Annotated in this window: 53 protein-coding genes (1 of these 53 only partly in view); 11 read left to right on the top strand and 42 right to left on the bottom strand. The window is 71.2% G+C overall.

Annotated features, from left to right (window positions below):
- The 9 genes from trpA to hisI form a co-directional block, all read right to left on the bottom strand.
- Window positions 1-403, bottom strand: the beginning of a protein-coding gene (trpA, locus tag ACFV6X_RS11585; RefSeq protein ID WP_385381091.1) for a tryptophan synthase subunit alpha. 416 nt of this gene lie to the left of the window's left edge; the window shows 403 of its 819 coding nt (coding positions 1-403); its start codon is at window positions 401-403; its stop codon lies off the left edge, out of view.
- Window positions 400-1,683, bottom strand: coding sequence for a tryptophan synthase subunit beta (gene trpB / locus ACFV6X_RS11580; RefSeq protein WP_385381088.1), 1,284 nt, complete (start codon window positions 1,681-1,683; stop codon window positions 400-402). The genes trpA and trpB overlap by 4 nt, the downstream gene beginning before the upstream one ends.
- A gap of 58 nt (window positions 1,684-1,741) precedes the next feature.
- Window positions 1,742-1,957, bottom strand: a complete 216-nt coding sequence (gene trpM / locus ACFV6X_RS11575) for a tryptophan biosynthesis modulator TrpM (protein WP_365455167.1) — start codon at window positions 1,955-1,957, stop codon at window positions 1,742-1,744.
- 22 nt (window positions 1,958-1,979) lie between these two features.
- Window positions 1,980-2,789 (bottom strand): indole-3-glycerol phosphate synthase TrpC, encoded by an 810-nt coding sequence (gene trpC, locus ACFV6X_RS11570; protein ID WP_385381086.1) that lies wholly within the window; start codon window positions 2,787-2,789, stop codon window positions 1,980-1,982.
- 143 nt (window positions 2,790-2,932) lie between these two features.
- Window positions 2,933-3,349 (bottom strand): DUF2752 domain-containing protein, encoded by a 417-nt coding sequence (locus ACFV6X_RS11565; protein WP_385381083.1) that lies wholly within the window; start codon window positions 3,347-3,349, stop codon window positions 2,933-2,935.
- A 108-nt stretch (window positions 3,350-3,457) separates the two neighbouring features.
- On the bottom strand, window positions 3,458-3,745 hold the full coding sequence (locus ACFV6X_RS11560) for an HGxxPAAW family protein (RefSeq protein WP_385381080.1): 288 nt from the start codon (window positions 3,743-3,745) through the stop codon (window positions 3,458-3,460).
- Window positions 3,746-3,881: 136 nt separating this feature from the next.
- Entirely contained in the window at window positions 3,882-4,532 is a 651-nt protein-coding gene (locus tag ACFV6X_RS11555; RefSeq protein WP_385381077.1) for a TIGR02234 family membrane protein, read from the bottom strand.
- 52 nt (window positions 4,533-4,584) lie between these two features.
- Window positions 4,585-6,063 (bottom strand): anthranilate synthase component I, encoded by a 1,479-nt coding sequence (locus tag ACFV6X_RS11550; RefSeq protein ID WP_385381074.1) that lies wholly within the window; start codon window positions 6,061-6,063, stop codon window positions 4,585-4,587.
- Between the two features lie 11 nt (window positions 6,064-6,074).
- Window positions 6,075-6,467 (bottom strand): phosphoribosyl-AMP cyclohydrolase, encoded by a 393-nt coding sequence (hisI, locus tag ACFV6X_RS11545; RefSeq protein WP_385381071.1) that lies wholly within the window; start codon window positions 6,465-6,467, stop codon window positions 6,075-6,077.
- Between the two features lie 82 nt (window positions 6,468-6,549).
- Here hisI and ACFV6X_RS11540 point away from each other — a divergent pair, with 82 nt between their 5' ends.
- Window positions 6,550-7,185 carry a TIGR03085 family metal-binding protein gene (locus tag ACFV6X_RS11540; protein WP_385381068.1) on the top strand — a complete coding sequence of 212 codons (636 nt, stop codon included), beginning with the start codon at window positions 6,550-6,552 and terminating at the stop codon, window positions 7,183-7,185.
- Window positions 7,186-7,205: 20 nt separating this feature from the next.
- On the opposite strand, the gene hisF is transcribed toward ACFV6X_RS11540, so the two are convergent.
- The 8 genes from hisF to hisD are packed head-to-tail and all read right to left on the bottom strand — an operon-like array spanning window position 7,206 to window position 12,943.
- On the bottom strand, window positions 7,206-7,961 hold the full coding sequence (gene hisF / locus ACFV6X_RS11535; RefSeq protein ID WP_385381065.1) for an imidazole glycerol phosphate synthase subunit HisF: 756 nt from the start codon (window positions 7,959-7,961) through the stop codon (window positions 7,206-7,208).
- Complete coding sequence (locus tag ACFV6X_RS11530) at window positions 7,958-8,362, bottom strand: RidA family protein (protein ID WP_385381062.1); 405 nt, start codon at window positions 8,360-8,362, stop codon at window positions 7,958-7,960. Before ACFV6X_RS11530 ends, hisF begins: the two co-directional genes overlap by 4 nt.
- A 36-nt stretch (window positions 8,363-8,398) precedes the next feature.
- Entirely contained in the window at window positions 8,399-9,121 is a 723-nt protein-coding gene (gene priA / locus ACFV6X_RS11525; RefSeq protein ID WP_385381060.1) for a bifunctional 1-(5-phosphoribosyl)-5-((5-phosphoribosylamino)methylideneamino)imidazole-4-carboxamide isomerase/phosphoribosylanthranilate isomerase PriA, read from the bottom strand.
- A 4-nt stretch (window positions 9,122-9,125) separates the two neighbouring features.
- Window positions 9,126-9,773 (bottom strand): imidazole glycerol phosphate synthase subunit HisH, encoded by a 648-nt coding sequence (hisH, locus tag ACFV6X_RS11520; RefSeq protein ID WP_385381057.1) that lies wholly within the window; start codon window positions 9,771-9,773, stop codon window positions 9,126-9,128.
- Window positions 9,764-9,928, bottom strand: coding sequence for a hypothetical protein (locus ACFV6X_RS11515; protein ID WP_365457439.1), 165 nt, complete (start codon window positions 9,926-9,928; stop codon window positions 9,764-9,766). Before ACFV6X_RS11515 ends, hisH begins: the two co-directional genes overlap by 10 nt.
- On the bottom strand, window positions 9,925-10,518 hold the full coding sequence (gene hisB, locus ACFV6X_RS11510; RefSeq protein WP_365457436.1) for an imidazoleglycerol-phosphate dehydratase HisB: 594 nt from the start codon (window positions 10,516-10,518) through the stop codon (window positions 9,925-9,927). The genes ACFV6X_RS11515 and hisB overlap by 4 nt, the downstream gene beginning before the upstream one ends.
- Window positions 10,515-11,621 carry a histidinol-phosphate transaminase gene (locus tag ACFV6X_RS11505; RefSeq protein ID WP_385381054.1) on the bottom strand — a complete coding sequence of 369 codons (1,107 nt, stop codon included), beginning with the start codon at window positions 11,619-11,621 and terminating at the stop codon, window positions 10,515-10,517. The genes hisB and ACFV6X_RS11505 overlap by 4 nt, the downstream gene beginning before the upstream one ends.
- Window positions 11,618-12,943 carry a histidinol dehydrogenase gene (hisD, locus tag ACFV6X_RS11500; protein WP_385381052.1) on the bottom strand — a complete coding sequence of 442 codons (1,326 nt, stop codon included), beginning with the start codon at window positions 12,941-12,943 and terminating at the stop codon, window positions 11,618-11,620. Before hisD ends, ACFV6X_RS11505 begins: the two co-directional genes overlap by 4 nt.
- Before the next feature lie 184 nt (window positions 12,944-13,127).
- On the opposite strand from hisD, the gene ACFV6X_RS11495 reads away from it, so the two are divergent.
- The 3 genes from ACFV6X_RS11495 to ybaK all read left to right on the top strand — a co-directional run bounded on the left by ACFV6X_RS11495 (window position 13,128) and on the right by ybaK (window position 16,051).
- A complete protein-coding gene (locus tag ACFV6X_RS11495) occupies window positions 13,128-14,708 on the top strand; it encodes an oxidoreductase (protein ID WP_385381049.1) in 1,581 nt (526 codons plus the stop codon).
- A 71-nt stretch (window positions 14,709-14,779) separates the two neighbouring features.
- Complete coding sequence (locus tag ACFV6X_RS11490) at window positions 14,780-15,520, top strand: LON peptidase substrate-binding domain-containing protein (RefSeq protein ID WP_385381047.1); 741 nt, start codon at window positions 14,780-14,782, stop codon at window positions 15,518-15,520.
- A 27-nt stretch (window positions 15,521-15,547) separates the two neighbouring features.
- Window positions 15,548-16,051, top strand: a complete 504-nt coding sequence (gene ybaK / locus ACFV6X_RS11485) for a Cys-tRNA(Pro) deacylase (RefSeq protein ID WP_385381044.1) — start codon at window positions 15,548-15,550, stop codon at window positions 16,049-16,051.
- 191 nt (window positions 16,052-16,242) lie between these two features.
- On the opposite strand, the gene ACFV6X_RS11480 is transcribed toward ybaK, so the two are convergent.
- The 4 genes from ACFV6X_RS11480 to ACFV6X_RS11465 form a co-directional block, all read right to left on the bottom strand.
- Window positions 16,243-16,929 (bottom strand): AAA family ATPase, encoded by a 687-nt coding sequence (locus ACFV6X_RS11480; protein WP_385381041.1) that lies wholly within the window; start codon window positions 16,927-16,929, stop codon window positions 16,243-16,245.
- A gap of 34 nt (window positions 16,930-16,963) precedes the next feature.
- Window positions 16,964-17,785, bottom strand: coding sequence for an ABC transporter permease (locus ACFV6X_RS11475; protein ID WP_385381038.1), 822 nt, complete (start codon window positions 17,783-17,785; stop codon window positions 16,964-16,966).
- Between the two features lie 79 nt (window positions 17,786-17,864).
- Complete coding sequence (locus ACFV6X_RS11470; RefSeq protein ID WP_385381035.1) at window positions 17,865-18,884, bottom strand: ABC transporter ATP-binding protein; 1,020 nt, start codon at window positions 18,882-18,884, stop codon at window positions 17,865-17,867.
- A 142-nt stretch (window positions 18,885-19,026) separates the two neighbouring features.
- A complete protein-coding gene (locus tag ACFV6X_RS11465; RefSeq protein WP_385381032.1) occupies window positions 19,027-20,244 on the bottom strand; it encodes an NYN domain-containing protein in 1,218 nt (405 codons plus the stop codon).
- 235 nt (window positions 20,245-20,479) lie between these two features.
- On the opposite strand from ACFV6X_RS11465, the gene ACFV6X_RS11460 reads away from it, so the two are divergent.
- The gene (locus tag ACFV6X_RS11460; protein WP_365457409.1) at window positions 20,480-20,644 is read left to right on the top strand and encodes a hypothetical protein; all 165 of its coding nucleotides are present in this window, start codon (window positions 20,480-20,482) and stop codon (window positions 20,642-20,644) included.
- Window positions 20,645-20,736: 92 nt separating this feature from the next.
- Here the strand turns inward: ACFV6X_RS11460 and dnaE are convergent, their stop codons facing one another.
- Window positions 20,737-24,276: a DNA polymerase III subunit alpha gene (gene dnaE / locus ACFV6X_RS11455; RefSeq protein ID WP_385381029.1), complete on the bottom strand. Its 3,540-nt coding sequence runs from the start codon at window positions 24,274-24,276 to the stop codon at window positions 20,737-20,739.
- Between the two features lie 214 nt (window positions 24,277-24,490).
- Here dnaE and ACFV6X_RS11450 point away from each other — a divergent pair, with 214 nt between their 5' ends.
- The 4 genes from ACFV6X_RS11450 to ACFV6X_RS11435 all read left to right on the top strand — a co-directional run bounded on the left by ACFV6X_RS11450 (window position 24,491) and on the right by ACFV6X_RS11435 (window position 29,422).
- On the top strand, window positions 24,491-25,843 hold the full coding sequence (locus ACFV6X_RS11450) for a DUF2252 domain-containing protein (RefSeq protein ID WP_385381026.1): 1,353 nt from the start codon (window positions 24,491-24,493) through the stop codon (window positions 25,841-25,843).
- A gap of 79 nt (window positions 25,844-25,922) precedes the next feature.
- Window positions 25,923-26,615, top strand: coding sequence for a hypothetical protein (locus tag ACFV6X_RS11445; RefSeq protein ID WP_385381023.1), 693 nt, complete (start codon window positions 25,923-25,925; stop codon window positions 26,613-26,615).
- A 218-nt stretch (window positions 26,616-26,833) separates the two neighbouring features.
- Entirely contained in the window at window positions 26,834-27,634 is an 801-nt protein-coding gene (locus ACFV6X_RS11440; RefSeq protein ID WP_385381020.1) for a DsbA family protein, read from the top strand.
- Between the two features lie 126 nt (window positions 27,635-27,760).
- Window positions 27,761-29,422, top strand: a complete 1,662-nt coding sequence (locus tag ACFV6X_RS11435) for an alkaline phosphatase D family protein (protein ID WP_385381018.1) — start codon at window positions 27,761-27,763, stop codon at window positions 29,420-29,422.
- Window positions 29,423-29,441: 19 nt separating this feature from the next.
- On the opposite strand, the gene ACFV6X_RS11430 is transcribed toward ACFV6X_RS11435, so the two are convergent.
- Complete coding sequence (locus ACFV6X_RS11430; protein ID WP_385381015.1) at window positions 29,442-30,011, bottom strand: dienelactone hydrolase family protein; 570 nt, start codon at window positions 30,009-30,011, stop codon at window positions 29,442-29,444.
- Window positions 30,012-30,118: 107 nt separating this feature from the next.
- Between ACFV6X_RS11430 and ACFV6X_RS11425 the strand changes: the two genes are divergently transcribed.
- The gene (locus ACFV6X_RS11425; protein ID WP_385381012.1) at window positions 30,119-31,237 is read left to right on the top strand and encodes a mechanosensitive ion channel family protein; all 1,119 of its coding nucleotides are present in this window, start codon (window positions 30,119-30,121) and stop codon (window positions 31,235-31,237) included.
- Window positions 31,238-31,355: 118 nt separating this feature from the next.
- Here ACFV6X_RS11425 and ACFV6X_RS11420 read toward each other — a convergent pair whose 3' ends face one another.
- From ACFV6X_RS11420 to ACFV6X_RS11400, 5 genes are all read right to left on the bottom strand, one after another.
- Complete coding sequence (locus tag ACFV6X_RS11420) at window positions 31,356-32,942, bottom strand: Na+/H+ antiporter (RefSeq protein WP_385381009.1); 1,587 nt, start codon at window positions 32,940-32,942, stop codon at window positions 31,356-31,358.
- A gap of 83 nt (window positions 32,943-33,025) precedes the next feature.
- On the bottom strand, window positions 33,026-33,493 hold the full coding sequence (locus ACFV6X_RS11415; RefSeq protein ID WP_385381007.1) for a GNAT family N-acetyltransferase: 468 nt from the start codon (window positions 33,491-33,493) through the stop codon (window positions 33,026-33,028).
- Complete coding sequence (locus tag ACFV6X_RS11410) at window positions 33,490-34,434, bottom strand: RluA family pseudouridine synthase (RefSeq protein ID WP_385381004.1); 945 nt, start codon at window positions 34,432-34,434, stop codon at window positions 33,490-33,492. Before ACFV6X_RS11410 ends, ACFV6X_RS11415 begins: the two co-directional genes overlap by 4 nt.
- Before the next feature lie 66 nt (window positions 34,435-34,500).
- Entirely contained in the window at window positions 34,501-35,163 is a 663-nt protein-coding gene (gene lspA / locus ACFV6X_RS11405; protein WP_385381001.1) for a signal peptidase II, read from the bottom strand.
- 97 nt (window positions 35,164-35,260) lie between these two features.
- Window positions 35,261-37,459: a TraR/DksA C4-type zinc finger protein gene (locus ACFV6X_RS11400; RefSeq protein ID WP_385380998.1), complete on the bottom strand. Its 2,199-nt coding sequence runs from the start codon at window positions 37,457-37,459 to the stop codon at window positions 35,261-35,263.
- A gap of 591 nt (window positions 37,460-38,050) precedes the next feature.
- Between ACFV6X_RS11400 and ileS the strand changes: the two genes are divergently transcribed.
- On the top strand, window positions 38,051-41,188 hold the full coding sequence (ileS, locus tag ACFV6X_RS11395) for an isoleucine--tRNA ligase (protein WP_385380995.1): 3,138 nt from the start codon (window positions 38,051-38,053) through the stop codon (window positions 41,186-41,188).
- A 201-nt stretch (window positions 41,189-41,389) separates the two neighbouring features.
- Here ileS and ACFV6X_RS11390 read toward each other — a convergent pair whose 3' ends face one another.
- The 14 genes from ACFV6X_RS11390 to ACFV6X_RS11325 all read right to left on the bottom strand — a co-directional run.
- A complete protein-coding gene (locus tag ACFV6X_RS11390; RefSeq protein ID WP_385380992.1) occupies window positions 41,390-42,550 on the bottom strand; it encodes a DivIVA domain-containing protein in 1,161 nt (386 codons plus the stop codon).
- 53 nt (window positions 42,551-42,603) lie between these two features.
- Window positions 42,604-42,888 (bottom strand): YggT family protein, encoded by a 285-nt coding sequence (locus ACFV6X_RS11385; protein ID WP_007448661.1) that lies wholly within the window; start codon window positions 42,886-42,888, stop codon window positions 42,604-42,606.
- An 80-nt stretch (window positions 42,889-42,968) separates the two neighbouring features.
- Window positions 42,969-43,610 carry a cell division protein SepF gene (locus ACFV6X_RS11380; RefSeq protein ID WP_365457372.1) on the bottom strand — a complete coding sequence of 214 codons (642 nt, stop codon included), beginning with the start codon at window positions 43,608-43,610 and terminating at the stop codon, window positions 42,969-42,971.
- A gap of 129 nt (window positions 43,611-43,739) precedes the next feature.
- Window positions 43,740-44,459, bottom strand: coding sequence for a YggS family pyridoxal phosphate-dependent enzyme (locus tag ACFV6X_RS11375; RefSeq protein WP_385380987.1), 720 nt, complete (start codon window positions 44,457-44,459; stop codon window positions 43,740-43,742).
- 5 nt (window positions 44,460-44,464) lie between these two features.
- Window positions 44,465-45,196, bottom strand: coding sequence for a peptidoglycan editing factor PgeF (pgeF, locus tag ACFV6X_RS11370; protein ID WP_385380984.1), 732 nt, complete (start codon window positions 45,194-45,196; stop codon window positions 44,465-44,467).
- Window positions 45,193-46,383 carry a cell division protein FtsZ gene (gene ftsZ, locus ACFV6X_RS11365; RefSeq protein ID WP_385380981.1) on the bottom strand — a complete coding sequence of 397 codons (1,191 nt, stop codon included), beginning with the start codon at window positions 46,381-46,383 and terminating at the stop codon, window positions 45,193-45,195. The genes pgeF and ftsZ overlap by 4 nt, the downstream gene beginning before the upstream one ends.
- A gap of 278 nt (window positions 46,384-46,661) precedes the next feature.
- Entirely contained in the window at window positions 46,662-47,456 is a 795-nt protein-coding gene (locus ACFV6X_RS11360; RefSeq protein ID WP_385380978.1) for a cell division protein FtsQ/DivIB, read from the bottom strand.
- A gap of 26 nt (window positions 47,457-47,482) precedes the next feature.
- Complete coding sequence (murG, locus tag ACFV6X_RS11355; protein WP_196463435.1) at window positions 47,483-48,580, bottom strand: undecaprenyldiphospho-muramoylpentapeptide beta-N-acetylglucosaminyltransferase; 1,098 nt, start codon at window positions 48,578-48,580, stop codon at window positions 47,483-47,485.
- A gap of 6 nt (window positions 48,581-48,586) precedes the next feature.
- Window positions 48,587-49,945 (bottom strand): putative lipid II flippase FtsW, encoded by a 1,359-nt coding sequence (ftsW, locus tag ACFV6X_RS11350; protein ID WP_365457388.1) that lies wholly within the window; start codon window positions 49,943-49,945, stop codon window positions 48,587-48,589.
- 108 nt (window positions 49,946-50,053) lie between these two features.
- Window positions 50,054-51,484, bottom strand: a complete 1,431-nt coding sequence (gene murD / locus ACFV6X_RS11345; protein ID WP_385380975.1) for a UDP-N-acetylmuramoyl-L-alanine--D-glutamate ligase — start codon at window positions 51,482-51,484, stop codon at window positions 50,054-50,056.
- Window positions 51,466-52,539, bottom strand: coding sequence for a phospho-N-acetylmuramoyl-pentapeptide-transferase (mraY, locus tag ACFV6X_RS11340; RefSeq protein WP_365457394.1), 1,074 nt, complete (start codon window positions 52,537-52,539; stop codon window positions 51,466-51,468). The genes murD and mraY overlap by 19 nt, the downstream gene beginning before the upstream one ends.
- Window positions 52,536-53,951: a UDP-N-acetylmuramoyl-tripeptide--D-alanyl-D-alanine ligase gene (gene murF, locus ACFV6X_RS11335; RefSeq protein WP_385380971.1), complete on the bottom strand. Its 1,416-nt coding sequence runs from the start codon at window positions 53,949-53,951 to the stop codon at window positions 52,536-52,538. The genes mraY and murF overlap by 4 nt, the downstream gene beginning before the upstream one ends.
- A gap of 28 nt (window positions 53,952-53,979) precedes the next feature.
- The gene (locus ACFV6X_RS11330) at window positions 53,980-55,635 is read right to left on the bottom strand and encodes a UDP-N-acetylmuramoyl-L-alanyl-D-glutamate--2,6-diaminopimelate ligase (RefSeq protein ID WP_385380968.1); all 1,656 of its coding nucleotides are present in this window, start codon (window positions 55,633-55,635) and stop codon (window positions 53,980-53,982) included.
- A 28-nt stretch (window positions 55,636-55,663) separates the two neighbouring features.
- A partial coding sequence (locus tag ACFV6X_RS11325) for a peptidoglycan D,D-transpeptidase FtsI family protein (RefSeq protein ID WP_385380965.1) occupies window positions 55,664-57,543 on the bottom strand: 1,880 nt, incomplete at its 5' end.

The following is a 57,543-nucleotide window of genomic DNA, read 5'->3' as shown; positions in this document are numbered from 1 at the left end:
GCAGGTCGGGCAGGATGCACCCGGCGCCGCCCGCCTCGGCCAGTTCGGCGGTGAAGCGCTCGACGCCGTAGCGGTCGACGGGGTTCCAGTAGGTCATGACGAGGACCGGCTTGCCGGTGGCCCGGTGCGTCTCGCGGACGGTGCGCATGACGTCCGCGATCCGCACACCGCCGCGCAGGGCGATGTCGTCGGCGGTCTGGATGACCGGGCCGTCGAGCACGGGGTCGCTGTGCGGCAGCCCCACCTCCACGACGTCGGCGCCGCCGTCGAGAACGGCCTTGATCGCCGCGATGCCGCCGTCCACGGTCGGGAACCCGGCCGGGAGGTAGGCGATCAGGGCGGACCGCCCCTCGGACCTGGCCGCGGCGAGGGTGTCGCTCAGCAGCTGGATGTTCCCGCTCACTTGGCGTCCCCCTCGATCTCGGCGGTGCCGGAGGCGTCCTCGGCGACCTCGGCGTCGGTGTCGTACAGCCCGAAGTAGCGGGCGGCGGTGTCCATGTCCTTGTCGCCGCGGCCGGAGAGGTTGACCACGATCAGCCCGTCCTTGCCCAGCTCCCTGCCGACCTCCAGGGCACCGGCGAGCGCGTGGGCGCTCTCGATGGCCGGGATGATCCCCTCGGTCTGCGAGAGCAGCCGCAGGGCCTGCATCGCGGCGTCGTCGGTGATCGCGCGGTACTCGCCGCGGCCGATGTCCTTGAGGTAGGAGTGCTCGGGGCCGATACCGGGGTAGTCGAGCCCGGCGGAGATCGAGTACGGCTCGGTGATCTGGCCCTCGTCGTCCTGGAGGACGTACGACCGCGAACCGTGCAGGATGCCGGGCTCGCCCGCGGTCAGGGTGGCCGCGTGCTCGCCGGTCTCCACGCCGTGCCCTGCGGGCTCGCAGCCGACGAGGCGTACGCCGGCGTCCGGGATGAAGGCGTGGAACAGGCCGATGGCGTTGGAGCCGCCGCCGACGCAGGCGACGGCCGCGTCGGGCAGCCGGCCGGCGCGTTCCAGGAGCTGGCGGCGGGTCTCGACGCCGATCACGCGGTGGAAGTCGCGGACCATGGCGGGGAAGGGGTGCGGGCCCGCCACGGTGCCGAACAGGTAGTGGGTGTGGTCGACGTTGGCGACCCAGTCGCGGAACGCCTCGTTGATGGCGTCCTTCAGGGTGCGGCTGCCGGACTTCACGGCGATGACCTCGGCGCCGAGCATGCGCATGCGGGCCACGTTCAGGGCCTGGCGCCGGGTGTCGATCTCGCCCATGTAGATCGTGCAGTCCAGGCCGAAGAGGGCGCAGGCGGTGGCCGTGGCCACGCCGTGCTGGCCGGCGCCGGTCTCGGCGATGACGCGGGTCTTGCCCATCCGCCTGGTGAGCAGGGCCTGGCCGAGCACGTTGTTGATCTTGTGGGAGCCGGTGTGGTTCAGGTCCTCGCGCTTGAGGAAGACCCGGGCGCCGCCCGCTTCCGCGGCGAAGCGGGGGACCTCGGTGAGCGCCGAGGGCCGGCCGGTGTAGTTGACGAGCAGGTCGTCGAGCTCACGGGCGAACTCGGGATCGGCCTTGGCCTTGTCGTACTCGACGGCGACCTCGTCCACGGCGGCGACGAGGGCCTCCGGGATGAACTTGCCGCCGAACGCGCCGAAGTAGCCCTCGGCGCTGGGGGTTCGACCCTCCGGGTCGGGGATGAAGAACTGGCTGGGCATGCGGAAACCTCACGGTGAGTCGGTGGAGTGCACTAATCGCCGTGGGAGCGGGGTGTTCTCAGGCGGCCGACGGCCGGCTGCGGCTTGTCACGCAGTTCCCCGCGCCCCCGAGGGGGCGCTGCCATCGACGGCCGTTCACCTGGCCGGGTTCGTCACCGATGACGTAGCGGACCCGGCGGCCGTGCACCCGGCGGGCGGGGGCGCGGCAGCCTCGGGGGCGGCAGCCACGCGCGAGGCGGGCGTGCCGGTCCGGGGTGGTCGTCGTGGTCGTCATCGTGGCCAAGCCTACCGGCGGATCAGCCCCGGCCGTGCCGCAGCGCGGGGTGGGCACCCGCCGCCACCAGGTCGGACACCGCCGTCTTCGGGTCCTTGCCGGTGACGAGGGACTCGCCGACGAGCACGGCGTCCGCGCCCGCGTTGGCGTAGGCGATCAGGTCGTGCGGGCCGCGGATGCCGGACTCGGCGATCTTGACGACGCCCTCCGGGATCTCCGGGGCGATCCGCTCGAAGGTGCCGCGGTCGACCTCCAGCGTCTTGAGGTTGCGCGCGTTGACGCCGATGAGCTTGGCGCCCGCGTCGACCGCGCGGTCGATCTCGTCCTCGTCGTGCACCTCGACGAGCGGGGTGAGCCCGATGGACACCGCCCGCTCGATCAGGGACTCCAGGGCGGGCTGGTCGAGGGCCGCGACGATCAGCAGCACGAGGTCGGCGCCGTACGCCCGGGCCTCCCACAGCTGGTACGAGGTGACGACGAAGTCCTTGCGCAGGACGGGGATGTCCACGCGCGCGCGGACCGCCTCCAGATCTGCGAGGGAGCCGCCGAAGCGGCGCTGTTCGGTGAGGACGGAGATGACGGCCGCGCCGCCCGCCTCGTAGTCCGCCGCGAGGCCGGCCGGGTCGGCGATCGCGGCCAGCGCGCCCTTGGAGGGGCTGGACCGCTTGACCTCGCAGATGACCTTGACGCCGTCGCCGCGCAGGGCGGCCAGTCCGTCCTTGGCCGCGGGGGCCTTCGCCGCGCGCTCCTTGAGCTCGTCGAGGCTCACGCGCGCCTGCCGCTCCGCGAGGTCGGCACGGACTCCGTCGATGATCTCGTCGAGCACACTCACGCGAGTGGCCCCCTTCCAGACGGTTGACTGTTCAAGCGGCACCGAAGAAGAAAACCGGTGGTCACTGCGATGGTATCCGGAGCCGGGCGTAGGCCTCGCATCCGGTTGACGGCGGTCCCACTACCTGGACATCCGCCAGTTGATCAAGGGTGGAGCCAGCCACCGAAGGGCAGGTTCCGGACAACCGTGAAGAGCAGCAGCAACGCGCCCACGGTCCACATGACCGCGGGCCGCGGATCGAGCCGCGGCGGACGGCCGCGCGCCGCGCGGACCACCCATACGGTCCACAGCGCGGCGAAGAGCAGGTAGCCGGCGACGGCCACGGCGTTCGCGTGCAGCGCCGCGGGTAGGTCACCGTGCACGAAGGCGTGCGCGCTGCGCAGGCCGCCGCAGCCGGGGCAGTACAGGCCGGTGACGCGCAGCAGAGGGCAGACGGGGTAGTGGCCGGGTTCGTCGGGGTCCACGGCGCCCACGTAGGCGAAGGCGGCGGCGACGGCCACGAGGACGCCGGCGGGGGCGGCCAGCCGTCCGGCGCGGGTGCTGCGGCTGTCAGCGTTCATGCCCCGCATTGTGCCCGGCCCTCACGCGGACGTGCGCGAGGGGCGGCCCGTGCAGTGCCGGGCCGCCCCTCGACGAGGTCGCGGCGGAGGAAGGCCGTAAGGGAAGGATCAGCTCTCGACGGCGACCGGCTCGCGCGTGGTCACGGTCCGCTCGGACTCGGACTGCGTCGCGCCGGAGGCCATCTTGAGGGGCTGCGCCTTGGGCGCGCCGAGGCCCATCGCGCGCATGATTCCGCCGATGACACCGCCCAGGACGATGATCGCCATGCCACCCCAGAAGCCGAGCGGGTTGGCCATCACCATGAAGGCGCCCGCGACGCAGAAACCGATGAAGATGATCATGACACCGGTCCAGGCGGCGGGGGTGTGACCGTGCCCGTGGCTGCTGTCCGCCATTGCTTGCTCCTCGTTGCTGTATGCGTGTGTGAGCCTGACGCTCGACATTCATTGTCCCGCACGCGCACCCCCTTGCGGCGCGGGGGGCTCATTCCGGGTGCGTCTCTTTCGCCACACCGGGACGGCTGACCGGAGGCTACGCCGGGCCGGTACCGGTCGGGTCCTCGCCGCGGTCGAGGGCCTTCCAGAGGTCCTCGGGCCGGTCGGGGTCGACGGCCGGGGCGCTGCGGCGCGGGCGGGGGGCGCCGCCGCGCTCGTAGCGGCCGGACATCGCGGGCCACAGGCGGCCGTAGCGCAGGGCGAGCAGCCCGGCCAGCAGGATGAGGGCGCCGCCCACGGCCGCGGCGTACGGCCACGCGGTGTGGGTGAGGGCCTGGACGGTGGCGGAGGTGTCCCCGGAGGCCTGCGCGGCCTTCTCGTCGAGCGCGGAGCTGTCCGAGGCGCCGTACAGGGCGGCGGCGACGGTGCCGGCGCCGCAGAGCGCGAGCAGCCCGGCCACCAGGAAGCGGCCGGCCCGGCGGACGGCGAAGACGGCGACCAGCGCGGCGAGGCCCACTATGGCGAGGGCCGCCGGGACGCCGGTCACATCACTGCCCCGGGCGGTCAGCGGGAAGGCGCCACCGGCCACCGACGCGGTGCCCTGCGACCACTGCTGACGGGTGGCCAGCAGCGCCACTGTCGCGCCGAGCGCACCGCTCGTCAGGGCGAGGGCAAGACTCCGGCGCCCGGCACGCGCGATGCCGGGGGCTTCGGTACGGGGGTGAGGAGCAGCAGTCACGTACTCCACTATCGCCTGCCCGGAGCGTGAAGCGTCACCCGGGGTTCACGTGAGAAGCGCCCTATTGTGCGAGCCGGTTCGCCGTGTGGACCGCGCGCAGGACCGCCGCCGCCTTGTTGCGGCACTCCGTGTCCTCGGCGATCGGGTCGGAGTCCGCGACGATGCCCGCGCCCGCCTGCACGTACGCGGTGCCGTCGCGCAGCAAGGCCGTGCGGATGGCGATGGCCGTGTCGGAGTCGCCGGCGAAGTCGAGATAGCCGACGCAGCCGCCGTACAGCCCGCGCCGGGACGGCTCCAGTTCGTCGATGATCTGCATCGCGCGCGGCTTGGGCGCGCCGGAGAGGGTGCCCGCCGGGAAGCAGGCCGTCAGCACGTCGAAGGCGGTGCGGCCCGCCGAGACCCGGCCCGTGACCGTGGAGACGATGTGCATGACGTGCGAGTACCGCTCGACGGACATGAAGTCGACGACCTCCACCGAGCCGGGTTCACAGACCCTGCCGAGGTCGTTGCGGCCGAGGTCGACCAGCATGAGGTGCTCGGCGCGCTCCTTGGGGTCGGCGAGCAGCTCCTCGGCGAGCGTCTGGTCCTCCTGCGGGGTGGCGCCCCGCGGCCGGGTGCCGGCGATGGGGTGCACCAGCGCCCGCCCGTCCTCGACCTTGACCAGCGCCTCGGGCGAGGAGCCGACCACGTCGAAGCCCTCGAGGCGGAGCAGGTACATGTAGGGCGAGGGGTTCGTGGCCCTGAGCACCCGGTAGACGTCCAGCGCGCTCGCCGTGCACGGCGTCTCGAACCGCTGCGACGGCACGACCTGGAAGGCCTCCCCGGCCCGGATGCGCTCCTTGACGTCCTCGACGGCCGCGTGGAAGTCGGGCCCGCCCCACAGCGCGCTGTACTCCGGCAGCTCGGAGGGCGGCAGCACGGCCGGCGGCTGGGCCACCGCGCGCGTGAGATCGGCCTCCATGGCGTCGAGGCGGACCACGGCGTCGGCGTAGGCCTCGTCCACGCCGGTGTCGAGGTCGTTGTGATTGATCGCGTTGGCGATCAGCAGCACCGAGCCCTCCCAGTGGTCCATCACCGCGAGGTCGCTGGTCAGCAGCATGGTCAGCTCGGGCAGCTTCAGGTCGTCCCGCTCACCGGGGCCGATCTTCTCCAGGCGGCGGACGATGTCGTATCCGAGGTAGCCGACCATGCCGCCGGTGAAGGGCGGCAGGCCCTCCTGGTGAGGCGTGTGCAGGGCCTCGATGGTGGCGCGCAGGGCGGCCAGCGGGTCGCCGTCGACGGGGACGCCCACGGGGGGCTCGCCCAGCCAGTGCACCCGGCCGTCCCGCTCGGTGAGCGTGGCGGCGCTGCGGACGCCGACGAACGAGTAGCGGGACCAGGAGCGGCCGTTCTCCGCGGACTCCAGCAGGAACGTGCCGGGGCGCTCGGCGGCGAGCTTGCGGTAGAGCCCGACCGGTGTGTCGCCGTCGGCGAGGAGCTTGCGCGTGACGGGGATGACGCGGCGGTCGGAGGCAAGCTTGCGGAAGGTCTCGAGGTCCATGGCGGCTGACCTTACTGATCCCGGGCGGGCGCGCCGTGGTCGGCGTCCTTGAGCAGCACGTCGGCGTCGAAGCAGGTGCGCGCGCCGGTGTGGCAGGCGGCGCCGACCTGGTCGACCTGGACGAGCACGGTGTCGGCGTCGCAGTCGAGGGCGACGGACTTCACCCACTGGAAGTGGCCGGAGGTGTCGCCCTTGACCCAGTACTCCCCGCGGCTGCGCGACCAGTACGTGCAGCGGCCCGTCGTCAGCGTGCGATGCAGGGCCTCGTCGTCCATCCAGCCCAGCATCAGCACCTCACCGGTGTCGTACTGCTGGGCGATGGCGGGCAGGAGCCCGTCCGCGCTGCGCTTGAGGCGCGCGGCGATCTCGGGGTCGAGGTGACGGGCGGGCGGCGTACTGGTCATGGGTGCCATTGTGCCGCGCCGCACCGACAGTCCCGGATGCCGTCCACTGGGCGGTACGGATACGCGGTCGTAGGCTGACTGCATGTCGACCTTTGCCAAGCGTGAACGGCTTCTCCTCGCCGACCTCTTGGAGACCGCCGGTCCGGACGCCACCACCCTGTGCGAGGGCTGGCTGACCCGGGACCTGGCAGCGCACGTGGTCGTGCGCGAGCGCCGCCCGGACGCCGCCGGCGGCCTGGTGATCAAGCAGCTCGCGCCCCGCCTGGAGAAGGTGATGGAGGAGTACACGGACAAGCCGTACGAGGAGCTGATCCAGCTCATCCGCTCCGGCCCGCCGCGCTTCTCACCCTTCCAGCTCAAGCAGATCGACGAGATGTCGAACACCATCGAGTTCTACGTCCACGCCGAGGACGTCCGCCGCGCACAGGCCGACTGGACGTCCCGCGAGCTCGACCCGGTCTTCCAGGACGCCCTGTGGTCCCGGCTGGAGCGCACCGCCCGGCTGATGGGCCGCGCGGTCCCCACGGGCCTGGTGCTGCGCCGTCCCGACGGTCAGACGACGGTCGCCCACCGCGGCACCCCGGTCGTCACGGTGACGGGTGAGCCGTCGGAGCTGCTGCTGTTCCTCTACGGCCGGCAGAACGCCGCCAAGGTGGACGTCGACGGCGACGCGGACGCGATCACGAAGCTGGAGGAGAGCAGGCAGCTCGGCATCTGAGACGGGACCGGCGGCCGGGCTCACCGTACGGGGTGGCCCGCCGTCCGCAGCGTCTCCTTGACCTCGCCGATCCGCAGATCGCCGAAGTGGAACACCGACGCCGCGAGGACGGCGTCCGCGCCCGCCCCGATGGCCGGCGGGAAGTCGGCCAGCCTGCCCGCGCCGCCGGAGGCGATCACCGGCACGGTGACGTGCTTGCGGACCGCGGCGATCATCTCCAGGTCGTAGCCGTCCTTGGTGCCGTCCGCGTCCATCGAGTTGAGCAGGATCTCGCCGGCGCCCAGCTCGGCGGCCCGGTGCGCCCACTCGACGGCGTCGATGCCGGTGCCCTGGCGACCGCCGTGGGTGGTGACCTCGAAGGAGCCCGAGGCGGTGCGGCGGGCGTCGACCGACAGGACCAGCACCTGGCGGCCGAAGCGCTCGGCGATCTCGCGGATCACGTCGGGCCGCGCGATGGCGGCCGTGTTGACGCCCACCTTGTCGGCGCCCGCCCGCAGCAGCCGGTCCACGTCCTCGGCGGTGCGCACGCCACCGCCGACCGTCAGCGGGATGAACACCTGCTCGGCGGTGCGGCGCACCACGTCGTACGTGGTCTCCCGGTTGCCCAGGGACGCGGTGATGTCCAGGAACGTCAGCTCGTCGGCGCCCTCGGCGTCGTACACCTTGGCCATCTCGACGGGGTCGCCCGCGTCGCGCAGGTTCTGGAAGTTGACGCCCTTGACGACCCGGCCGTTGTCCACGTCCAGGCAGGGGATGACTCGGACCGCCAGGGTCATGACTGCTCGGCTCCTCTGCATGCCTCTACTTCGACTTCGACCAGGATGCGCGGGTCCACGAAGCCCTCCACCACGAGGAGGGTGGACACCGGCCGCACCGTGTCGAAGAGTTCCTTGTGGGCGCGGCCCACCTCGTCCACGTCCCGCGGATGCGTCAGGTACATCCGGGTGCGGATCACGGACCCGACTCCGAGCCCGAACTCGGCGATCGCCTCGATCGCGCTGGTGAAGGCCACCTTGGCCTGTTCGTAGGGGTCGCCCTCGCCGTACAGCACATCGCCCTTGAAGGACGTCGTGCCTCCCACCAGCACCCGGTCACCCGCCGCGACGGCGCGTGCGAAACCGAAGGACTCCTCCCAGGGGCTCCCGCTCAGCACCCGCCGCACGGCATCGGACGTCATGACACTGTGTCCTTCTTCAAGAGGTGGCCTCCAGTTTCAAGAGGTGGCCTCCAGGGCCTCTTCCAGGGTGAACGCCTTGGCGTACAGCGCCTTCCCGACGATGGAGCCCTCGACACCGAGGGGCACGAGCCCGGCGATCGCCCGCAGGTCGTCCAGCGAGGACACGCCGCCGGAGGCCACGACAGGGCGGTCGGTCGCCGCGCAGACGTTCCTCAGCAGCTCCAGGTTCGGGCCCTGGAGCGTGCCGTCCTTGGCGATGTCGGTGACGACGTACCGCGCGCAGCCCTCCTTGTTGAGGCGCTCCAGCGTCTCGTAGAGGTCGCCGCCGTCGCGGGTCCAGCCGCGGCCGCGCAGCGTCGTGCCGCGGACGTCGAGACCGACCGCGATCTTGTCGCCGTGCTCGGCGATGACCTTGGCGACCCACTCGGGGGTCTCCAGGGCCGCCGTGCCGAGGTTCACGCGGGTGCAGCCGGTGGCGAGGGCCGCGGCGAGGGTGTCGTCGTCGCGGATGCCGCCGGACAGCTCCACCTTGATGTCCATCGCCCCGGTGACCTCGGCGATCAGCGCGCGGTTGTCGCCGGTGCCGAAGGCGGCGTCCAGGTCGACCAGGTGCAGCCACTCGGCGCCCGCCCGCTGCCAGGCGAGGGCGGCCTCCAGCGGGGAGCCGTACGAGGTCTCCGTGCCGGACTCGCCGTGCACGAGGCGGACGGCCTGGCCGTCGCGGACGTCGACGGCGGGGAGGAGTTCGAGCTTGGCCATGTCTCTACAGGGTTCCGATCCAGTTGGTGAGCAGCTGCGCGCCGGCGTCGCCGGACTTCTCGGGGTGGAACTGCGTGGCCCACAGGGCGCCGTTCTCCACGGCGGCCACGAAGGGCTTGCCGTGCGTGGACCAGGTGACGAGCGGTGCGCGCATCGCCGGGTTCGCCGTCTCCAGGGTCCAGTCCTGTACGGCGTAGGAGTGCACGAAGTAGAAGCGGGCGTCGGCGTCCAGGCCGGCGAACAGCTCGGAGCCGGCCGGTGCCTCCACGGTGTTCCAGCCCATGTGCGGCACGATCTCGGCCTGCAGCGGCTCGACCGCGCCGGGCCACTCGTCGAGGCCCTCGGTCTCGACGCCGTGCTCGATGCCCCGGGCGAAGAGGATCTGCATGCCCACGCAGATACCCATCACGGGGCGCCCGCCGGCCAGCCGCCGGTCGATGATCCAGTCGCCGCGGGCCTCACGCAGGCCGGCCATGCAGGCGGCGAAGGCGCCGACGCCCGGCACCAGCAGGCCGTCGGCGTTCATGGCCTTGTCGAAGTCACGGGTTATCTCGACGTCGGCTCCCACGCGCGCGAGGGCGCGCTCGGCCGACCTCACGTTGCCGAAGCCGTAGTCGAGGACGACGACGCTCCTGGGGGCGCTCAATTCCACACCTCCAACCGCAGGACGCCCGCGACCAGGCACATCGCGGCGCCGATGGAGAGCAGCACGATCAGGCCCTTGGGCATCTGCTGCTTGACGAAGGAGACGATGCCGCCGACCAGGAAGAGGCCGACGACGATCAGCAGCGTGGAGGTGCCGGTCACAGCGCGCCCTTCGTCGACGGGAGGATGCCGGCCGCGCGCGGGTCGCGCTCGCAGGCGTAGCGCAGGGCCCGGGCCAGCGCCTTGAACTGGCACTCCACGATGTGGTGCGCGTTGCGCCCGTAGGGCACGTGCACGTGCAGCGCGATCTGCGCCTGGGCGACGAACGACTCCAGGATGTGCCGGGTCATCGTCGTGTCGTACTCGCCGATCATCGGCGCCATCTTCTCGGGCTCGGTGTGCACGAGGTAGGGGCGGCCGGACAGGTCGACGGTGACCTGGGCGAGGGACTCGTCCAGGGGCACCGTGCAGTTGCCGAAGCGGTAGATCCCCACCTTGTCGCCGAGCGCCTGCTTGAAGGCGGCGCCCAGCGCGAGGGCGGTGTCCTCGATGGTGTGGTGCGAGTCGATGTGGAGGTCGCCCTCGGTCTTCACGGTCAGGTCGAACAGACCGTGCCGGCCGAGCTGGTCGAGCATGTGGTCGTAGAAGCCGACCCCGGTCGACACGTCGACCTTGCCGGTGCCGTCGAGGTCGATCTCGACGACGACCGATGTCTCCTTGGTCGTGCGCTGCACGCGTCCCACGCGGCTCATGAACTCTGCTCCTTCTTCAACTCACGGACCGCGTCGAGGAACGCGTCGTTCTCGTCCGGCGTCCCGGCGGTGACCCGCAGCCACCCCGGTACGCCGTTGTCCCGGACCAGGACGCCCCGGTCGAGGATCCTCTGCCAGGCCTCGTGGGCGTCGGCGAACCGGCCGAACTGCACGAAGTTGGCGTCCGACTCGGTGACGTCGTAGCCGATCGCGCGCAGTTCGGCGACCAGCCGGTCCCGCTCGGCCTTCAACTGCTCGACGTATCCGAGCAGTGTGCCGGTGTGCTCCAGGGCGGCCAGGGCGGTCGCCTGGGTGACCGCCGACAGGTGGTAGGGCAGCCGTACGAGTTGCACGGCGTCGACGACGGCCGGGGCCGCGGCCAGATAGCCGAGGCGCAGGCCGGCCGCGCCGAAGGCCTTGGACATGGTCCGGGAGATCACCAGATGCGGGCGGCCCTCCAGCAGCGGCAGCAGCGAGGCGCCGTGGCTGAACTCGACGTACGCCTCGTCCACGACCACCATCGACGGCTTCGCCGCCTGTGCGGCCTCGTAGAGGGCCACCACCGTCTCGCGCGGGACCGCGTTGCCGGTGGGGTTGTTGGGGGTGGTGACGAAGACGACGTCGGGCCGGTGCTCGGCGATCGCCTTCTCGGCGGCCGCGGCGTCGATGGAGAAGTCGGCCTGCCGGGGACCGGAGATCCAGCCGGTGCCCGTCCCGCGCGCGATGAGGCCGTGCATCGAGTACGACGGCTCGAAGCCGAGGGCCGTGCGGCCCGGTCCGCCGAAGGTCTGCAGCAGCTGCTGGATGACCTCGTTGGAGCCGTTGGCCGCCCAGACCTCGGCGGGACCGACCTCGTGTCCCGAGGTCGTGGTCAGGTAGGCGGCGAGCCGGGTGCGCAGCTCGACCGCGTCGCGGTCGGGGTAGCGGTTGAGGTTCCGGGCCGCCTCGCGGACCCGCTCGGCGATCCGTTCGACCAGCGGCTCGGGCAGGGGGTAGGGGTTCTCGTTGGTGTTCAGCCGTACGGGCACGTCCAGTTGGGGCGCGCCGTAGGGGGACTTGCCGCGCAGCTCGTCCCGTACGGGGAGATCGTCGATGCCAGTCACTTGCCCACGGGTACCTTCCAGTCGAACCGGGCCTTGATCGCCGCGCCGTGCGCGGGCAGGTCCTCCGCCTCCGCCAGCGTCACCACGTGGTGCGCGACCTCGGCCAGCGCGTCCCGCGTGTAGTCGACGATGTGGATACCTCGCAGGAAGGACTGCACGGACAGGCCCGAGGAGTGGCAGGCGCAGCCGCCGGTGGGCAGGACGTGGTTGGACCCGGCCGCGTAGTCGCCGAGCGTGACCGGCGCCCAGGGGCCGACGAAGATCGCGCCGGCGTTGCGGACCCGTTCGGCCACCGCGGCGGCGTCGGCCGTCTGGATCTCCAGGTGCTCGGCGCCGTAGGCGTCGACCACCCGCAGGCCCTCGTCGATGCCGTCGACCAGGACGATCGCGGACTGCCTGCCCTTGAGGGCCGGGACGATCCGGTCGTCGATGTGCTTGGTGGCCGCGACCTGCGGCTCCAGCTCGCGCTCCACCGCGTCGGCCAGCTCGGCGGAGTCGGTGACCAGCACCGCCGCCGCCAGCGGGTCGTGCTCGGCCTGGCTGATCAGGTCGGACGCGACGTGCACCGGGTCGGCGGTGGCGTCGGCCAGCACGGCGATCTCGGTCGGGCCGGCCTCGGCGTCGATGCCGATCCTGCCGGTGAAGAAGCGCTTGGCCGCGGCGACCCAGATGTTGCCCGGGCCGGTGACCATGTTGGCGGGCGCGCAGGACTCGGTGCCGTAGGCGAACATCGCCACGGCCGTCGCGCCGCCGGCCGCGTACACCTCGTCGACGCCGAGCAGGGCGCACGCGGCGAGGATCGTGGGGTGCGGCAGCCCGCCGGACTCCGCCTGCGCCGGGGAGGCGAGCGCGATCGACTCGACGCCGGCCTCCTGGGCGGGCACGACGTTCATGACCACGGACGACGGGTAGACGGAGCGGCCACCCGGCGCGTACAGGCCGACCCGCTCGACCGGCACCCACTTCTCGGTGACCGAGCCGCCGGGCACGACCTTGGTGGTGTGGCTGGTGCGGCGCTGCTCCCGGTGGACGAGGCGGGCCCGCCGGATGGACTCCTCCAGGGCCGCGCGCACGGCCGGATCGAGCTCCTCCAACGCGCGGGCGAGCGCCGCGGCGGGCACCCGCACCCGGTCGAGCTTGACGCCGTCGAACTTCTCGGCGAAGTCGATCAGCGCCGCGTCGCCCCGATGATGCACGGCCTCGCAGATCGGACGCACCTTCTCCAGGGCGGCCGCAACGTCGAAGTCGGCTCGGGGCAGCAGGTCGCGCAGGGCGGGACCCTCCGGGAGGGCGTCGCCGCGCAGATCGATTCGGGAGATCACACACCCAATTCTCGCAGACCCGGACGGGGCGCCGTCCGCGCGTATCAATGGCTGATACGAGACCCCGCTCACGCTGTGTGCAACCACCTGGAAGATCACCTTCACCTGGCGTGTTCGGCGCGTCACCCAGCGGGCATGAACGGCAGTACGAAACCCGTGAGTAGCAGGGGAGGGAGGGAACACCGTGACCGACGGTGCCGGCCTCCGGGACGGGGAACTGCCGGACGATCTGAACGCCGCCGAGGCCGGTATGTGGCAGGCCTTCCGCAACGGCAGCGTGTACGACCTGAGCAGCGGGGACACCGTGGTGGACGATCCGCACGGCCGGCACCCCTGGGGGCCCGGACGGACCGTGCGGGCGCGCATCGTGTGCTGGCTGCTCCTGGACGGGCCGCCCGCCCTGGCGGGCCGGGTGTCCGCGCTGAAGCTGACCGGCGTGCAGATCAGCGGCAGCCTGGACCTCGCGGGCGGCGCGGTGGTGCCGTACGTCGAGCTGCGGAGCTGCCGCTTCGAGCGGGAGATATTGATGCCGGAGGCCCGGTTCAGGACCGTACGGCTGGTGAACTGCTCGGTGCCGCGGCTGGAGGCCGCCCGGGTGAACACCGAGGGTGATCTGCATCTGCCGCGCTGCCGGTTCCTGGGCGGCGTCCGGCTGACCGACGCGCACATCGGCACGGACCTGCTGCTCAACCAGGCCGTCGTACACCGGGACCGCACCGGTCGCTCGATCTCCGCGGACGGCATCACCGTCGGCCAGGACCTCCAGGCCGAGATGCTGGAGTCGCACGGCGAGCTGAGCCTGCGCAGCGCGAACGTGGGCGTCTCGCTCAGCCTGCGCGGGGCCCGACTGCGCAATCCGTACACCCGGCAGGCGCTGAACGCCCCGCAGCTGACCGTGGGGCGCACGCTGTACCTCTCCCCGGCGGGCGTCGGCGGCCCGCAGCTGGCCGGACGCACACCCGCGCGCGGGACCCGGATCCAGCACTTCGAGTGCCAGGGCGGGGTGCGCCTCGACGACGGCCGGTTCGGGGACGCGGTCGACCTGGAACGCGCCCGGTTCACCTTCACCGATGACCAGGAACTGTCCCTGCGCCGGGTGCAGGCTCCCGAGCTGCGCTTCCTCGGGGAGCGGCCGCAGCGTGGCAAGGTGGTGCTGTCCGGCGCACGGACGATCAACCTCGTCGACCGGGCGGGCAGCTGGCCCGGCATCGGCAATCTGGCCATGCGGGGCTTCGTCTACGAGAACCTGGTGCCCCAGGGGTCGTTCCCGCTGGCCCGGCGGCTGGCCTGGGTGGCCGCGGCGACCGCCGAGTACCACCCGGAGCCGTATGAGCGGCTCGCCGCCGTGCTGCGCGCGAGCGGCGAGGACGAGGACGCGCGCGAGGTGCTGCTCGCCAAGCACCGCCGCCGCCGCGAGACCCTGCCGCCGACCGGGAAGCTCTGGGGGTACGCGCAGGACTTGGCGGTGGCCTACGGGTACCGGCCGGGGCGGGCCGCGGTGTGGATGGCGGTGCTGTGGGCGGCGGGCTCGCTGGCCTTCGCGTCCGCCGGGCGGCCCCGGACCGGCACCAGCACCGGCGAGCCGCCGTGGAACCCCGCCCTGTTCGCCCTCGACCTGCTGCTGCCGGTGATCGACCTGGGCCAGATGGGTTTCTGGCATCTGGACGGCGGCTGGCAGTGGCTCGCCGCCGCTCTGGTCCTGCTCGGCTGGATCCTCGCCACGACGGTCGCGGCGGGGGCGACACGGCTGCTGCGGCGCAATTAGGGCGCTCCGCGGTGCCCAGGGAGTGGGCGGGGCGGACGGGTACGGTCCGGCGACCATTAGGCTCTAGCGTCGTGACCACCGTCCGGCTGCCGCTCTTCCCCCTGAACACAGTGCTGTTCCCGGGGCTGGTGCTCCCCTTGAACATCTTCGAGGAGCGCTACCGCGCCATGATGCGCACGCTCCTGAAGACCCCCGAGGACGAATCGCGCCGCTTCGCCGTCGTGACGATCCGCGACGGCCACGAGGTCGCGGCCAGCGAGCCCGGCCTGCCCGACCCGACGTCGGTGCCCGAGCGGGGCTCGGCGGCCGGCTTCGGCGCCGATCCGGCCAAGGCGTTCCACGGCGTGGGCTGCGTGGCCGACGCGGCGACGATCCGGGAGCGGGCCGACGGCACGTTCGAGGTGCTGGCGACCGGGACGACCCGGGTGCGGCTGCTGTCGGTGAACGCGTCGGGGCCGTTCCTCACGGCGGAGCTGGAGGAGCTGCCGGAGGAGCCGGGCGACGAGGCGGGGGCGCTGGCCGAGGGGGTGCTGCGGGCGTTCCGGCAGTACCAGAAGCGGCTGGCGGGAGCACGCGAGCGCTCGCTGTCGACGGGCGGCGACCTGCCGGACGAGCCGTCGGTGGTGTCGTACCTGGTGGCGGCCGCGGTGATGCTGGACACCCCCACCAAGCAGCGGCTGCTCCAGGCGCCGGACACCGCGTCCCGGCTGCGCGACGAGCTGAAACTCCTTCGCTCCGAGACGGCCATCATCCGTAGCCTGCCGTCACTGCCGGCGTCGGAGCTGACGCGGGCACCGACGAGCCTGAACTGACCTGCGACGACCTGGGGAACAGCCCGGATGGCGAAGAAGCCGAAGAAGAACCAGCAGTCCGGCGGCACGCCCGCGACGGTGGCGCTGACGGCGGCGGGCGTGGACTTCACGATCCACTCCTACGACCACGACCCGTCCCACCCCTCCTACGGCGAGGAGGCGGCACAGGCGATGGGCGTCTCACCGGACCGCGTCTTCAAGACGCTGGTGGCGGACGTCGACGGCACCCTGACGGTCGCGGTGGTCCCGGTGGCGGGCACGCTGGATCTGAAGGCGCTGGCGGTGGCGGTGGGCGGCAAGAAGGCGGCGATGGCCGACCCGGCCCTGGCGGAACGCACCACGGGCTACGTCCGGGGTGGCATCTCGCCTCTCGGACAGCGCAAGAAGCTCGTCACCGTCCTGGACGGCTCGGCCGCCGCCCACGCCACGATCTGCGTCTCGGCGGGCCGCCGCGGCCTGGAGGTGGAGCTGTCGCCTCAGGACCTGGCCGGGCTCACCGAGGCGACCCTGGCCCCCATCGGCCGCGCCTGACCTCTCGACGGGATGTCCTTTCTCGGTCAAGCGGACAGGACATGTCGAAGAAGACCCGGAAACGCAAGTGGCGCATACGGAAACGCCGGGCCAACCATGGCCGGCGTCCGTCGTAGGGGCCGGCGCCCGTCGCCGGGGCCGCCGGAGCCGTGTCCCAGCCCTCTCACGGTCGGTCCGGCCGGCTGTGCGAGCTACCGGGCCTCTCCGTGCGGCCCGTACCCCACCGGCTCGGGATCCCGGGGCCCGAACAACGCCGTCAGCCCCAGGTGCACCAGCAGTCCCGAGAACGACCAGGCCAGCAGCGCCCCCTTCGCCGCCAGCTCCAGCGGCGCCGAGAAGGTCACCCCCTTGCCCACGTCCTTGGCGTGCGCCAGCACGTCCTGCCCGGGCCCGAGCCATACGCCCAGCCGCCAGGCGAGCAGCGACCCGAGCAGCCCGCCGAGGCCCAGCGCGACCACGAGCGGCGCACCCCCGCGCCGCCGCACCAGGAACACCACGAACGCGCTCACCGCACCGAACGCCAGCGCGAGGAGAGTGAACGTTCCGTCGACCCCGATCGACTGCTCCCCCTCGGTGTCCTTGAGGTAGACGACCCACGTCCCGCTCACCACGTCACCGACCAGCGGCACTCGTGGCGCCAGCCAGTCCCACAGCACCCCGAGCAGCACCCCGCACAGCGCCAGGACCACCGTGATCACGGTGGCCTCCCGCAGCTCGGTCTTCATCCCGGGCCCGTCCTCACCCTTGCTCGCCTGGGCGCTTCCGTGAGCGACGGCGTGAGCGTGCCCACCCGCACCGTGTCCGGCCCCGGCCGGGGGCCACGCACGGTGCGAGGACTGTTCATGCGGCGGCGGTGGTGGCGTCAACGGTGCTGTCACCCTGACATCGTGCCAGGCCCGTCCGTGGCGTGCGTCACCGGACGGCGGCCCGGCGGTACGCCCAGGTGGCGACCGCCAGCGAGATCACCCCGACCCCGGCGCACACGGCGAGGTCCGCGGCCACCCGGGCCCAGTCGGGCTGCGCGGCGAAGGTCCGCGCGTACGCCTCCACCCCGTACGTCGACGGCAGCAGATCCCGGGCGAACCGCACGATCTCCGGCATCCGGTCCGGCGGCAGCACGCCCAGCAGCAGCGCCGCCGACATCCCGAGCTGCCCCAGCAGCGTGGCCAGCTCCGGCCGCGGCGCGAGCAGCCCGAGGGCGGCCCCGAGCCCGGCCAGCGCGGCCCCGGCCAGCGGGATCACGGCCAGCAGGACCCACAGGTTGGCCATCGGCAACCCGAACAGCACGCATCCGAAGACGGCGGTCACCAGCGTCCCCGGCACGGTGAAGGACGCGTACGCCCCCGCGGCTCCCAGCACCACCGCGGCCGGCGGCACCGGCAGCGTGGCGTAGTGGTCGAGCCCGCCGGTGGCCCTGAGTTGCCCGAAGTACTGCGCGAGGAGGTTCAGCGCGACGAACGCGACGACCACGATCGACGAGCCGGCCACCACGGTCTGCGCCTCGCCCCCGCCGTCCACCACGCCCCGCATCATGATCATGATGCCGACGGACTGGAAGGTCGCCACGAACAGCAGCGGGATCCGCGCCACCCGCGCCCGGGACAGCTGCGCCCGGTAGACGGCCGCCAGCGACGGCCACAGCCGCGCGGGCGGCGCGAGCTCGGCCGCGCCCCGGGCCGCTCCGTCGGCGGCCAGGACACTGCCCGGCAGCACTTCTGCGGGTACGACACTCACGTCGCGCTGCTCCCCTTCCGCGGTTTCACTCCGGCGTTTCCCCCGTTCCGTACGGATGCGACGGCCCGACGACTCACGCTCATGCCTTGACCAGCCCCTGCCGCGCCGCCCCGCCGAGCGCCATGTACACGTCCTCCAGGCTCGGCGTGGTCAGGGTGAAGTCGTCCAATGCGGCGAAGGCGGCCCCGCCGGTGACCGTCGAGACGACCGCGCGGGCCTCCTCCGGGGCCAGCCGCAGCGTCCAGCGCCGCCCGGACTCCACGACCCGGTCCCGCAGCGCGGCCACCTCGGGCACGTCCAGCGGGGCCCGCTCGCGCCACACCAGATCGACCCGCACCTCACCGGCGACCTGCTCCTTCAGCCCGGAAGGGGTGTCGCAGGCGATCACGCGTCCCTGGTCCAGGACGGCGACCCGGTCGAGCACGGTCTCGGCCTCGATGACGTTGTGGGTGACCAGCACGACGGTCGTGCCGCGCTCGGCCCGGCGCCGGTCCACCGCGGACCACACGGCCCGCCGCGCCACGGGGTCCATCGCCGCGGTGGGCTCGTCCAGCACGAGCAGCGGCCGCTCCCCCACCAGCGCCGCGGCGAGGCAGGCCAGCCGCCGCTGTCCGCCGGAGAGCTTCTTCAGCGGCCGCCCGGCGATCGCGGTGAGCCCCAGCTCCTCCAGCACGGCGTCCCGCTCCGCCCGCGCCGGCCGCGCGTCCAGTCCGCGCAGCCGCGCGGTGGTCTCGGCGGCGAGGGCCACGGTCAGTTCGTCGAGGGCGGTGGACTCCTGCCCGAGGTAGGCGAGGATGCGTGAGGCCCGCTCCGGGTGGCGCACGATGTCGTGGCCGAGGATCTCGACACTGCCCTTGTCGGGCCGCATCAAGCCGGTCAGCTGGCGGACGAGGGTGGACTTGCCGGCGCCGTTCGGCCCGAGCAGCCCGAAGATCTCACCCCGGCGCACATCGAGCCGCACGTCGTCGGTGGCCCGGACCTCTGGTGTGGCGGGCGTCCCGCGCCGGGCCCGTACCGCCGGATAGGTCTTGGTCAGCCCACGTACCGCACACACGACCTCACCACTGTCCCGGAAGGCCTGTGCCGCGCGCGTACTCACAAGGGACGAGCCTACGGGGTCCACACCCCCGGCACGCTCCCGGGTCGGCCTACGCCACGAAAACCGCCTCTGAGCATGAACCCACCGCAACGGCACGCGAGCACGGCGGCGCCGGGCGGCGCCGGAGCCGCCCGGGCACCGCTCACTGCTCCACGGCGGGGGCGGGTTCGGCCGCCGTACGGACGTCGATCTCCCGCCAGAAACCGGCCCGGATCGCGTACCGGTCGTGCTCGTCGATCTGGTCGTCCTTGTGGGCGAGCAGCCCGAAGCGGGCGGCGTACCGCAGCAGTTCCCCGTCGATCCGGTGTGGGATCCGTGGGTACATCCCGGACAGCTTCTGCAGGTGGGCCTGGTCGCCGAGCCGGGCCATCCACCGTCGCGCGAACACCTGTCCGACCTCGTACGGGTCCCCGCCGACGGTCGTGATGTCCTCCTCCCGGTCGGCCCACCGCTGCTCCGCCGTCGTCAACTGCGCCAGCGTCGGCATGGAGGCGACCTCGGGCGGCTCAGCGGCGACGCCGGGGCGGTCCACCCAGCCCTTGTCGGAGGACCAGCGCAGGGTCGCGGTGGCGGGCTGCGGGGGCTGCGGGCCGTGGGCGCGCAGCGCGGCCAGGTCCTTGGGCGTCGGGACGCCCTTGGGCGCCGGGACCCGCTCCTCGGCGCCGTTCTGTGCGGCGGCCGGGGCGGTGCGCGGCGGCTCGTCGGCGGGCCGCTCGGTGGCGGGGGCGAGCGTGGAGTCGGGCAGCGGCGCGGACAGGATCGCGGCGATCTCCGGCCGGGGTACGGGCGGCGGTGCGCAGATCCCGCCCAGTTCCTTGGCGCGTACGGCCTTGGTGATCCACGTCCGGTCGAGCACGCGCCGCTCGTCGGCCTCGGCGACCAGGTCCTCGGACTGGTTGTAGTCGCCGTCGGCGGCCTGTACGGCCCACAGGTGCACGGCGACCCCGTGCTCCTTGGCGGCCATCATGCCCGGCAGCAGATCGCCGTCGCCGGTCACCAGGACGATGTCGGAGCAGGCGCGGTTGCGTGCCAGCTCGGTGAGCTCGGCGTGCATCGCGGCGTCGACGCCCTTCTGGTTCCACCGGCCGTCGCTGCGGGTGAGCGCGCCGAGGCGGACCGTGACCCGGGGCATCACGCGCAGTCGGCGGTGCTCGGGTTGCGGAACGCGGTCGGGGGCGCCGTCGAACCAGTAGATGCGCAGCAGCGGCCGTTCCGTGTCGGACTCGGCGCGTTCTCGCAGCCCCTGGATCAGGGCGGTGTGATCCACGGTGATCCGGGACCGTGAGGGCTCCCCGGCGAGGAGGCTGGCGGCGGCCCCCAGCAGATACCCGGCGTCCACCAGGACGACGCAGCGGTCCACGCGACTCACCCTCTTCCCGGGAGGTTTGCTTCGGGCTTCCTTCGAGTCTGCCCGACCACGCGGGGGTTAACGGCCCGAACTCGATCTTCGGCGTGGCGTTTCGGGTATTCGCGCTCCCCTCTCGCGCCGACAAGCCCTGTCACACACGGTAATTGTCCGACATGCGATCGTTATCGGCATATGTGAATCTGGTCCCGGCCCTGGCCCCTAGATCCCCCTCAGGAGGCAGATCACCATGGCCAAGAACAAGAACCGTGACCGTAAGCAGCAGCAGACCGGCCGTGCCGCCCGGCAGCCGGAGCAGCAGTCGGCGGAGCCGATGTCGGAGCAGCAGGCCGCGCAGCCGTCGCCGATAGACGTGGCCCGCAAGGGCCGGCAGAAGCGTTTCGGCCACAACTGACATCCGCACAGCGGGTCGTTGCGGCCCCGGCAGATGACGAGGGGCGCGTCCGGCATCGGAGGCGCCCCTCGCTCACGTCGGGACGGGGGACCTCAGCCCGCCAGGCAGGACGGCCCGAGCAGCACCTTCAGATCGCCGAACAACGCGGGGTCCGGCTTCACCCGGTGCCGGTCCAGGCGCAGAACGGTCGTCTTCGTCGGCCCCTGGAGCTTGATCCGCACCTCGCTGTCGCCCTTGTGGTGGGTGAGGATCTCGCCGAGCCGGCTGATCATCGGCGGAGTGACCTTCACCGCCGGGATGGTGAGCACCACGGGCGCGTTGGTGCCCGCGTTGGACAGGTCGGGGACCATCAGCTCCATCGCGACCAGCCGCGGCACGTCCTCGCGCTTGTCGAGGCGGCCCTTGACGAACACCACGGCGTCCTCGACCAGTTGGGTCGACACCAGCTGGTACGTCGCCGGGAAGAACATGCACTCGATGGAACCGGCGAGGTCCTCGACCGTCGCGATCGCCCAGGCGTTGCCCTGTTTGGTCATCTTGCGCTGCAATCCCGAGATGATGCCGCCGATGGTGACCACCGCGCCGTCCGCGTGCTCACCACCGGTGAGTTGGGCGATGCCCGCGTCGGCCTTGTCGGACAGCACGTGCTCCAGGCCGAAGAGCGGGTGGTCGGAGACGTACAGACCGAGCATCTCCCGCTCCTGGGCGAGCAGGTAGGTCTTGTCCCACTCCTCGTCGGTGAAGACGACGTCGAGTCCGAAGCCGGGCTCGTCGCTCTCCTCCTCGCCCATGCCGCCGAAGAGGTCGAACTGGCCCTCGGCCTCCTTGCGTTTGACCGCGACCACGTTGTCGATCATCGGCTCGAAGTGCGCGGTGAGGCCCTTGCGGGTGTGCCCCAGGCTGTCGAACGCGCCCGCCTTGATCAGGGACTCCGTGGTGCGCTTGTTGCACGCGGTCGCGTCGACCTTGTCGAGGTAGTCGGGGAAGGACGCGTACTTGCCCTTGGCCTTGCGGCTCTTGATGATCGACTCGACGACGTTCGTACCGACGTTGCGCACGGCCTCCAGGCCGAAGAGGATCACGTCGTCGCCCTGGGCGGCGAAGTTGTGCACCGACTCGTTGACGTTCGGCGGGAGCACCCTGATGCCCATGCGGCGGCACTCGTTGAGGTAGACGGCCGACTTGTCCTTGTCGTCCTTGACCGAGGTCAGCAGGGCTGCCATGTACTCGGCGGGGTGGTTCGCCTTGAGGTAGGCGGTCCAGTACGACACCAGGCCGTACGCGGCGGAGTGCGCCTTGTTGAACGCGTAGCCGGCGAAGGGGACCAGCACGTCCCACAGGGCCTGGATGGCCTCGTCGCTGTAGCCCTTGTCCCGGGCGCCCTTCTGGAAGAGGACGAAGTTCTTGGCCAGTTCGTCGGGCTTCTTCTTGCCCATCACACGGCGGAGGATGTCGGCCTCGCCGAGCGAGTACCCGGCGATGATCTGGGCCGCCTTCTGTACCTGCTCCTGGTAGACGATCAGGCCGTAGGTGACGGCCAGGACCTCTTGGAGGGGCTCCTCCAGCTCCTTGTGGATCGGGGTGATCTCCTGGAGCTTGTTCTTGCGCAGCGCGTAGTTGGTGTGCGAGTCCATGCCCATCGGGCCGGGACGGTACAGCGCCGACACGGCGGAGATGTCCTCGAAGTTGTCGGGCTTCATCAGGCGCAGCAGCGAGCGCATGGGGCCGCCGTCGAACTGGAAGACGCCGAGGGTGTCGCCGCGCTGGAGGAGTTCGAAGGTCGTCGGGTCGTCGAGCGGCAGGGAGAGCAGGTCGAGGTCGATGCCCTTGTTGGACTTCACCATCTTCACGGCGTCGTCCATGATCGTCAGGTTGCGCAGGCCGAGGAAGTCCATCTTCAGCAGGCCGAGCGACTCGCACTGCGGGTAGTCCCACTGCGTGATGGTCACGCCGTCCGTGTGCCGCACCCAGATCGGGGCGTGGTCGACGATGGGCTCGCTGGACATGATCACACCGGCGGCGTGCACGCCCATCTGCCGCACCAGGCCCTCGACGCCCTTCGCGGTGTCGATGACCTTCTTGACGTCCGGCTCGTTCTCGTACATCCCGCGGATCTCGCCCGCCTCGCTGTAGCGCGGGTGCGAGGGGTTGGTGATGCCGTCGAGGTCGATGCCCTTGCCGAGGACGTCGGCGGGCATCGCCTTGGTGAGGCGGTCGCCCATCGCGTACGGGTAGCCGAGCACGCGCGCGGAGTCCTTGATGGCGTTCTTCGCCTTGATCTTGCCGTAGGTGCCGATCATGGCGACCTTGTCGGCGCCGTACTTCTCCGTCACGTACCTGATCACCTCGACGCGCCTGCGCTCGTCGAAGTCGATGTCGACGTCGGGCATGGAGACGCGCTCGGGGTTGAGGAACCGCTCGAAGATCAGGCCGTGCGGGATGGGGTCGAGGTCCGTGATGCCCATGGCGTAGGCGACGATCGAGCCGGCCGCGGAGCCTCGGCCGGGGCCGACCGCGATGCCGTTGTTCTTGGCCCACATGATGAAGTCGGCGACGACGAGGAAGTAGCCCGGGAACCCCATCTGGATGATGACGTCCATCTCGTACTCGACCTGCTTCTGGCGGTCCTCGGGGATGCCGCCGGGGAAGCGGCGCTCCATGCCGCGGCGCACCTCCTCCTTGAACCAGGTGACCTCGGTGAAGCCCTCGGGGATGTCGAACTTGGGCATGAGGTCGCGCTTCTCGAACATGCCGTCGGTGTCGACCATCTCGGCCACCAGGAGCGTGTTGGCGCAGCCCTCCTGCCAGGCGTCCGAGGAGTCGATGGCGTACATCTCGTCCGTGGACTTCAGGTAGTAGCCGGTGCCGTCGAACTTGAAGCGGTCGGGGTCGGAGAGGTTCTTGCCGGTCTGGATGCACAGCAGCGCGTCGTGGGCGCCCGCCTCGTGCGCGTACGTGTAGTGCGAGTCGTTGGTGACCAGCGGGGGGATGCCGAGCTTCCTGCCGATCTCCAGGAGGCCGTCGCGGACCCGGTGCTCGATCTCGATGCCGTGGTCCATCAGCTCCAGGAAGTAGCGGTCCTTGCCGAAGATGTCCTGGTAGTCGGCGGCCGCCTTCAGCGCCTCGTCGTACTGACCGAGGCGCAGCCGGGTCTGGAGCTCGCCTGAGGGGCAGCCGGTGGACGCGACGATCCCCTCGGACCACTGGGAGATCGTCTCCTTGTCCATCCGGGGCCACTTCTGGAGCCACCCCTCGGCGTACGCGTCCGAGGACAGCCGGAAGAGGTTGTGCAGACCCGTCTTGTTCACGGCCCACATCGTCTTGTGGGTGTAACCGCCCGAACCGGAGACGTCGTCCCGCTTCTGGTGCGGCTGGCCCCACTGGATCTTGCGCTTGTTGCGCCGGGACTCGGGGGCGACGTACGCCTCGATGCCGATGATCGGGGTGACGCCCGCCTTCTTCGCGCTGTGGAAGAAGTCGTAGGCCCCGTGGAGGTTGCCGTGGTCGGACATGGCGATGTGCGTCATGCCCATCTCGTTGCACGCGTTGAACATGTCCTTCAGCCGCGCGGCACCGTCCAGCAGCGAGTACTGGGTGTGGACGTGCAGGTGCGTGAACGGCGGCTTCGACACGGCTTCGGCCTCCAAGGAAAACGTACGTCGACGGGGGTCCGACAGGCTGCGGACAGTCTGGGGGACAGCGTCGAAGTCTATGCCCCGGCTCTGACACTCGACGGGCACTCCCGCGTACCTTCGTGCGTTGGAAGGTGGCGGACGGGCTGTGCCGGTGTGCGCGCACCATCCGTCCCACAGGTCACGCACGACCCGCACCAGGAGGCACCCAGCGATGTCGTTCCCCCAGCTCGACGACGAGCACCGCGGCGAGGAGATCCTCGCCGTCTTCGACACCGCCTTCGGCGAGCTGCTCGCCGCCGACCCGGCCGCGTTCCGGGTGAAGTTCCGGAAGATGGCGGCCTCGGCGTTCGCCTTCTACCGGGGCACGGCCTGCCTCTTCTACCACGACCTGGACGCCGAGAGCGCCGGGCGCGGCGACGACGGGACATACACCGGGCCGTTCCTGGACGAGCGCACCTCGCGCGTGTGGATCCACGGCGACCTGCACGCGGAGAACTTCGGCACGTACATGGACTCGAACGGCCGGCTGATCTTCAACGTCAACGACTTCGACGAGGCGTACGTCGGCCCCTTCACCTGGGATCTGAAGCGCTTCGCCGCCTCCATAGCCCTCATCGGGTACGCGAAGGCGCTCAGCGACGAGCAGATCACCGAGCTGGTGACGATCTACGCGACGGCCTACCGCGAGCGGGTGCGCGCGCTGGCCACCGGCGCCAAGAGCGACGAGGTGCCGCCGTTCACCCTGGACACGGCCGAGGGCCCGCTGCTGGACGCGCTGCGTGTCGCCCGCTCGCTGACCCGGTTCGGGCTGCTGGACTCGATGACCGACATCCGTGACTTCGAACGCCGGTTCGCCCCGGGCGGCGGCTCCATCGAGCTGGACGCGGCCACGCGCTACAAGGTGCTCGCGGCCTTCGACGGCTACCTGGAGACGCTCCCCGAGTCCTCGCTGACCCGCCCGGACTCGTACCGGGTCAAGGACGTCGTCGGCCGCCGCGGCATCGGCATCGGCTCGGCCGGCCTGCCGTCGTACAACATCCTGCTGGAGGGCAACAGCGACGCCCTGGAGAACGACGTGGTGATCTACGTCAAGCAGGCCCAGACCCCGGCCGTCTCCCGGCACATCACCGACCCGGCGATCCGCGAGTACTTCCAGCACGAGGGCCACCGCACGGTGATCTCCCAGCGCGCCCTCCAGGCGCACGCCGACCCGTGGCTCGGCTGGACCGAGCTGGACGGGGCGGGCCAGCTGGTCGCCGAGGTGTCGCCGTACGCCGTCGACCTGGACTGGGGCGACATCGACGACCCCGAGGAGATCGCCGCGGTCGTCGCCGACCTGGGCCGCTCCACGGCCACCATGCACTCGGCCGCCGACGACGACTCGGGCCACTCCGACCTGGTGCCGTTCTCCACGGAGCGGGCCATCGACGCGGCCCTCGCGGGCGACGAGGACGGCCTCGTGCCGCTCCTGGTGGACTTCGCGCACACCTACGGCGCCCGCGCGCGTGCCGACCACCAGATCTTCGTCGACCTCTTCCGCAACGGCCGGATTCCCGGCCTCTGACCGACCGACCGTCCACCCAGGACCTCACAGGGACCCTTTAGGAGTCCCTTACGGGAGTCCGTGACACACTCTCCCCGCTATGGACATATCCGGGACACATCTCAGAGCCGTACGCGCGGCGCTGTTCACGGCGATCGTCGTGACGCTCAGCACCGCGTCGCACGTGCTGCTGTCCCGGGCCCCGCTGCCGCTGGGCACGGTGGCGGCGATCGCCGCCACCGTGTTCGTCATCGCGTACGCGCTGGCCGGCCGTGAACGCGGCTTCGGCAGGATCGCCGCGCTGCTGATCCCCCTGGAGCTGGCCGCCGACACGGTGTTCACCGCGGGCCAGCACGCCTGTTACGGCCGGGCGGGCGGCCCGGTCGCGGGCCCGCTGCGCTCGTTCGGCCTGGACGTGCTGTGCGGCGGCGGCGACGTGGGCTCACCGCTCGCGCGGATGGCGGGCACCGCCGGCACCGACCGGGTCGCCTCCGTCCTGGCGCACGCGCACCCGCAGACCGCCTGGCTGCTGCTCGGCGCCCATGTCGGCGTCGGCCTGCTCGCGGCCGCCTGGCTGCGCCGCGGCGAGCGGGCCCTGGCCCAGCTGCTGAGCGCGATGGCCGCGACCACGTTCCGGCCGCTGCTGCTGGCGGCCGCCGCCCGCACGGTGCGGCCCGCCGCACCGGCCCCCCGGCTCCCGCGCCCCACGCGTCGTACGGCCCCCGCGCGCGACCGGCTCCTCACCCACTCCCTGGGACGGCGTGGCCCGCCGCGCGTCGCCGCCTTCGCCTGACGGACCAGGCGTCCAGCACCGCGGCGCGCCCTGAGAGGCGCGGGGAACTGCGCGACAGGCCACGAGGCACGCGCAGTCGACGATCCCCCGCCACGCCCTCAGCGGCGCTCCACCCCGACGGCGTCGGGCGAACGCGTACCGCGACCAGCGACGCACGTCCAGTCCCCCACCGAGCAAGCGCACGCGATCCGTGCGCGTCCCACACGGAGAACACCACCATGAGCAAGCGGAACAGCCAGGCGGCGAAGACGGCGGCCCGGGAGCGGCTGCGGGTCGAGCGCGAGCGTGAGGCCAAGCGTGCCAAGGTCAGGCGGCAGATCATCGTCGCCTGCTCGGTCGTCGGCGTCCTCGCCGTGGCCGGCGGCATCGGCTACGCCGTCGTCCAGACCAACCAGCCGAGCAAGTGGGAGGAGGCCGCCGACGCCGAGGTCGTCGCCCCGGCCAACACCTCCGGCAAGGACGGCACCACGATCCTGGTCGGCGAGTCAAAGTCCGACAACCTGGTCCACCTCTACGAGGACCCGCGCTGCCCGGCCTGCGCCTCCTTCGAGCAGACCGTCGGCGAGACCGTCAACAAGGGCATGGAGGACGGCGACTACAAGCTCTCCCTCACCCTCGGCACCTTCCTCGACGGCAACCTCGGCGGCGAGGGCTCCAAGAACGCCCTGAGCGCGCTCGGCGCCGCGCTGAACGTCAGCCCCGAGGCCTTCCTCGACTACAAGTCCGCGCTGTACTCGTCGGAGTACCACCCCGAGGAGTCCAGCGACGAGTTGGCCAAGGACGACTACCTGATCAAGGTGGCGGACACGGTGGACGCGCTGAAGAACAACAAGAAGTTCCAGGACGCCGTCGAGAAGGGCACGTACGACGCCTGGGCGATGAGGATGAGCGACTCCTTCGACAACACCAAGGACGTCAAGTCGACCCCGACCATCAAGATCAACGACAAGGTGATCGAGAACCCGAGCACCGTCGCCGAGTGGGAGAAGGCGCTCAAGGACGCGGGCGTCACCAAGTAACACGACGTCAGGCGGTGACGTCGTACGAAAGCGCGAAGAACGAGCGGGCGAACTCTTGCCGGTTCGCCCGCTCTTCGCGTACCCGTGCCTTACCGAAAGCGCTACCGATCAGTAATCTGATCGCCCGTGACCAGTCGACACAGACCCGACACGGGCCTCAACTCCCCTACTCCGCGCCGCCGTGCGGTCGTCAAGGCGGCCGCCGCCGGAGCCGTTCTCGCCGCGCCGCTCGCCGGCGCCCTGCCTGCCCTCGCGGCCTCCGAGACAACCGCCTTCCTGCACGGCATCGCCTCCGGTGACCCGCTCCCGGACGGCATCCTGCTGTGGACCCGCGTGACGCCCACCGCCGAGGCGACGCCCGGCTCCGGACTCGGCCCGGACACCCCGGTCAGCTGGACCGTGGCCACGGACAAGGCGTTCATGAACATCGTCGCCAAGGGGTCCACCACCGCGACCGCGGCCTCCGACCACACGGTCAAGGCCGACATCCGCGGCCTCGCACCGGCCACCGACTACTGGTTCCGCTTCTCGGCCGGTGGCACCGACTCCCCGGCCGGCCGCGCCCGCACCGCCCCCGCCACCGACGCGGCGGTCGCGAACCTCCGCTTCGGCGTCGTCTCCTGCGCCAACTGGGAGGCGGGCTACTTCGCCGCCTACCGCCACCTCGCCGTCCGCGGCGACCTGGACGCCTGGCTGCACCTCGGCGACTACATCTACGAGTACCCGGCGGGCGAGTACGGTACCCGAGGCACCTCCGTGCGCGCCCACGCCCCCGCGCACGAGATCACCACCCTCGCCGACTACCGCATACGGCACGGTCGTTACAAGACGGACCCGGACCTCCAGGCGCTGCACGCGGCCGCCCCGGTGGTGGCCATCTGGGACGACCACGAGATCGCCAACGACGCCTGGTCCGGCGGCGCCGAGAACCACACCGAGGGCGCCGAGGGCACCTGGGCGGCCCGCCAGGCCGCCGCCAAGCAGGCCTACTTCGAGTGGATGCCGGTCCGCCCGGCCATCGCCGGCACCACCTACCGGCGGCTGCGCTTCGGCAAGCTCGCCGACCTCTCCCTGCTCGACCTGCGCTCCTTCCGCTCGCAGCAGGTGGGTCTCGGCAACGGCGACGTCGACGACCCGGAGCGCACGCTCACCGGGCGCGCGCAGCTCGACTGGCTGAAGGCGGGCCTGAAGTCCTCGGACACCACCTGGCGGCTGGTCGGCAACTCGGTGATGATCTCGCCGTTCGCCATCGGCTCGCTCTCCGCCGAGCTGCTCAAGCCGCTGGCCAAGCTGCTGGGCCTGCCGCAGGAGGGCCTGGCCGTCAACACCGACCAGTGGGACGGCTACACCGACGACCGCCGCGAGGTCCTCACCCACCTGCGCGCGAACGCGATCCGCAACACGGTGTTCCTGACCGGCGACATCCACATGGCGTGGGCCAACGACGTACCGGTGAACGCAGGTACGTACCCGCTGTCGGCGTCCGCCGCCACGGAGTTCGTGGTCACCTCGGTCACCTCCGACAACCTCGACGACCTCGTGAAGGTCCCCGAGGGCACCGTCTCCGCCCTCGCCTCGCCGCTCATCCGCGCGGCCAACCGGCACGTCCACTGGGTCGACACCGACCGCCACGGCTACGGCGTTCTGGACATCACCGCCGAGCGCGCGCAGATGGACTACTACGTCCTGGCCGACCGGACCAAGGCCGACACGAGGGCCTCCTGGAGCCGCTCGTACCGCACCCGCAGCGGCACGCAGAAGGTGGAGCGCGCGTACGACCCCGTGTGACCGCCGGCCTGAGCCGATCCTAGAGGCTCTGGAGGAAGCCGAGCGCCACCCGCCAGGTGGCCTCGGCGGCCTCCTCGTCGTAGTCCGGCAGCCCGGGGTCGGTGTACAGGTGCCCGGCCCCGGCGTAGCGGTAGACCTCCACGTCCGCCCCGGCGCGGCGCATCTGCAGATACCAGGCGCTCAGCCAGTCGTCCGTCTCGAAGGGGTCCGGCTCGGCGACATGCAACTGCACCGGCAGGTCGTCCACCGAGGTGTTGGGGGCGAGGTCCGACGTGCCGTGCAGGAGCAGCAGCCCGCGCGCCTTCCCGTCGCCCAGCGCGAGGGTCTGCGCCACCGAGGCACCGAGGGAGAACCCGGCGTAGACCAGGCCGCGCTCCGAGTAGGGCGCGGCGGCCAGCACCGCCCGCCTCAGCAGCTCGTCCTTGCCGACCTCCTCCTTGAACGCCATGCCCTCCTCGGCCGTCCCGAAAGTGCGCCCCTCGAAGAGGTCCGGCGTCCACACCTCGTGACCGGCCGCTCGCAGCCGGTCCGCCGCGGCGCGCACCGCGGGTCCGAGGCCGTAGGTCGAGTGAAACAGCATGATGTTCATGAGGCCATGGTGCCAGCCGGTTGCGACGGGTCAGGTCCGGGGCAGTACCCAGATCCGCCGGGAAGTCACATGTTCACTGCCCCGCGGGACTGGTTACGTTCGAGGGCATGGAGAACCTGCTCCGCCCCCTCATAGTCATCGGCGGCTCGGTCGTGCTCGGCCTGCTCATCGGGTGGGCCACCGACCTGCTGCTGCGCAAGGCCGACCAACGGCACCCGGAGACCCCGCTGTGGGGTCTGCTGCGCCGCGGCCGCATCCCCTTCCAGCTCGTGCTGTGCGCCGCGCTGCTGAGAGGCTCGTACGACGAGGCACAACTGCTGGAGGACCACCGGGTCGGCATCGGCCAGGCGCTCACGCTGGTGCTGATCGGGTCGGCGGCCTGGCTGGTGATCCGGATCGCGGCGGCGGTCGTCGAGACCTCGTACTCGCGCTACGCCAACTCCCACGCCCGGCGTGACCCGGCCCGGGTCCGCCGGGTGCGCACCCAGGTCACGCTGATCACGCGGGTGGTCGCAGCGGTCGTCGGTGTGGTCGCCGTCGCCTCGATGCTGCTGACCTTCCCGGCGATGCGCGCGGCGGGTGCCTCGCTGCTGGCCTCCGCCGGAATCCTCGGCATCGTCGCCGGTGTGGCGGCGCAGTCCACGCTGAGCAACATGTTCGCTGGGCTGCAGATCGCGTTCGGCGACATGGTGCGCATCGGCGACACGGTCGTGGTGGACGGCGAGTGGGGCACCGTCGAGGAGATCACGCTGACCTACCTCACGGTCCGCACCTGGGACGAGCGCCGGATCACGATGCCGGTGTCGTACTTCACGTCCAAGCCCTTCGAGAACTGGTCGCGCGGCACCCCGCAGATGACCGGCATCGTCTACTGGCACCTCGACCACACCGCGCCCCTGGCCGCGATGCGCGAGAAGCTCCGCGACATCCTGCGCGAGTGCCCCGCCTGGGACGGCCGCGCCTACGGCCTGGACGTCACGGACACCACGCCCAACACCATGGAGGTACGGGCCCTGGTGACGGCGAAGGACGCCGACGACGTCTGGACGGTACGGGTCACGGTCCGCGAGCGGATGATCGCCTGGCTGATCCAGGAACACCAGTACGCCCTCCCCCGCGTCAACACGGCGGACGCGAGCCTGCCCCCGGGCCCGAACGGCCACCGCCGCTCCCCCGACGGCCCACCCCGCCGGGCGGTGGAGACCCCGAGGCCGGACCGAGGCTGAGCCCACGAAGGGAGAGCCGCCGACGGCGCCGGTGCCCCACAGGCGACGCTCACCCCTCTGCGGAACGGAACGGCTGGTGCGTGGGTGGGAGACCGACCCCCCACCCACGCACCCGCGCTCACCGCAGACTACGCACGTCCAGCTGCCGCAGCACCCGATCCACCACCTCCGGATCCGCCCCCACCTCACTGCGCGCGGCCAGCACCTCATGCCGCGCCGCACTCAGCATCTCCCCCTCGATCCGCCGCAGCCGCCGCACGCGCCGGGCGCGCTGCTCGTGCCCCTCCCGCCGCTCGTCCTCCCCCAGCTCCGGACTGATCCGCCAACCGATGTCGGACGCCCGCCGCAACATCCGCTCGGACAGCTCGTCCGGCAGCTCCTCCACCTCCTCGATCTCCCGCAGCCTCCGCTTGGCCGCCTTCGCGGCCCGCACCGCCAGCGCCCGCTCGAACTCCTGCTCCTGCGCCGTGTCCGCCCGCACCCCCAGCCGCCGCACCAGCCACGGCAGGCTCAGCCCCTGGAGCACCAGCGTGGCCATGATCACCCCGAACGCGACGAACACGATCTCGTCGCGGTTGGGGAACGGAGCCCCGCTCTCCGTCTCCAGCGGAATCGCGAGCGCCAGCGCCACCGACGCGACTCCTCGCATCCCGGCCCACCACATCACCACGGTCTCGCGCCAGCTGGTGGGGATCTCCTCGTCGTAGTCCCGTCTGGCGTGCAGCCGCTTGGTGAGCCACGTGGCCGGCAGCAGCCACGCCAGCCGCACCAGTACGACGACCCCCACGACCGCCGCCGACCACCCCAGCAGCTCGCCCCACCGTCCGGACGCCGTGCGGATCGCGTTGTGCAGCTCCAGCCCGATCAGCCCGAACGCGACACCGGTGACAAGGGTGTCGACGATGTCCCAGAAGGTGTGCCCGGCGAGCCGCGTCAGCACGTCGTCGGGATCGCTCGCGTACTCGGCGAGGAAGAGCGCGGTGGTGAGCACCGCGAGCACCCCCGACCCGTGCAGCTCCTCGGCCAGCACGTACGACGCGTACGGCACCAGCAGCGTCAGGCTGATCTGGAGGGTGGCGTCCCCGAGCACGTCCATCAGCTTGTTCGCGCCCCAGCCGAGCGTGAGCCCCACCGCCACCGCGACCACGGCCGACAGCACCAGCTGGCCACCGGCCTCCCACGGCGAGAACGTCCCGCTCACGGCCGCCGCGATCGCCACGTGGTACAGCACGATGGCCGTCACGTCGTTGAACAGCCCCTCGCCCTCCAGGATCGACACCAGCCGCCGGGGCAGCCCCAGTTGCCCCGCGACGGCGGTCGCCGCGACCGGGTCGGGCGGCGCGACCAGCGCCCCGAGCGCCAGGGCGGCGGCGAGCGGCAGCCCCGGCACGATCGCGTGGGCCACGGCGGCCACACACACCATGGTGACGAAGACCAGCGCCACGGCCAGCAGGAAGATCGGCCGGACGTTCGCCGTGAACTGCCGCCAGGACGTGCGCCGCACGGCGGCGTAGAGCAACGGCGGCAGCAGCAGGGGCAGGATCAGATCCGGCGGGATGTCGACGTTCGGCACGAACTCCAGCAGCGCCAGCGCGATGCCCAGCAGGGTCATCAGCACCGGCGCCGGCAACCGCAGCCGGTCCCCGACCGGGACGCTCACCACGGCCCCGAGCAACAGCACGAACAACAGGGCCAACTGATCCACGGTCAGCACTCCGAGCTCAGAACGGACGAAACCCCCGCCGAACGGTCAAGCTCCGCGTCGCACGGCCGAGCCGTGCCAGGACGCTAGAGAGGACGCCGCATGGAGCGGTGCGGTATCCCCGCGTCGGGGAACTCCGGGCCGTACGCCACGTATCCCAGCCGCTCGTAGAACCCGAGGGCATGCGTCTGCGCGTGCAGGTCGACGGCCGCCAGTCCGCGCGCGCGGGCCGCGTCCTCGATGGCCCGCACCAGCGCGGCGCCGACGCCGAGCCCCCGGGCCTCCCGCGTCACCGCGAGCCGTCCGAGCGAGCCCACCGACAGGTCGCCCCCGGTCTTGCCGGCCGCCTCGGCGCCGTACAGCAGCCGCCCGGTCCCGAGCGGCACGCCGTCCTCCCGCACGGCGAGCACATGCAGCGCGCCGGCGTCGTACGTGTCGTACTCCACGTCCTCCGGTACGCCCTGTTCGGCGACGAAGACCTCCTTGCGTACGGCGAAACACGCCTCGCGGTCGGCCGCCTCCTCGGCGACCCGCACGACGTACCCGGCGCTCATCCGTAGGTCTCCTCACGCACCTTGTCCAACGCCTGTCGCAGGTCCTCGGGGTAGTCGCAGGCGAACTCCACCCACTCGCCGTCGCCGGGGTGCTCGAAGCCCAGCCGAACGGCGTGCAGCCACTGCCGCGTCAGCCCGAGCCGCTTGGCGAGCGTCGGGTCGGCGCCGTAGGTCAGGTCGCCGGCGCAGGGGTGCCGGTGGGCGGCCATGTGGACGCGGATCTGGTGGGTGCGGCCCGTCTCCAGCTTCACGTCCAGCAGCGAGGCGGCGCGGAAGGCCTCGATCAGGTCGTAGTGCGTCACGGACGGCTTGCCCTCGGCCGTGACCGCCCATTTGTAGTCGTGCTGGGGGTGGCGGCCGATGGGCGCGTCGATGGTGCCGCTGGTGGGGTCGGGGTGGCCCTGGACGAGGGTGTGGTACCGCTTGTCGACCGTGCGCTCCTTGAACTGGCGCTTGAGCGAGGTGTACGCGCGCTCGGACTTGGCGACCGCCATCAGACCCGACGTACCGACGTCGAGACGGTGCACGATGCCCTGGCGCTCGGCGGCGCCGGACGTGGAGATGCGGTACCCCGCGGCGGCCAGGCCGCCGATGACCGTCGGGCCGGTCCAGCCCGGGCTCGGGTGCGCGGCCACGCCGACCGGCTTGACGATGACGACCACGTCCTCGTCGTCGTGGACGATCTCCATGCCCTCGACCGGCTCAGCCACCACCTGCACCGGTGGGGCCGCCTGCGGCATCTCGACCTCCATCCAGGCGCCGCCGTGCACCCGCTCGGACTTGCCGACCGTCGTGCCGTCGACCAGCACCTTGCCCGCCGCGGCGAGCTCCGCGGCCTTGGTACGGGAGAAGCCGAACATGCGGGAGATGGCGGCGTCGACACGCTCGCCCTCCAGGCCGTCCGGCACGGGCAGGGTACGGATCTCGGGAATCGTGCTCACCCGTCGAGTATGCCGGACGGGTCCGACAGTGCCGTACGCCAGCCTGCCGGCCGGCCGCTCCGGGGTTCAGTCCTTGTGGACGGTGCCGTCGGGGTCGAGGCCCTTGAAGGACAGCAGCACAATCAGGATGCCGCCGCAGACGATCGCCGAGTCGGCGAGGTTGAAGACGGCGAAGTGCTTGGGCGCGATGAAGTCGACGACCGCGCCCTTGAAGACGCCCGGCGAGCGGAAGATCCGGTCGGTGAGGTTGCCGAGCGCACCGCCGAGCAGCAGACCGAGGGCGATCGCCCAGGGCAGGCTGTACAGCTTGCGGGCCAGCCGGGCGATCACCACGATGACGGCCGCCGCGATCACCGTGAAGATCACGGTGAAGGCCTCGCCGAAGCCGAAGGCCGCGCCCGCGTTGCGGATCGCCTCGAAGCGCAGCCAGTCCCCGATGACCTCGATCGGCTCGTGGTGCTCCAGCTTGGCGACCACGATCATCTTGCTGATCAGGTCGAGGGCGTACGCGAACCCGGCGACCGCGAAGAGCACGGCGATCCGGCGCCTGCCCCGGGGCCGCTCGGCCGGAGCGTCCCCCTCGTCGGTGCCGGACCCGCCGGCCGGGGTCTGTGCCGCCTCGGCATCGGAGCGTTCCGGCGACGCGGCGTCGTCACCGGGCCGCTCCTGCTCGGCCCGCGTCGCGTCCGGACTGCCCGGCGTACCGATGATGCGCTCCGCCTCTGCCACGTGAGTCCCTCAACCTAGGTGCCTGACTGAGCACGAGGGTACGGCACGCCGCTGACGGCGCACGTGCTCAGGAGGCATACGGAGGGCAATCGGCGGATCAGTACCGCCGCTCCTGCTTCTGCTTGCACTCGACGCACAGGGTGGCCCGGGGGAAGGCCTGCATACGGGCCTTGCCGATCGGGTTGCCGCAGTTCTCGCACAGGCCGTACGTGCCCGCGTCGAGCCGTTGCAGGGCGTGCTCGGTCTGGGTCAGCATCTCGTTCGCGTTGGCGGCCAGGGCCAGCTCGTGCTCGCGCGTGATGTTCTTGGCGCCGGTGTCGGCCTGGTCGTCCCCGGCGCCGTCCCCGGAGTCACGCATCAGGCCGACCAGGGACGACTCGGCGTTGGCGATCTCGGCGCGCAGCCGCTCCATCTCCGACGTCAGCTCCGCGCGGGCCTCCTCGACCTCTTCCGGGGTCCAGGGGTCCTCGCCGGGGCGCACCGCGAGGTCGCCCGGCTCCGCCGCGGCCACGCGCGCCTTGGGGACAGCCGTCTTCGCCGCCGCGGCCTTCCCAGGGGTCTTCTTCGCAACCACCGTCGTGGCTCCCGTCTGCTTCGCGGCCCGCGCCGCGCCCGCCTTCTTGCCCGAACCCCGCCCGCCCGCCCCTTTCGAGGCGTGCTCCTCCCCGACCCCGGTCCCTACGGCGCCATCAGCCGCCGCGCTCCCGGATGCCGCCACCTTCGCGACGCCCCCTTCCTCATCCCCCGCACGCGCGGACACGGCACCCTCCTTGGCCCCAGCCGCCTTGGCAGACGCCACCTTCTTACCCACGGCCTCCTCACCGGCCACAGCCTTCTTCCCCACGGCGTCCCGCCTTGGCGCCGCCTTCTTCCCCACGGCGTCCCGCCTTGGCGCCGCCTTCTTCCCCACGGCGTCCCGCCTTGGCTCCGCCTTCTTCCCCACGGCGTCCTTACGAGGCGCCGCCTTCCTGGCAGCAGCCCCCTCATCGGCCGCGCGCCCGGCAGCAACCTCCGCGTCCACCGTGTGCTCGGAAGTTGCCGACTTCCCGGCCGCGCCCTCCTTGGCAGACGCCGCCTTCCTGGCCAAATCCTCCTCGCCGGGCGCCGCCTTCTTGGCAGCAGCCTTCTTCTCCACGGCCTCCTTCGAGGCCGGGGCCTCCTTGCCGGGCGCCGCCTTCTTGGCAGCAGCCTTCTTCTCCACGGCCTCCTTCGAGGCCGGGGCCTCCTTGGCGGCGCCCTTCTTCGCGGCCGTCTTCTTGGCCGCACTCTTCTCGGCGACGGCCTTCTTGGCAGCCGTTCCCTCCGGCACCGGCGCTTCCCCGAACACGGCCGACTCGACCACCGCCGGCTCGGCTGCCGCCGACTCGACCACCGCCGGCCCGGCTGCCGCCGACTCGACCACCGCCGGCCCGGCTGCCGCAGTCTTCTGCGCCGCCTCCTTCTCGGCGACAGCCTTCTTGGCAGGCGTCTTCGCAGCCGCCCCCTCCCGCACCGGCCCCTCCCCGGCCACCGCCGACTCGGCCATCGCAGCCTTCCCCGCCGCGCCCTTCTCGGCGACCGCCTTCCTCGCAGCCTTCTTCGCAGCCACCCCCTCCCGCACCGGCCCCTCCCCGGCCACCGCCGAACCGGCCGCCCCAGACTCCTGCCCCGCAGCCCCCTTCGGCGCCGCGGACTTCTTTGCCGCGGACTGCTTGGCCACACCCTTCTTCGCCGCCCGCTTCCCGGCCGGAGCCCCGCCACCGACCGCCTTCCTCGCGGCGCGCACCTCGCCGGACCCCTTCTTCGCGACGCGCACCTCGCCGGACCCCCTCTTCGCAACGCGCTCCTCGCCGACCCCCGCGTCCTCGGCCACCCTCCCCCTGGCGACCCGCTCTCCGGCAGCCACCTCCCTGGCAGCGGCCTTCTTGGCGGCAGCCTTCCCAGCAGTCGTCTTCTTGCCCGCCACCCGCACAGCCGACGCCACCTCAGTCCCGGGCTCGGCCACCGACTCCCTCTCCGAAGCCTTCCCCCCGGACGCCGCCCCCGCCGCCCTCCCGCCAGGCGCGGCCCGCGCCCCCGACGCCTCGGCGCCGGGCGCCGCCGCCTCGCCGTCCGGCGGCGTCTTCGCGCTCGTCCCCGCCGCAGCCGCCCCCCGTACCCGCTTCACGCTCTCCATGGCCTTGTCCACCGCGCGCTTCGCGGCCGACGCCATGCCCTGCGCGCCCTTCTTGCCGCTCGCACCCTTTGCCGCCCCGCCGGAGGCGTGCGTGGACCGGCCGGACGCCGACTGCTCTGCGGCGGTCTTTTTCGCCACCATGGCCGCGGCCCCTTCACATATTGTGATCTTGCACGCGAATCGTGCTGGGACGATAAATCGACTCGACGCCCGCGGCAACGGGGCACGCCACCCAAATCGCCCACCCCGCGACCGCCACGCCCCCGGCATGCATGCGTTGTGCCCAGCTCCCCGCCGGGTAATCCGCCGAGCCGGACATCACAGGATCCGAATTCACATAATTGACCAATCGGGTCAAAATACACCCATACCGCCGCCACCGGAAATCCGGTCGGCCACGCTCCGCCCGGCGCCGTACACTGGGCGGAGCGAAAGGCGTGGATGGGGACGAGTAGCGGCGTACGCAGCCCAGAGCGACCCGGGGACGGTGGAAGCCCGGGGGCGAGCGCGACGCGAAGATCACCCCTGAGCCGCCGGAAGAAAGCCCCCGCTCAGGAGCGGGGGCCGGTAGAACCGGTATCGCGACCCCAATGAGGGGGCTCACCGACGCACACCCCGCGCCGGCGAGCCAAGGAGGGTGGTACCGCGGGAGCGCGCCAAAGCGGCGTAGGAAAGTCGGAGCTCTCGTCCCTCCGGACGGAAGGCAGCAAGTCCGCCGGAGGAAGCTCGCTGATGACAACGCCGACGTACCGCCAGGTGCCCGCCCAGGTCGACCTGCCCGCCCTCGAGCACGCCGTGCTCGACTTCTGGCGCGAGCAGAAAATCTTCGCCAAGAGCCTGGAGCAGTCCGAGGGCCGCCCCGAGTGGGTGTTCTACGAAGGCCCCCCCACCGCGAACGGCATGCCGGGCGCCCACCACATCGAGGCCCGCGTCTTCAAGGACGTCTTCCCCCGCTTCCGCACGATGCGTGGCTACCACGTGGCCCGCAAGGCCGGCTGGGACTGCCACGGCCTGCCGGTGGAGCTGGCGGTGGAGAAGGAGCTGGGCTTCTCCGGCAAGAAGGACATCGAGGCGTACGGCATCGCCGAGTTCAACGACAAGTGCCGCGCCTCCGTGCTCCGCCATACCGACGCCTTCTCCGAGCTGACGACCCGCATGGGCTACTGGGTCGACCTCGACGAGGCGTACGTGACCATGGAGCCCGAGTACATCGAGTCGGTCTGGTGGTCGCTGAAGGAGATCTTCAACAAGGGCCTCCTCGTCCAGGACCACCGCGTCGCCCCATGGTGCCCCCGCTGCGGCACCGGCCTGTCCGACCACGAGCTCGCCCAGGGCTACGAGACGGTCGTCGACCCCTCCGTCTACGTCCGCTTCCCCCTCACCTCCGGCCCCCTCGCCGGCGAGGCCGCGCTCCTGGTGTGGACGACCACCCCGTGGACCCTCGTCTCCAACACCGCCGTGGCCGCCCACCCCGAGGTGACCTACGTCGTCGCGACCGACGGCGAGGAGAAGCTCGTCGTCGCGCAGCCGCTGGCCGAGAAGGCCCTCGGCGAGGGCTGGGAGACCACCGGACAGAGCTTCACCGGCGCCGAGATGGAGCGCTGGACCTACCAGCGCCCCTTCGAGCTCGTCGAGTTCCCGGCCCAGGCGCACTTCGTCGTCAACGCCGAGTACGTCACCACCGAGGACGGCACCGGCCTGGTCCACCAGTCCCCCGCCTTCGGCGAGGACGACCTCAAGGTCTGCCGCTCCTACGGCCTGCCCGTCGTGAACCCGGTCCGCCCGGACGGCACCTTCGAGGAGGACCTCCCCCTCATCGGCGGCGCCTTCTTCAAGAAGGCCGACGAGAAGCTCACCGAGGACCTCGGCGAGCGCGGCCTGCTCTTCAGGCACCTGCCGTACGAGCACAGCTACCCGCACTGCTGGCGCTGCCACACCGCGCTGCTCTACTACGCGCAGCCGTCGTGGTACATCCGCACGACGGCCGTCAAGGACCGGCTCCTGGAGGAGAACGAGCGGACCAACTGGTACCCGGACACGGTCAAGCACGGCCGCTACGGCGACTGGCTCGACAACAACATCGACTGGGCCCTGTCGCGCAACCGCTACTGGGGCACCCCGCTGCCGATCTGGCGCTGCGAGGACGACCACCTCACCGTCGTCGGCTCCCGCGCCGAGCTCACCGAGCTGACCGGCACCGACCAGTCGGGCCTCGACCCGCACCGCCCGTTCATCGACGACGTCACCTTCGCCTGCCCGAGTTGCGCGAAGACGGCCACGCGCGTGCCGGAGGTCATCGACGCCTGGTACGACTCGGGTTCCATGCCGTTCGCGCAGTGGGGCTACCCGTACAAGAACAAGGAACTCTTCGAGTCCCGCTACCCGGCGCAATTCATCAGCGAGGCCATCGACCAGACGCGAGGCTGGTTCTACACGCTGATGGCGATCGGCACCCTGGTCTTCGACAAGTCCTCGTACGAGAACGTCGTCTGCCTCGGCCACATCCTCGCCGAGGACGGCCGCAAGATGTCCAAGCACCTGGGCAACATCCTGCAGCCGATCCCGCTCATGGACCAGCACGGCGCGGACGCGGTCCGCTGGTTCATGGCGGCCGGCGGCTCCCCGTGGGCGGCCCGCCGCGTCGGGCACGGCACCATCCAGGAGGTCGTCCGCAAGACGCTCCTCACCTACTGGAACACGGTCGCCTTCCAGGCCCTGTACGCCCGTACGTCGAACTGGGCCCCGTCCGGCGCCGATCCGGCCCCGGCCGACCGCCCGCTGCTCGACCGCTGGCTGCTGTCCGAACTGCACGCGCTGACCGACCAGGTGACCCAGTCCCTGGAGGCGTACGACACCCAGCGCGCCGGCAAGCTCCTGTCGGCGTTCGTCGACGACCTGTCGAACTGGTACGTGCGCCGCTCCCGGCGCCGCTTCTGGCAGGGCGACAAGGCGGCGCTGCGCACGCTGCACGAGGTCGTCGAGACGGTCACGAAGCTGATGGCCCCGCTGACCCCGTTCATCACCGAGCGGGTCTGGCAGGACCTGATCGTGCCGGTCACGCCCGGGGCACCGGAGTCGGTGCACCTGTCCTCGTGGCCGGAGGCGGATCTGACCGCCATCGACCCGGAGCTGTCGCGGCACATGGTGCTGGTGCGCCGCCTGGTGGAGCTGGGCCGGGCCACGCGCGCGGAGTCGGGCGTCAAGACGCGTCAGCCGCTGCGGCGCGCGCTGATCGCCGCCACGGGCTTCGACGCCCTCTCCCCCGAGCTGCACACGCAGATCACGGAGGAGCTGAACGTCGAGTCGCTCGCGTCGCTGAGCGAGGTCGGCGGCTCCCTGGTCGACACGACGGCCAAGGCCAACTTCCGCGCGCTGGGCAAGCGGTTCGGCAAGCGCGTCCAGGACGTCGCCAAGGCCGTCGCGAACGCCGACGCGGCCGCGCTGTCCCTCGCCCTGCGCGAGGGCACGGCGTCGGTGGAGGTCGACGGCGAGACCATCACCCTGGCCCCCGACGAGGTCATCATCACCGAGACCCCGCGCGAGGGCTGGTCGGTGGCCTCGGACTCGGGTGCCACGGTCGCCCTCGACCTGGAGATCACGGAGGAGCTGCGCCGCGCGGGCCTCGCCCGTGACGCGATCCGCCTGATCCAGGAGGCCCGCAAGAACAGCGGCCTCGACGTCGCCGACCGCATCGCGCTGCGCTGGACCGCGACGGACCCGGCGTTGATCGCCGCGCTCGGCGACCACGCCACGCTGATCGCCGACGAGGTCCTGGCAACGGACTTCGCGCAGGGCGACGCGGACGACAGCTACGGCGCCCCGTTCACGGACGAGCCGCTGACCCTGACGTTCCGCCTGCGCAAGGCGTAACACCCCCGGCGAAGGCCCGGGACACCGAAGAATCTCGGTGGCCCGGGCCTTCGGCGTTGTGTACACCCACACAACTGCGCCCATGTCCGAACACAGTCGGCAAATACCGTGAACACGCGTAGCACAAGGGCGGGGCCCCGGATCGGAATCCGGGGCCCCGCCCTATGAACGCTGCCGACGTCTACGCCGTACTACCGACCGTCAGTTGTCGTCCTCGTCGATGAGGAACCCACGCATCGGCGAGGGGGCCTGGCCCATCGGCGACGGGCCCTGCGGCCGCACCGGAGCCATCGGCTGGGTCATCGCCGGGGACATCTGCTGCTGGCCACCGTAGGACGGGCCGGCCGGCGAGGGGCCGCCACCCATCGTCTGGTTGCCACCGTAGGACGGGGCACTCGCGCCGGCCGGGGCCATCGAGGGCGCCGGGGACGGCGGGAGGGACGCGGTCGCGGGGGTCCGCGGCGGGGCGAGCGAGTCGTCCGCCTGGGTCTCCAGCTGACGCAGCTGCGACTCCAGGTAGGACTTCAGACGCGTGCGGTACTCCCGCTCGAAGCCGCGCAGGTCCTCGACCTTGCGCTCCAGCGTGGCGCGGGCGGACTCCAGCGAGCCCATCGCGACGCGGTGCTTCTCCTGGGCGTCCCGCTCCAGCGCGTCGGCCTTGGCGCGGGCGTCCCGCTCCAGGCCCTCGGCGCGCGAACGAGCCTCTCCGACGATCTTGTTGGCCTCGGAACGGGCCTCCGCGATCGCCTGGTCGGCGGTCTGCTGGGCGAGCGACAGAACACGCGCGGCGCTGTCACCACCGGGGCCCTGACCGGGCATACCGGGGCCACCCATCGGACCGCCCATGGGACCCGGGCCCATCTGACCCTGCATCGGTCCCTGGCCCATCGGTCCCTGGCCCATCGGACCCTGACCCTGCGGGCCCTGACCGCCGGGACCGGCGGGCAGCTGCGGGGCACCGCTCGGCAGCTGGGGCGGGCCACCCATGGGGCCACCCATCTGCTGCTGCGGCGGGCCCGATATGCCGGCGGGCACAGGAGCGCCGGGACCGCGCATGCCCTGCTGCGGCATACCTTGCTGCGGCATGCCCTGTTGGGGCATACCCTGCTGAGGCATCCCCTGCTGCATCCCCTGCTGCTGGTCCGGCCCCTCCGGGGGCTTGCGCATGTTCTGCTGGTTCTGCGCGGCGGCGCGGGTGGCCGCGGCCAGCTTGGCGCGCAGATCCTCGTTCTCGCGCAGCAGACGGGTCAGCTCGGCTTCGACCTCATCGAGGAAGGCATCGACCTCGTCCTCGTCATAGCCTTCTCGGAGGCGGACGGTCGTGAACTGCTTGTTCCGCACGTCCTCGGGGGTCAACGGCATCTCTTCACCTCAACGTAGTCGTCGGCATTCGGCAAGACCGTAGTTCACATCGCTCACAGCCGACTCACGATCGAGATCAGGATGTAGACGATGATCATCAGTACGAAGAAGGACAGGTCGAGCGCCACGCCCCCGAGACGCAGCGGCGGAATGAACCGCCGCAGAAGCTTGAGCGGTGGATCAGTGACAGTGTAGGTGGCCTCCAGAACGACCACCATCGCCTTGCCGGGTTGCCATGAGCGGGCGAACTGGAAGACGTAGTCCATGACCAACCGGAAGATGAGCACGATGAGGAAGCACATCAGCGCGATGTAGACGACATCCAGGACCACGCTCATGACCCTTGCTTCCCTCTCCCCTGATCCATGCTCTGGGTACTGCTCGGTGATGCTTGTACTGATGTTTCCGGTCGTACGTCTCAGCTCTGGTTGAAGAACCCGCCCTCTGCGATGCGGGCCTTGTCCTCCGCCGTGACATCGACGTTAGCAGGAGACAACAGGAACACCTTCTGCGTCACCCGCTCGATACTGCCGTGAAGACCAAACACCAAACCCGCCGCAAAGTCGACAAGTCGCTTGGCGTCTGTGTCATCCATCTCAGTCAAGTTCATGATCACCGGGGTGCCCTCACGGAAGTGTTCCCCGATGGTACGGGCTTCGTTGTAGGTCCGCGGGTGAAGCGTGGTGATCCGGTACGGCTCTCGTTCCGACACGACTTTGGGCATGATCACCGGCGCGTTCTTCTCCAGGCTCTGACGTTCTTGTGTGATGGATGCCACGGGCGCGATGCGCGCCGGACGTCCGGATTCCGCGGGTAGCGAAGCGGCGTGGGCGAGTGGCTCGCGAGGCGCCGGAGGCTGCACCATTCGTACCGGTTCATCCCTTTGGGACTGATGTGCACTGTGAGACTGGTGCGACGACTCGTGGCGCCGGTGGTCCCGCTCGGGCTCCGGGTCGAGTTCGGGTTCGAAGTCGTCGTCGGGGTCGAATCCCCTGCCGTCGTACCCATCGTCCTCCACGAGGCCGAGGTAGACCGCCATCTTGCGCATCGCGCCGGCCATGCTCTGAGTCCTCCGCTCTGTGGTGGATCGGCTGACGACTGCCAAGTGCCCGCGATCCACGAGGTCGTTACGCCCGCCCTGCGACGGCAATGACCATATTTTCTGCTGTGGTCCGACTTCTTGGCGACGTTACCCGAGCCTGGGGCGGACTCCGAGTACCGCAGTGCCGACGCGCACATGTGTCGCTCCGGCGGCCACGGCCTGTTCGAGGTCCGCACTCATCCCTGCCGAGACCATGGTGGCAGCCGGATGGGTCCGGCGCATGTCAGTCGACAAATCCATCATCCGCTCGAACGCCGCCAGTTCGCGTCCCGCGAACTGGCCGGTGAGCGGCGCGACGGTCATCAGCCCGTCCAGCCGCAACCCCGGAGCCCCGGCCACGAGGTCGGCCAACTCCCCGATGCCGCCCGGCGCCACACCGCCCCGTTCGCCTCGCGCGCTGTCGCCCGCGTCGAGCGCGACCTGGATCAGGCACCCCAGCTCGCGCCCGGCGCGCACGGCCTCCCTGGACAGAGCCGTGACAAGCTTGGAACGATCTACGGACTGTACGACATCCGCGTAACCGACCACGGAACGCACCTTGTTGGTCTGCAACTGGCCGACGAAATGCCAAGTAAGGGGCAGATCCGAGCATTCCGCGGCCTTGGGTGCCGCGTCCTGGTCGCGGTTCTCGGCGACATGGCGCACACCGAGCTCCGACAGGATCCGCACATCGGCCGCGGGGTAGGTCTTGGTGACCACGATCAGGGTCACGTCCTCGCGCCGCCGCCCGGCGGCCGCGCACGCGGCGGCGATGCGCTCCTCCACATTCGCCAGATTTCTGGCGAGTTCGTCCTTACGGTCCGTCATGTGCCTCAGTCCAGCCACACATAGCCCGCGAGCCGACCGGTGGTGCGGTCGCGGCGGTACGAGAAGTGATCGCCCGACTCCAGCGTGCACACCGGCGCCTGCTCCCGGTCGCGCACCCCGAGCCGGGTGAGCTGGGCGTGCACTCCGGCGGCCACGTCGACCGCGGGCGTGCCCCAGCTCGTTTCGGCGTACGCCTCCGGCTCGACGGCGGCCACCTCGGCGCGCATCGCCTCCGGCACCTCGTAGCACCGGCCGCAGACGGCGGGTCCGGTGCGGGCCACGATCCGCTCCGGCTCGGCACCCAGTTCCATCATCGCGCGTAGCGCGGCCGGGACGACCCCGGCGATCATGCCGGGGCGGCCCGCGTGGGCCGCGGCGGCGACCCCGGCGACGGGGTCGGCGAGCAGGACGGGTACGCAGTCGGCGGTGAGGACGGCGAGGGCCAGGCCCCGCCGCCGGGTCACGATCGCGTCGACCGCCGGGATCTTCGCAGCGGAGTCCCAGGGTCCGTCGACCACGGCCACGTCGTCGCCGTGCACCTGGTTCATCCAGACGACCCGCCCGGGGTCGAGCCCGAGGGACTTGGCGGCCAGCTCACGATTGGTCCGTACCGCCTCGGGGTCGTCCCCGACCGCCCCGCCGAGATTGAGCTCCTCGTACGGAACGGCGCTCACCCCGCCCCACCTGTCGGTGAAAGCGAAGTGCGCGCCGTTCACGGTGTCGCGCTGTCCTATCACTTCAGGAAGTCCGGTACGTCCAGTTCCTCGGCCGCGCTGTCCGTGTAGCTGCGCGACGGCGGCACCGGCGGCGGCGCCTGGATCTCGCTCACCGGCTCGGGCGCGGGCTCCGGCTCCTCCTTCGGCTTGACGCTGCCGAGGGCGCCGAACGACGGGCGGCTCTCGGTCTGCCGTGCCGGAGCCGGCTCCTCGCGCTTGGCAGTGGTCGAGCCGAGGACGTTGTCCCGGCGGGCGGGGGGCTGGCCCCCGTCGAAGCCGGCCGCGATCACGGTGACCCGGACCTCGTCGCCGAGGGCGTCGTCGATGACCGCGCCGAAGATGATGTTGGCCTCGGGGTGGGCGGCCTCGCTGACCAGCTGGGCGGCCTCGTTGATCTCGAACAGTCCGAGGTCGGAGCCGCCGGAGATGGAGAGCAGCACGCCCCGGGCGCCGTCGATGGACGCCTCCAGGAGCGGCGAGGAGATCGCCATCTCGGCGGCGGCCACCGCGCGGTCGTCGCCGCGGGCCGAGCCGATGCCCATGAGGGCCGAACCGGCCTCCGACATGACCGACTTCACGTCGGCGAAGTCGAGGTTGATGAGGCCTGGGGTGGTGATGAGGTCGGTGATGCCCTGGACGCCGGAGAGAAGGACCTGGTCGGCCGACTTGAAGGCGTCGAGGACCGAGACCTGGCGGTCCGAGATGGACAGCAGCCGGTCGTTCGGGATGACGATGAGGGTGTCGACCTCTTCACGGAGCTCGGCGATGCCGTCCTCGGCCTGGTTGGCCCGGCGCCGTCCCTCGAAGGTGAACGGGCGCGTGACCACGCCGATGGTGAGGGCGCCCAGCGAGCGGGCGATGTTGGCCACGACGGGCGCGCCGCCGGTGCCGGTGCCGCCGCCTTCACCGGCGGTCACGAAGACCATGTCGGCCCCCTTCAGGACCTCCTCGATCTCCTCGCGGTGGTCCTCGGCGGCCTTGCGGCCGACGGCCGGGTTGGCTCCGGCGCCGAGTCCGCGGGTGAGTTCCCGGCCGACGTCGAGCTTCACGTCGGCGTCGCTCATCAACAGCGCCTGTGCGTCGGTGTTGATGGCGATGAACTCGACACCCTTGAGACCGACCTCGATCATCCGGTTGATGGCATTGACACCACCGCCGCCGACACCGATGACCTTGATGACTGCGAGGTAGTTCTGCGGTGCTGCCACGTCGAAGGCCTCTCGCCTCGAATTACGTGCCGTCGTCTCGCGGTGCCCCGCGGTCCGACGACTGATGCCGAATGGGACGGTCCGTAACGCCGACCCGAACCCTAACGCTGAAGTTTAGGGTTACCAGTGTGTCTGTTCCCTGGAGTCTTCTGAACAGGACACTAAGTCGACAAGTGGCGCACGTTCAACGAACACGCCGAACCTCCCGTTTTTCTTTTCACCCTATGTGATCAGCCGTAGCGCTGCCCAACCAGGGTGCTGGCCTGCGCTGATGTGCGTCAACTCCCTGCTGACGCAGGGGCGGTGGGAACGCTGACGTCGAAGTGCCGCGCGCCGGAAGCGGCTTTCATGAGAGCGGTGAGACTACGGGCCTTCGCCGACCCCTTCTCGCCGCTCCCCCACACGACCGTGCGTCCGCCGGTCAACTCCAGTGAGATCTCGTCGAAGGAACGGACCTTGACGACCCGGGTCTGCCGGGCGACCGCGGCGGGAACGGCGTCGGCGACCCGGACCGCCTCGCGTACCAGGCGGAGCTCTCCGAAACGGCGGTGACTGGCCGCGGCCGAACCCGACCGGGACACCGTCAATTCCAGGAGCGGAACGCCTTTCGGGGCCTCGGAAACCGTGGCGAAACGGACACCTTCGTCGTCCACTTCGACGAACTCGCGACCTTTTTCGACGAGCAGCACCGGGGTCCGCTCGGTCACTTTCAGACTGATTCCATGCGGCCAGGAACGGGCCACACGAACCGCGTCAATTCGGGGCAATTTCCGGCGCAGTCGCGCCTCGATGCGGTCGGTGTCGACCGAAATCAGCGGGGCGCCGACCGGTACGTCGGCGGCATCGCGTACCTGCGCGGGCGTCAGGACGTCGGTCCCGGAGACGGTCACGCGCTCCACGCGCGTCCACTGCGCGCCGTACAACAGCCAGCCGGCACCGGCTCCGAGGGGAATCAGGACAATCCCAAGAATGATGATCGTACGAAGCCTGGGCAGCCTCAGACTCCGGACGGGGGGCGGGCCGGACGTCTCCTGCTGGCGTGCACCGCGCTCGGCGGTGGTCGGTCCGGCCACGCTCCCTGCCTTCCGTTCAAACGTGCCTATCGGTGTGCACGGTTGGCGGCGATCGCCTCGTACACCATGCCGACGAGGAGTTCGTCGGCGTCCCGACGGCCGAACTCACCGGCGGCGCGGGACATCTCGTACAGCCGGTGCGGGTCGGCGAGCACGGGCAGGACGTTCTGCTGCACCCACTCCGGGGTGAGTTCCGCGTCGTCGACCAGCAGTCCGCCGCCGGCCTTGACCACCGGCTGGGCGTTCAGCCGCTGTTCACCGTTGCCGATGGGCAGCGGGACGTAGGCGGCCGGCAGTCCGACGGCGGAGAGTTCGGCGACGGTCATCGCGCCGGCCCGGCAGAGCATCATGTCGGCCGCGGCGTACGCGAGGTCCATCCGGTCCAGGTAACTTACCGGGATGTACGGGGGCATCCCCGGCATCTGGTGTACCTGCGGCAGTTCGTTCTTCGGGCCGACCGCGTGCAGGATCTGGATCCCCGCCTGCTGGAGCCACGGGGCGACCTGCTGGACCACCTCGTTGAGCCGCCGGGCGCCCTGCGAGCCGCCGGTGACCAGCAGCGTGGGCAGGTTGGGGTCGAGGCCGAACATCGCGCGGGCCTCGGGCCGGGCGGCGGCCCGGTCCAGGGTGGCGATGGAGCGCCGCAGCGGGATGCCGATGTAGCGGGCGCCGCGCAGCTTGCTGTCGGGCGTGGAGACGGCTACCTGGGAGGCGTACCGGGAGCCGATCTTGTTGGCGAGGCCGGGGCGGGCGTTCGCCTCGTGGATGACGATCGGCACACCGAGCCGCTTGGCGGCCAGATAGCCGGGCAGGGCGACGTAGCCGCCGAAGCCGACCACGGCGTCCGCCTTGGTGCGTTCCAGGATCTGCTCGGCCGCCTTGATCGTGCCGCGCAGCCGGCCCGGGACGGTGATCAGCTCGGGAGTGGGCTTGCGCGGCAGGGGGACGGCCGGGATCAGCGCCAGCTCGTAGCCGCGTTCCGGGACGAGCCGGGTCTCCAGGCCGCGCTCCGTGCCGAGGGCCGTGATCCCCACCGTCGGGTCCTGCCTGCGCAGGGCGTCCGCGAGGGCGAGCGCGGGCTCGATGTGGCCGGCGGTCCCCCCACCAGCGAGTACGACATGCACCGAAATTCACCGCTCTCCGGACGAGCGCGCCGTGGCGCGCCGTCGCATCGTGTTCCAACTCCGGGGACTCCGATTGGACGCAGTACCCCCGGCTCCCCGCTTTCTACCGAAGCGGGGTTGCCGCATCGCAAGCGCCGCCCGCGCAGCGGGCTCGTCGCGCGCGAAGGCGATCAGCAACCCGATGGCGAACATGGTCGGCAGCAGGGCGGATCCCCCGTAGGAGAACAGCGGGAGGGGGACGCCGGCGATCGGCAGCAGGCCGAGCACCGCACCGATGTTGATCACGGCCTGGGCCGTGATCCAGGTGGTCACGCCTCCCGCGGCATACCTGACGAAGGGGTCCTCCGTGCCTCCGGCCACGCGGATACCCGCATAGCCTAGAGCGGCGAAGAGGGCGAGCACCGACAGCGTCCCCGCCAGGCCCAGTTCCTCACCGGTGACGGCGAAGATGAAGTCGGTGTGCGCTTCCGGGAGTTGCCCCCATTTTTCCACACTCGCACCGAGTCCGGAACCGAAGAGTCCGCCGGAGGCCAGGGCGTAGATGCCGTGCACGGCCTGCCAGCAGGAGCCGTCGGGGCCCATCTCGGTGGCGCCGATGCAGCGGAACCGGTCCAGCCGGTTGGAACTGCTCTGGATCAGGATCGCGCCGAGCACCGCGGCGACCGCCAGTACGCCGACGAACAGCCGGGTCGGGGCGCCCGCCAGCCACAGCAAGCCGAACAGGATCGCCGTGAGGATGATCGCGGTGCCCATGTCGCCGCCGAGCATGATCAGGCCGAGCAGCATGAACGCGACCGGCACCAGCGGCACCAGCATGTGCTTCCACTGCGCGAGTAGGTTCTTGTCCTGCTTGCGGGCGAGCAGGTCCGCGCCCCACAGCACCAGGGCGAGCTTGCCGAACTCGCTGGGCTGGAGCTGGAAGGAGCCCCCGAGGGAGATCCAGTTCTGGTTGCCGTTGACAGCCATCCCTATCCCCGGCACCTGCACCAGGGCCATCAGGAAGACCGCGCCGGCGATGATCGGGTAGGCGAGCGCCCGGTGCAGCTTCACCGGCATCCGGGAGGCGACGTACAGCAGCACCGCGCCGATGACGGCGGCCAGCATCTGCTTGCGGAAGAAGTACGACCCCGACAGGGACATCTGCAGCGCGGTGATCTGGGAGGCCGAGTAGACCATCACCAGGCCCAGCACGGTGATCAGCAGGCTGCCGCCGAGGATGAGGTAGTACGCGGTCAGCGGCCGGTCCCAGGCGCGGCGCACGCGGATGTAGACCCGTACCGCGCGGTTCTCGCGCGGCTGACGGGCGGCGGCGGGCGCGCGGACGGTCCGTCGGACCGGAGGACGTCCGGTACGGCTGCCGGACATCAGCGGCTCCCACCGGCGGGGAACCGAAGCCGACCAAACCCGAGCCTCATCCGAGTCACCTGTCCCTCCAAGGGTCCCCACAGCACCCGCCGTGGCCGAGACCCGCCGTCAGGCGCCCGCGCCGAGTTCGCGAACCGCCTCCGCGAACGTGTCTCCTCGCTTGTTGTAGTTGGCGAACATGTCCATGGAGGCACAGGCGGGTGCCAGAAGCACCGTGTCTCCGGTGACGGCCAGGCGCCGCGCCTCCTGGACAGCCGCGAGCATCGCCCCAGTGTCGGTCCGGTCGAGGTCGACGACGGGTACCTCCGGGGCGTGTCGCGCCAGGGCTTCCCGGATCAGGGCGCGATCGGCGCCGATGAGCACGGCCCCGCGAAGCCGCTTCGCCGACTTGGCGACCAGTTCGTCGAAGGTCGCTCCCTTGGCGAGTCCGCCCGCGATCCACACGATCGACTCGTACGCGGCCAACGAGGCCTCGGCCGCGTGGGTGTTGGTGGCCTTGGAGTCGTCGACGTAGGCCACCCCGTCCACGTCGGCGACGTGCGAGATGCGATGGGCGTCCGGGGTGAAGGCGCGCAGGCCGTCCCGCACGGCGCGGGCGGGCACGCCGTAGGCGCGGGCGAGGGCCGCCGCCGCAAGGGCGTTGGCGATGTTGTGCGGGGCCGGCGGGTTGACGTCGGAGACCTCGGCCAGCTCCTGGGCGTTCTTGTGCCGGTCCTCGACGAAGGCGCGGTCGACCAGGATGCCCTCCACGACGCCGAGTTGGGACGGCGCCGGGGTGCCCAGCGTGAAGCCGACGGCCCGGCAGCCCTCCTCGACGTCCGCCGCGCGCACCAGGTCCTCGGTGGCCTTGTCGGCCGCGTTGTAGACGCAGGCGACGCGATTGCCCTCGTAGACACGGCCCTTGTCGGCGGCGTAGGCCTCCATGGAGCCGTGCCAGTCGAGGTGGTCGGGGGCGAGGTTCAGCACGGCGGCGGAGTGGGCGCGCAGCGAGGGCGCCCAGTGCAGCTGGTAGCTGGACAGCTCGACGGCGAGGACGTCGTAGCGCTCCTCGCCGAGCACGGCGTCCAGCAGCGAGACGCCGATGTTGCCGACGGCGGCGGTGCGCAGTCCGGCCGCCCGCAGGATCGAGGCGAGCATCTGGACGGTCGTGGTCTTGCCGTTGGTACCGGTGACGGCGAGCCAGGGGGCCGCGTCGGGGCCCCGCAGCCGCCAGGCCAGTTCGACGTCGCCCCAGACCGGGACACCCGCCTCGGCCGCCGCCGTGAACAGCGGCTTGTCCGGCTTCCAGCCCGGCGCGGTGACGATCAGCTCGGTGCCCTCGGGCAGGGTCGCCCCGTCGCCGAGGCGGACGGTGACGCCGAGCGTCTCCAGCTCGGCGGCCTGGGCCCGGGCGCGCTCGTCGTCGCCGTCGTTGACGACGACGACGTGCGCACCGAGGCCGTGCAGGACCTTGGCCGCCGGGACGCCGGAGACGCCGAGCCCGGCGACGGTGACGTGCTTGCCCTTGAGCTCCGAGGAGGTCACTTTTCCGCTGCCCATCCCGCATAGAAGAGGCCCAGTCCGACAATCACACAGATGCCCTGAATGATCCAGAAGCGGACCACGACAAGGACTTCGGACCAGCCCTTGAGTTCGAAGTGGTGCTGGAGTGGTGCCATCCGGAAGACGCGCTTGCCGGTGAGGCGGAACGAGCCGACCTGGATGACCACCGACATGGTGATCAGCACGAACAGACCGCCGAGGATGGCCAGCAGCAGCTCCGTGCGGGAGCAGATGGCCAGACCGGCGAGGACACCGCCGAGCGCCAGCGAGCCGGTGTCGCCCATGAAGATCTTGGCCGGTGAGGTGTTCCACCACAGGAAGCCGAGGCAGGCACCCATCAGGGCCGAGGCGACCACGGCGAGGTCGAGCGGGTCGCGCACCTCGTAGCAGGCGCCCGGGTTGGTCAGGGTGCCCGCGTTGGCGCAGGACTCCTGGAACTGCCAGACGCCGATGAAGGTGTAGGCGCCGAAGACCAGCACGGAGGCGCCGGTGGCGAGGCCGTCGAGGCCATCGGTGAGGTTCACGCCGTTCGACATCGCGAGGATCATGAACAGCGCCCAGATGACGAACAGCACCGGGCCGATCGTCCAGCCGAAGTCGGTGATGAACGACAGCTTGGTGGAGGCCGGGGTGTTGCCGCGGTTGTCGGCAAACTGAAGTGACAGCACCGCGAAGGCGATGCCGACGATCAGCTGTCCGGCCATCTTGGCCTTGGCCCGCAGACCCAGCGACCGCCGCTTGACGATCTTGATGTAGTCGTCCAGGAAGCCGACCAGACCCATGCCGGCCATCAGCCCGAGCACCAGCAGACCCGAGAAGGTCGGCGGCTTGCCGGTGATCACCTTGGACAGGAAGTAGGCGGCGATCGTGGCCGAGATGAAGGCGATGCCACCCATGGTGGGCGTACCGCGCTTGCTGGCGTGCTCGCGCGGACCGTCGTCGCGGATGTACTGGCCGTAGCCCTTGCGGGCCAGCAGCTTGATCAGCAGCGGCGTGCCCACCAGTGTCAGGAACAGGCCGATGACGCCCGCGAACAGGATCTGATTCATCATCGGGCGGCGACCTCACCCTCGGCACCCGTGGCGAGCAGCGCCTCGGCGACACTCTCCAGGCCGACCGAACGGGACGCCTTCACGAGGACGACGTCCCCCGGGCGCAACTCGCTGCGCAACAGGTCGACCGCCGCCTGTGCGTCGGACACGTGCACCGACTCCTCACCCCACGAACCCTCGTTATATGCGCCCAGTTGCAGCCAGGCGGCTTCCCTGCCCCCGACCGCGACGAGCTTGCTGACGTTGAGCCGGACGGCGAGCCGCCCGACCGCGTCGTGCTCGGCGAGCGCCTCGTCCCCGAGCTCGGCCATCTTGCCGAGCACCGCCCACGTACGACGCCCCCTACCCATGGCCACCAAGGCGCGCAGGGCGGCCCGCATGGACTCGGGGTTCGCGTTGTAGGCGTCGTTGACGACCGTCACGCCGTCCGGGCGCTCGGTGACCTCCATACGCCAGCGGGAGAGGGAGTCTGCCTCGGAGAGCGCGGTGGCGATCTCTTCCGCGGACATGCCCAGCTCATGGGCGACGGCGGCCGCGGCGAGCGCGTTCGACACGTGGTGCTCACCGTACAGGCGCATGGTCACATCACTGCACCCGGAGGGTGTGTGAAGGGTGAAAGAGGGCTGGCCGGAGTCCGTCAGGCGCACGTTCTCGGCGCGTACGTCCGCTTCGTCGGCCTCTCCGAAGAGGATCACCTTCGCCTTGGTGCGCGACGCCATGGCGCGTACGAGGGGATCGTCGGCGTTGAGGATCGCGGCACCGCCGTCCTCCGCCGACGGCAGCGCCTCGACGAGTTCGCCCTTGGCCTGCGCGATCTGCTCGCGGCCGCCGAACTCGCCGATGTGCGCGGTGCCGACGTTGAGGACCAGCCCGATCCGAGGAGGCGTCAGACCGGTGAGATAGCGGATGTGGCCGATGCCGCGCGCGCCCATCTCCAGTACCAGGAAACGGGTTTCCTCGGTGGCGCTGAGCGCGGTCAGCGGCAGCCCGATCTCGTTGTTGAACGAACCGGGCGTCCACACCGTCGGCGCCTTGCGCTGGAGTACCTGCGCGATCAGGTCCTTGGTGCTGGTCTTGCCCGCGGAGCCGGTCAGCGCGACGAGGGTGGTGCCGAGCTCGCGCACGACATGCCGGGCGAGGGCGCCGAGGGCCGTCTGGACGTCGTCCACGACGATCGCGGGCACGCCGACGGGACGCGACGCGAGCACCGCGACCGCGCCCGCCCCGACGACCTGTGCCGCGAAGTCGTGGCCGTCCACGCGTTCGCCGACGAAGGCGGCGAACAGGCTGCCGGGCACGACCTCACGGGAGTCCCGGACGACCGGTCCGGTCACCTGTGCCGACGGATCCGGTATGTCGTGCGTCTGCCCGCCGACGACTTCTGCGATCTCGGCGAGAGAGAGGGCGATCACAAGTTCATCCCCTGGGTCTTCTGGATTTTCATCCCTGGGTTTTCCGGATTGCTTCGCGCAGTACCTGGCGGTCGTCGAACGGTCGGACCACCCCGGCGATGTCCTGGCCCTGCTCATGGCCCTTGCCCGCGACCAGTACGGTGTCCCCCGGCTGCGCCCGCCCGACGGCGGCGGCGATGGCGGCGGCCCGATCCTCGAACAGCAGCACCTCCCCGCGTTCGTGCGCGGGCACCGTCGCCGCGCCCTGCAGCATCGTGGCGAGGATCGCGAGGGGGTCCTCGGAGCGGGGGTTGTCGGACGTCAGTACGGCCGTGTCGGCGAGCCGGGCCGCGGCGGCGCCCATCGGGCCCCGCTTGGTGATGTCCCGGTCACCGCCGCAGCCCAGCACGACGTGCACCTGGCCCTTCGTGACCTTGCGCAGCGCCTTGAGGACGGACTCGACGGCGTCCGTCTTGTGGGCGTAGTCGACGACCGCGAGGTAGTCCTGGCCGGCGTCCACGCGCTCCAGGCGGCCCGGCACTCCCGGTACGGCGGCGACGCCGTCGGCGGCGGTCTGCGGGTCGAGGCCCGCGGCGGCGAGGGCGACGATCGCCGCGAGGGTGTTCGCCACGTTGAACGGGCCCGGCAGTGGCGAGCGGGCGCGGATCCGCTCGCCGTCCGGGCCGAGCACGGTGAAGGGCGAGTCCAGCGGGCCGACCTCGACGTCCTCGGCGCGCCAGTCGGCGTCCGGGTGGCCCTCGGCAGAGTAGGTGACGACCGGGACGCCGGCCTCGCGGGCCAGCCTGCGGCCGTACTCGTCGTCGATGTTGACCACGCCGAGTCTGCTGCGTTCCGGCGTGAACAGCTGCGCCTTGGCCCGGAAGTAGTCCTCCATGTCGGAGTGGAACTCCATGTGTTCCGGGCTGAGGTTGGTGAAGACCGCGACGTCGAAGACGCAGCCGTCGACCCGGCCGAGGACCAGCGCGTGGCTGGAGACCTCCATGGCGACCGCCTCGACCCCCCGTTCGCGCATCACGGCGAACAAGGCCTGGAGGTCGGTGGCTTCGGGCGTGGTGCGCTCGGACTTGATGCGCTCGTCGCCGATCCGGGTCTCGACCGTGCCGATCAGACCGGCGGCGCGGCCCGTCCTGATGCCGCCCTCGACGAGATAGGCGGTGGTGGTCTTGCCGGAGGTACCGGTGATGCCGATCTGGAGCAGCTCGCGGCCGGGGTGGCCGTAGATCGTCGCCGCCAGCTCGCCCATCTCCGCGCGCGGGTCGCCGACGGTGAGCACCGGCAGTCCGGTGGCGGCGGCGCGCTCGGTGCCGGCCGGGTCGGTCAGCACGGCGGCGGCGCCGAGGCCGACGGCCTGGGTGACGAAGTCGGCGCCGTGCACGCGGGCGCCGGACAGCGCGGCGTACAGGTCGCCGGGGCGGACGGCGCGCGAGTCATGGGTGACCCCCGTGACCGCGGCGGCCGCTTCCGGGGCGGTGACACCCAGCTGATCGGCGAGCTCCGCGAGGGGTGTGGCGGAGACCCGTTCCGGCCTCGGCGGTCCCGGGTAGGTCACGGGAACGTCCTTCTGAGTGGTTTGGGACTGATCAGCGTGTGGCACGGCGGTGAGCGTACCGGGCGCACCCGCTCCGGAGCGAAGTGAGGGGCGGGGGCTGCTCTGGTTCCCGGGATCGGGGGTGATCGTTGTCACGGATGGTTCCTGGGGTGCTCGGTGCTGATCAGGGCATGAAGGTGACCGGGAGCCTCGCGGGCCCGGCTCCCGTCGGCGGGACCTGGAGGGTCTTCAGGGCGAACTCCATCACCTGCTTGTAGACGGGCCCGCAGATCTGGCCGCCGAAGTAGCTGCCCTTGGTGGCGTTCTGGATGGCGCAGTAGACGGTGACGCGGGGCTTGTCCGCGGGGGCGAATCCCGCGAACGACGAGGTGTAGCCGCGGTACTTGCCGGTGTCCGGATCCACGCGGTTGGCGGTGCCCGTCTTGCCGGCGACCCGGTACCCGGGGATGCGCGCCTTGGTGCCGGTGCCCTCCTCGTCGTCGACGACCGACTCCAGCATCCGGGCGAGTGTCGTGGCCGTCTTCTCGCTCACGACCCGTGTCCTGTCCGGCTCCGGGGCGGGTGTGAAGCGTCCGTCCGGTCCCTTGGTGCCACGTACGAGCGTGGGTTCGACGCGCAGACCGCCGTTGGCGATGGTCGAGTACACGGAGGCCGCCTGCATCGCGTTGATGGACACTCCCTGGCCGAAAGGAATCGTGTACTGCTGCGACGTCGACCACTGGTCCGGCGGCGCGAGGATGCCCTTGGTCTCCCCGGGGAAGCCCAGCCCGGTGTAGCCGCCGATGCCGAACTCGCGCAGGTACTTGTGGAGCACCCGGTTGGCCTCGGCCTGCGTCTTGCCGAGCTGCCCGGTGGCCAGGATGGTGCCGATGTTGCTGGACTTGGCCAGCACGCCGTTGAGCGTCAGGTACCAGGTCGGGTGGTCGATGTCGTCCTGGAAGAGCCGGTCGCCCCGGTGCAGCCGGTTCGGCACGACCACGTGCGTCTGGGGTGTGGCGACGTTCTCCTCCAGCACGGCGGCCATCGACATGACCTTGGCGGTGGAGCCGGGCTCGAACGCGTCCTGGAGGGCCGCGTTGCCCATGGCGGCCGCGTCGGCCGTGGTCAGGTCGTTGGGGTCGAAGCCGGGCGAGTTGGCCATGGCGAGGATCTCGCCGGTGCGGGTGTCCTGCACGATCACATAGCCACGGTCCGCGTCGGACTTCTTCACCTGCTCGGCGATGGCGTCCTGCGCGGCCCACTGGATGTCGCGGTCGATGGTCAGCTCGATGTCGGAGCCGGGCACCGCGGGCGTCTCGGTGGAGCCGACGGTCGGCACCTGGAGGCCGCCGGACTGGGCGTAGCGGATCTTGCCGTCCTCGCCGGCCAGCCGGTCGTTCAGCTGCTGCTCGATACCGCCGCCGCCCTTGCCCTCGGCATTGACCCAGCCCAGTATCCCGGCGGCCAGGTCGCCGTTGGGGTACACGCGCTTGCTGCTGGGCTCCGCGAGGACGCCGCCGAGGACGTTGACGGTGCTCGTGTCGGCCTCCGCCTTGGTGGCCAGCGCGGTCCTCAGGTCCTTGATCTGCTTCCAGACCTGCGGGGTCTGCCGGGTGGCGAGCCTGACGTAGCGGAGGTTCCTGTCCTTCGGGCGGAGCTTGCTGGTGAGCTCGGCCTGGTCCTTGCCGAGGATCGGCGCGAGGAGTGCCGCCGCCTGCTCGGGAGCGTCGTCGACCTTGAGCTGCTCGCGGGTGAACAGCGTGGGGTCGGCGGTGATGTCGTACGCGTCGACGCTGGTCGCCAGGGCCACGCCGGTGCGGTCGGTGATCTCGCCGCGCTGGGCGGCGAGGGTGTGCACGACGTACCGGTTCTGCTCGGCCTTGGCGGCGTAGGCGCTCGCGTCGACGGCCTGCACCTGTAGCAGCCGGACGACGAAGACCATCATGACGAGGGTCAGCGCGAAGCCGATCAGGCGCAGCCGGGGGCGAGGGCTGCCGAGCCGGAGCGCGGGCGGGGCCGCCGGACCGGGCCGGCCGGGCCCGCGTGCCGGGCGGGCGCCGGGGC

The sequence above is a fragment of the Streptomyces sp. NPDC059861 genome (genome assembly GCF_042731435.1).
In the GTDB taxonomy this organism is placed as follows: Bacteria; Actinomycetota; Actinomycetes; order Streptomycetales; family Streptomycetaceae; genus Streptomyces.
Note: the sequence above shows the minus strand (reverse complement) of the source record. Positions and strands in the feature narration are given on the sequence as shown.

Coding starts and splice junctions, on each gene's coding strand:
- ACFV6X_RS11415 (WP_385381007.1), bottom strand. CDS start 33,493: ATGAGCGCCGGGTACGTCGTGCGGGTCGCCGAGGAGGCGGCCGACCGC.
- ACFV6X_RS11550 (WP_385381074.1), bottom strand. CDS start 6,063: ATGGACCTCGAGACCTTCCGCAAGCTTGCCTCCGACCGCCGCGTCATC.
- ACFV6X_RS11450 (WP_385381026.1), top strand. CDS start 24,491: ATGTCGTTCCCCCAGCTCGACGACGAGCACCGCGGCGAGGAGATCCTC.
- ACFV6X_RS11375 (WP_385380987.1), bottom strand. CDS start 44,459: ATGACGGACCGTAAGGACGAACTCGCCAGAAATCTGGCGAATGTGGAG.
- ACFV6X_RS11460 (WP_365457409.1), top strand. CDS start 20,480: ATGGCCAAGAACAAGAACCGTGACCGTAAGCAGCAGCAGACCGGCCGT.
- ACFV6X_RS11380 (WP_365457372.1), bottom strand. CDS start 43,610: ATGGCCGGCGCGATGCGCAAGATGGCGGTCTACCTCGGCCTCGTGGAG.
- ACFV6X_RS11565 (WP_385381083.1), bottom strand. CDS start 3,349: ATGAACGCTGACAGCCGCAGCACCCGCGCCGGACGGCTGGCCGCCCCC.
- priA (WP_385381060.1), bottom strand. CDS start 9,121: ATGGCCAAGCTCGAACTCCTCCCCGCCGTCGACGTCCGCGACGGCCAG.
- hisF (WP_385381065.1), bottom strand. CDS start 7,961: ATGACCCTGGCGGTCCGAGTCATCCCCTGCCTGGACGTGGACAACGGC.
- ACFV6X_RS11425 (WP_385381012.1), top strand. CDS start 30,119: ATGGAGAACCTGCTCCGCCCCCTCATAGTCATCGGCGGCTCGGTCGTG.
- mraY (WP_365457394.1), bottom strand. CDS start 52,539: ATGATGAATCAGATCCTGTTCGCGGGCGTCATCGGCCTGTTCCTGACA.
- ACFV6X_RS11540 (WP_385381068.1), top strand. CDS start 6,550: ATGTCGACCTTTGCCAAGCGTGAACGGCTTCTCCTCGCCGACCTCTTG.
- trpB (WP_385381088.1), bottom strand. CDS start 1,683: ATGCCCAGCCAGTTCTTCATCCCCGACCCGGAGGGTCGAACCCCCAGC.
- ACFV6X_RS11530 (WP_385381062.1), bottom strand. CDS start 8,362: ATGACGTCCGATGCCGTGCGGCGGGTGCTGAGCGGGAGCCCCTGGGAG.
- hisI (WP_385381071.1), bottom strand. CDS start 6,467: ATGACCAGTACGCCGCCCGCCCGTCACCTCGACCCCGAGATCGCCGCG.
- ACFV6X_RS11560 (WP_385381080.1), bottom strand. CDS start 3,745: ATGGCGGACAGCAGCCACGGGCACGGTCACACCCCCGCCGCCTGGACC.
- ACFV6X_RS11390 (WP_385380992.1), bottom strand. CDS start 42,550: ATGCCGTTGACCCCCGAGGACGTGCGGAACAAGCAGTTCACGACCGTC.
- ftsW (WP_365457388.1), bottom strand. CDS start 49,945: ATGTCCGGCAGCCGTACCGGACGTCCTCCGGTCCGACGGACCGTCCGC.
- hisB (WP_365457436.1), bottom strand. CDS start 10,518: ATGAGCCGCGTGGGACGCGTGCAGCGCACGACCAAGGAGACATCGGTC.
- ACFV6X_RS11400 (WP_385380998.1), bottom strand. CDS start 37,459: ATGGTGGCGAAAAAGACCGCCGCAGAGCAGTCGGCGTCCGGCCGGTCC.
- ileS (WP_385380995.1), top strand. CDS start 38,051: ATGACAACGCCGACGTACCGCCAGGTGCCCGCCCAGGTCGACCTGCCC.
- ACFV6X_RS11445 (WP_385381023.1), top strand. CDS start 25,923: ATGGACATATCCGGGACACATCTCAGAGCCGTACGCGCGGCGCTGTTC.
- ybaK (WP_385381044.1), top strand. CDS start 15,548: ATGGCGAAGAAGCCGAAGAAGAACCAGCAGTCCGGCGGCACGCCCGCG.
- ACFV6X_RS11430 (WP_385381015.1), bottom strand. CDS start 30,011: ATGAACATCATGCTGTTTCACTCGACCTACGGCCTCGGACCCGCGGTG.
- trpM (WP_365455167.1), bottom strand. CDS start 1,957: ATGACGACCACGACGACCACCCCGGACCGGCACGCCCGCCTCGCGCGT.
- ACFV6X_RS11385 (WP_007448661.1), bottom strand. CDS start 42,888: ATGAGCGTGGTCCTGGATGTCGTCTACATCGCGCTGATGTGCTTCCTC.
- murD (WP_385380975.1), bottom strand. CDS start 51,484: ATGGGCAGCGGAAAAGTGACCTCCTCGGAGCTCAAGGGCAAGCACGTC.
- ACFV6X_RS11440 (WP_385381020.1), top strand. CDS start 26,834: ATGAGCAAGCGGAACAGCCAGGCGGCGAAGACGGCGGCCCGGGAGCGG.